The organism is Prosthecobacter fluviatilis (assembly GCF_055388355.1).
The window spans coordinates 4,076,812-4,132,254 of the sequence record NZ_AP043782.1 but is presented as its reverse complement, the minus strand read 5'-3'; the positions used below and the strand labels follow the sequence as shown (position 1 = coordinate 4,132,254).

52 protein-coding genes (2 of these 52 cut by a window edge) are annotated in these 55,443 nt (G+C 62.0%); 28 read left to right on the top strand and 24 right to left on the bottom strand.

Annotated elements, in window-relative coordinates; all coding sequences use genetic code 11:
- The 4 genes from ACZ5WW_RS16215 to ACZ5WW_RS16200 all read left to right on the top strand — a co-directional run.
- Positions 1-219: the final stretch of a hypothetical protein gene (locus ACZ5WW_RS16215; RefSeq protein ID WP_377166389.1), read on the top strand. It extends 714 nt beyond the left edge of the window; 219 of the gene's 933 nt are visible here — the last part of the coding sequence; its start codon lies off the left edge, out of view; the stop codon is at positions 217-219.
- Positions 220-409: 190 nt separating this feature from the next.
- Positions 410-2,089 carry a 30S ribosomal protein S1 gene (rpsA, locus tag ACZ5WW_RS16210; RefSeq protein WP_377166391.1) on the top strand — a complete coding sequence of 560 codons (1,680 nt, stop codon included), beginning with the start codon at positions 410-412 and terminating at the stop codon, positions 2,087-2,089.
- A 109-nt stretch (positions 2,090-2,198) separates the two neighbouring features.
- The gene (locus ACZ5WW_RS16205) at positions 2,199-3,155 is read left to right on the top strand and encodes an SRPBCC family protein (protein WP_377166393.1); all 957 of its coding nucleotides are present in this window, start codon (positions 2,199-2,201) and stop codon (positions 3,153-3,155) included.
- Positions 3,156-3,264: 109 nt separating this feature from the next.
- On the top strand, positions 3,265-4,107 hold the full coding sequence (locus ACZ5WW_RS16200) for a serine hydrolase (RefSeq protein WP_377166395.1): 843 nt from the start codon (positions 3,265-3,267) through the stop codon (positions 4,105-4,107).
- Here the strand turns inward: ACZ5WW_RS16200 and ACZ5WW_RS16195 are convergent, their stop codons facing one another.
- The 3 genes from ACZ5WW_RS16195 to ACZ5WW_RS16185 form a co-directional block, all read right to left on the bottom strand.
- Positions 4,108-4,398, bottom strand: coding sequence for a hypothetical protein (locus ACZ5WW_RS16195; RefSeq protein WP_377166397.1), 291 nt, complete (start codon positions 4,396-4,398; stop codon positions 4,108-4,110).
- Positions 4,399-4,498: 100 nt separating this feature from the next.
- Positions 4,499-5,089: a PAS domain-containing protein gene (locus tag ACZ5WW_RS16190; protein WP_377166399.1), complete on the bottom strand. Its 591-nt coding sequence runs from the start codon at positions 5,087-5,089 to the stop codon at positions 4,499-4,501.
- A gap of 102 nt (positions 5,090-5,191) precedes the next feature.
- Positions 5,192-6,670 (bottom strand): glycoside hydrolase family 10-like protein, encoded by a 1,479-nt coding sequence (locus tag ACZ5WW_RS16185; protein WP_377166401.1) that lies wholly within the window; start codon positions 6,668-6,670, stop codon positions 5,192-5,194.
- 89 nt (positions 6,671-6,759) lie between these two features.
- Here ACZ5WW_RS16185 and ACZ5WW_RS16180 point away from each other — a divergent pair, with 89 nt between their 5' ends.
- From ACZ5WW_RS16180 to ACZ5WW_RS16165, 4 genes are all read left to right on the top strand, one after another.
- Positions 6,760-7,767: an SMP-30/gluconolactonase/LRE family protein gene (locus ACZ5WW_RS16180; protein WP_377166403.1), complete on the top strand. Its 1,008-nt coding sequence runs from the start codon at positions 6,760-6,762 to the stop codon at positions 7,765-7,767.
- Between the two features lie 82 nt (positions 7,768-7,849).
- Positions 7,850-10,438, top strand: a complete 2,589-nt coding sequence (locus ACZ5WW_RS16175; protein WP_377166405.1) for a DUF1588 domain-containing protein — start codon at positions 7,850-7,852, stop codon at positions 10,436-10,438.
- Positions 10,439-10,443: 5 nt separating this feature from the next.
- Positions 10,444-11,772 carry a DUF1552 domain-containing protein gene (locus ACZ5WW_RS16170; RefSeq protein WP_377166407.1) on the top strand — a complete coding sequence of 443 codons (1,329 nt, stop codon included), beginning with the start codon at positions 10,444-10,446 and terminating at the stop codon, positions 11,770-11,772.
- A 13-nt stretch (positions 11,773-11,785) separates the two neighbouring features.
- Positions 11,786-12,682 (top strand): hypothetical protein, encoded by an 897-nt coding sequence (locus tag ACZ5WW_RS16165; protein ID WP_377166409.1) that lies wholly within the window; start codon positions 11,786-11,788, stop codon positions 12,680-12,682.
- Here ACZ5WW_RS16165 and ACZ5WW_RS16160 read toward each other — a convergent pair.
- The 4 genes from ACZ5WW_RS16160 to ACZ5WW_RS16145 all read right to left on the bottom strand — a co-directional run bounded on the left by ACZ5WW_RS16160 (position 12,648) and on the right by ACZ5WW_RS16145 (position 18,597).
- On the bottom strand, positions 12,648-14,237 hold the full coding sequence (locus ACZ5WW_RS16160; RefSeq protein WP_377166411.1) for a reverse transcriptase domain-containing protein: 1,590 nt from the start codon (positions 14,235-14,237) through the stop codon (positions 12,648-12,650). The two genes, ACZ5WW_RS16165 and ACZ5WW_RS16160, sit on opposite strands and share 35 nt — an antisense overlap.
- 303 nt (positions 14,238-14,540) lie before the next feature.
- On the bottom strand, positions 14,541-16,241 hold the full coding sequence (locus ACZ5WW_RS16155; protein ID WP_377166413.1) for a metal-binding protein: 1,701 nt from the start codon (positions 16,239-16,241) through the stop codon (positions 14,541-14,543).
- A complete protein-coding gene (locus ACZ5WW_RS16150; RefSeq protein ID WP_377166415.1) occupies positions 16,238-17,962 on the bottom strand; it encodes a hypothetical protein in 1,725 nt (574 codons plus the stop codon). Before ACZ5WW_RS16150 ends, ACZ5WW_RS16155 begins: the two co-directional genes overlap by 4 nt.
- 92 nt (positions 17,963-18,054) lie before the next feature.
- Positions 18,055-18,597 carry a flavoprotein gene (locus ACZ5WW_RS16145; protein WP_377166417.1) on the bottom strand — a complete coding sequence of 181 codons (543 nt, stop codon included), beginning with the start codon at positions 18,595-18,597 and terminating at the stop codon, positions 18,055-18,057.
- Between the two features lie 105 nt (positions 18,598-18,702).
- Here ACZ5WW_RS16145 and nrdR point away from each other — a divergent pair, with 105 nt between their 5' ends.
- From nrdR to ACZ5WW_RS16120, 5 genes are all read left to right on the top strand, one after another.
- Positions 18,703-19,191: a transcriptional regulator NrdR gene (gene nrdR, locus ACZ5WW_RS16140; RefSeq protein ID WP_377166419.1), complete on the top strand. Its 489-nt coding sequence runs from the start codon at positions 18,703-18,705 to the stop codon at positions 19,189-19,191.
- 9 nt (positions 19,192-19,200) lie between these two features.
- A complete protein-coding gene (locus ACZ5WW_RS16135; RefSeq protein WP_377166421.1) occupies positions 19,201-19,554 on the top strand; it encodes an HIT domain-containing protein in 354 nt (117 codons plus the stop codon).
- Positions 19,555-19,695: 141 nt separating this feature from the next.
- Positions 19,696-20,937, top strand: coding sequence for a porin (locus ACZ5WW_RS16130; RefSeq protein ID WP_377166423.1), 1,242 nt, complete (start codon positions 19,696-19,698; stop codon positions 20,935-20,937).
- Between the two features lie 83 nt (positions 20,938-21,020).
- The gene (locus ACZ5WW_RS16125) at positions 21,021-21,449 is read left to right on the top strand and encodes a hypothetical protein (protein ID WP_377166425.1); all 429 of its coding nucleotides are present in this window, start codon (positions 21,021-21,023) and stop codon (positions 21,447-21,449) included.
- A 77-nt stretch (positions 21,450-21,526) separates the two neighbouring features.
- On the top strand, positions 21,527-23,245 hold the full coding sequence (locus ACZ5WW_RS16120; RefSeq protein ID WP_377166427.1) for an ArnT family glycosyltransferase: 1,719 nt from the start codon (positions 21,527-21,529) through the stop codon (positions 23,243-23,245).
- Here ACZ5WW_RS16120 and ACZ5WW_RS16115 read toward each other — a convergent pair.
- Positions 23,235-24,026, bottom strand: a complete 792-nt coding sequence (locus ACZ5WW_RS16115; protein WP_377166429.1) for a phosphatase PAP2 family protein — start codon at positions 24,024-24,026, stop codon at positions 23,235-23,237. The two genes, ACZ5WW_RS16120 and ACZ5WW_RS16115, sit on opposite strands and share 11 nt — an antisense overlap.
- A gap of 206 nt (positions 24,027-24,232) precedes the next feature.
- Between ACZ5WW_RS16115 and ACZ5WW_RS16110 the strand changes: the two genes are divergently transcribed.
- The 4 genes from ACZ5WW_RS16110 (at position 24,233) to ACZ5WW_RS16095 (ending at position 27,832) form a co-directional block, all read left to right on the top strand.
- Positions 24,233-25,363 (top strand): BtaA family protein, encoded by a 1,131-nt coding sequence (locus ACZ5WW_RS16110; protein WP_377166431.1) that lies wholly within the window; start codon positions 24,233-24,235, stop codon positions 25,361-25,363.
- On the top strand, positions 25,363-26,007 hold the full coding sequence (locus ACZ5WW_RS16105; RefSeq protein ID WP_377166433.1) for a class I SAM-dependent methyltransferase: 645 nt from the start codon (positions 25,363-25,365) through the stop codon (positions 26,005-26,007). The genes ACZ5WW_RS16110 and ACZ5WW_RS16105 overlap by 1 nt, the downstream gene beginning before the upstream one ends.
- A gap of 77 nt (positions 26,008-26,084) precedes the next feature.
- Entirely contained in the window at positions 26,085-26,525 is a 441-nt protein-coding gene (locus tag ACZ5WW_RS16100) for a DUF3592 domain-containing protein (protein WP_377166435.1), read from the top strand.
- On the top strand, positions 26,522-27,832 hold the full coding sequence (locus ACZ5WW_RS16095; RefSeq protein WP_377166437.1) for an O-antigen ligase family protein: 1,311 nt from the start codon (positions 26,522-26,524) through the stop codon (positions 27,830-27,832). The genes ACZ5WW_RS16100 and ACZ5WW_RS16095 overlap by 4 nt, the downstream gene beginning before the upstream one ends.
- On the opposite strand, the gene ACZ5WW_RS16090 is transcribed toward ACZ5WW_RS16095, so the two are convergent.
- Positions 27,807-29,888 carry a sulfatase-like hydrolase/transferase gene (locus tag ACZ5WW_RS16090; RefSeq protein ID WP_377166439.1) on the bottom strand — a complete coding sequence of 694 codons (2,082 nt, stop codon included), beginning with the start codon at positions 29,886-29,888 and terminating at the stop codon, positions 27,807-27,809. The two genes, ACZ5WW_RS16095 and ACZ5WW_RS16090, sit on opposite strands and share 26 nt — an antisense overlap.
- A 93-nt stretch (positions 29,889-29,981) precedes the next feature.
- Here ACZ5WW_RS16090 and ACZ5WW_RS16085 point away from each other — a divergent pair, with 93 nt between their 5' ends.
- From ACZ5WW_RS16085 to ACZ5WW_RS16075, 3 genes are all read left to right on the top strand, one after another.
- Positions 29,982-30,494, top strand: a complete 513-nt coding sequence (locus tag ACZ5WW_RS16085) for a hypothetical protein (protein ID WP_377166441.1) — start codon at positions 29,982-29,984, stop codon at positions 30,492-30,494.
- An 89-nt stretch (positions 30,495-30,583) separates the two neighbouring features.
- Positions 30,584-31,846 carry a tyrosine--tRNA ligase gene (gene tyrS, locus ACZ5WW_RS16080; RefSeq protein ID WP_377166443.1) on the top strand — a complete coding sequence of 421 codons (1,263 nt, stop codon included), beginning with the start codon at positions 30,584-30,586 and terminating at the stop codon, positions 31,844-31,846.
- 60 nt (positions 31,847-31,906) lie between these two features.
- A complete protein-coding gene (locus tag ACZ5WW_RS16075) occupies positions 31,907-34,159 on the top strand; it encodes an FAD-dependent oxidoreductase (RefSeq protein ID WP_377166445.1) in 2,253 nt (750 codons plus the stop codon).
- A gap of 145 nt (positions 34,160-34,304) precedes the next feature.
- Here the strand turns inward: ACZ5WW_RS16075 and ACZ5WW_RS16070 are convergent, their stop codons facing one another.
- From ACZ5WW_RS16070 to ACZ5WW_RS16055, 4 genes are all read right to left on the bottom strand, one after another.
- Positions 34,305-34,916, bottom strand: coding sequence for a YdeI/OmpD-associated family protein (locus ACZ5WW_RS16070; protein WP_377166447.1), 612 nt, complete (start codon positions 34,914-34,916; stop codon positions 34,305-34,307).
- 6 nt (positions 34,917-34,922) lie between these two features.
- Entirely contained in the window at positions 34,923-35,942 is a 1,020-nt protein-coding gene (locus ACZ5WW_RS16065) for a DUF5077 domain-containing protein (protein WP_377166449.1), read from the bottom strand.
- A gap of 259 nt (positions 35,943-36,201) precedes the next feature.
- On the bottom strand, positions 36,202-37,059 hold the full coding sequence (locus ACZ5WW_RS16060) for a transporter (RefSeq protein WP_377166451.1): 858 nt from the start codon (positions 37,057-37,059) through the stop codon (positions 36,202-36,204).
- Between the two features lie 147 nt (positions 37,060-37,206).
- A complete protein-coding gene (locus tag ACZ5WW_RS16055) occupies positions 37,207-37,842 on the bottom strand; it encodes a class I SAM-dependent methyltransferase (RefSeq protein ID WP_377166453.1) in 636 nt (211 codons plus the stop codon).
- A 501-nt stretch (positions 37,843-38,343) separates the two neighbouring features.
- On the opposite strand from ACZ5WW_RS16055, the gene ACZ5WW_RS16050 reads away from it, so the two are divergent.
- From ACZ5WW_RS16050 to ACZ5WW_RS16040, 3 genes are read left to right on the top strand one after another with little or no spacing between them, the layout of a single operon-like run.
- The gene (locus tag ACZ5WW_RS16050; RefSeq protein WP_377166455.1) at positions 38,344-39,099 is read left to right on the top strand and encodes an exodeoxyribonuclease III; all 756 of its coding nucleotides are present in this window, start codon (positions 38,344-38,346) and stop codon (positions 39,097-39,099) included.
- 58 nt (positions 39,100-39,157) lie between these two features.
- The gene (locus tag ACZ5WW_RS16045) at positions 39,158-40,048 is read left to right on the top strand and encodes a DUF2971 domain-containing protein (protein ID WP_377166457.1); all 891 of its coding nucleotides are present in this window, start codon (positions 39,158-39,160) and stop codon (positions 40,046-40,048) included.
- A gap of 30 nt (positions 40,049-40,078) precedes the next feature.
- Positions 40,079-40,324: a type II toxin-antitoxin system Phd/YefM family antitoxin gene (locus ACZ5WW_RS16040; protein ID WP_377166459.1), complete on the top strand. Its 246-nt coding sequence runs from the start codon at positions 40,079-40,081 to the stop codon at positions 40,322-40,324.
- A 108-nt stretch (positions 40,325-40,432) separates the two neighbouring features.
- Here the strand turns inward: ACZ5WW_RS16040 and ACZ5WW_RS16035 are convergent, their stop codons facing one another.
- Positions 40,433-40,786: an MmcQ/YjbR family DNA-binding protein gene (locus tag ACZ5WW_RS16035; RefSeq protein ID WP_377166461.1), complete on the bottom strand. Its 354-nt coding sequence runs from the start codon at positions 40,784-40,786 to the stop codon at positions 40,433-40,435.
- Between the two features lie 107 nt (positions 40,787-40,893).
- Here ACZ5WW_RS16035 and ACZ5WW_RS16030 point away from each other — a divergent pair, with 107 nt between their 5' ends.
- Complete coding sequence (locus ACZ5WW_RS16030) at positions 40,894-41,466, top strand: hypothetical protein (protein ID WP_377166463.1); 573 nt, start codon at positions 40,894-40,896, stop codon at positions 41,464-41,466.
- A complete protein-coding gene (locus ACZ5WW_RS16025; protein ID WP_377166465.1) occupies positions 41,463-42,362 on the top strand; it encodes an HTTM domain-containing protein in 900 nt (299 codons plus the stop codon). The genes ACZ5WW_RS16030 and ACZ5WW_RS16025 overlap by 4 nt, the downstream gene beginning before the upstream one ends.
- A gap of 232 nt (positions 42,363-42,594) precedes the next feature.
- On the opposite strand, the gene ACZ5WW_RS16020 is transcribed toward ACZ5WW_RS16025, so the two are convergent.
- Positions 42,595-43,887, bottom strand: coding sequence for a pyruvate dehydrogenase complex dihydrolipoamide acetyltransferase (locus ACZ5WW_RS16020; RefSeq protein WP_377166467.1), 1,293 nt, complete (start codon positions 43,885-43,887; stop codon positions 42,595-42,597).
- 54 nt (positions 43,888-43,941) lie between these two features.
- A complete protein-coding gene (locus tag ACZ5WW_RS16015; protein WP_377166469.1) occupies positions 43,942-44,937 on the bottom strand; it encodes an alpha-ketoacid dehydrogenase subunit beta in 996 nt (331 codons plus the stop codon).
- 402 nt (positions 44,938-45,339) lie between these two features.
- On the opposite strand from ACZ5WW_RS16015, the gene ACZ5WW_RS16010 reads away from it, so the two are divergent.
- Positions 45,340-46,236, top strand: a complete 897-nt coding sequence (locus ACZ5WW_RS16010) for a sigma-70 family RNA polymerase sigma factor (RefSeq protein ID WP_184339525.1) — start codon at positions 45,340-45,342, stop codon at positions 46,234-46,236.
- 243 nt (positions 46,237-46,479) lie between these two features.
- Here ACZ5WW_RS16010 and ACZ5WW_RS16005 read toward each other — a convergent pair whose 3' ends face one another.
- The 7 genes from ACZ5WW_RS16005 to pdxH form a co-directional block, all read right to left on the bottom strand.
- Positions 46,480-47,043, bottom strand: coding sequence for a golvesin C-terminal-like domain-containing protein (locus tag ACZ5WW_RS16005; protein WP_377166472.1), 564 nt, complete (start codon positions 47,041-47,043; stop codon positions 46,480-46,482).
- A gap of 300 nt (positions 47,044-47,343) precedes the next feature.
- Complete coding sequence (locus ACZ5WW_RS16000; RefSeq protein ID WP_377166474.1) at positions 47,344-50,559, bottom strand: PVC-type heme-binding CxxCH protein; 3,216 nt, start codon at positions 50,557-50,559, stop codon at positions 47,344-47,346.
- Positions 50,560-50,840: 281 nt separating this feature from the next.
- Positions 50,841-51,275, bottom strand: coding sequence for a thiol-disulfide oxidoreductase DCC family protein (locus ACZ5WW_RS15995; RefSeq protein WP_377166476.1), 435 nt, complete (start codon positions 51,273-51,275; stop codon positions 50,841-50,843).
- Positions 51,272-51,739, bottom strand: coding sequence for a hypothetical protein (locus tag ACZ5WW_RS15990; RefSeq protein WP_377166478.1), 468 nt, complete (start codon positions 51,737-51,739; stop codon positions 51,272-51,274). Before ACZ5WW_RS15990 ends, ACZ5WW_RS15995 begins: the two co-directional genes overlap by 4 nt.
- Complete coding sequence (locus tag ACZ5WW_RS15985; RefSeq protein WP_377166480.1) at positions 51,736-52,152, bottom strand: hypothetical protein; 417 nt, start codon at positions 52,150-52,152, stop codon at positions 51,736-51,738. The genes ACZ5WW_RS15990 and ACZ5WW_RS15985 overlap by 4 nt, the downstream gene beginning before the upstream one ends.
- 72 nt (positions 52,153-52,224) lie before the next feature.
- Complete coding sequence (locus ACZ5WW_RS15980; RefSeq protein ID WP_377166482.1) at positions 52,225-52,746, bottom strand: GbsR/MarR family transcriptional regulator; 522 nt, start codon at positions 52,744-52,746, stop codon at positions 52,225-52,227.
- A 213-nt stretch (positions 52,747-52,959) separates the two neighbouring features.
- Entirely contained in the window at positions 52,960-53,613 is a 654-nt protein-coding gene (pdxH, locus tag ACZ5WW_RS15975; protein WP_377166484.1) for a pyridoxamine 5'-phosphate oxidase, read from the bottom strand.
- A 73-nt stretch (positions 53,614-53,686) separates the two neighbouring features.
- On the opposite strand from pdxH, the gene hpt reads away from it, so the two are divergent.
- Both hpt and moaD read left to right on the top strand, forming a co-directional pair.
- Complete coding sequence (gene hpt, locus ACZ5WW_RS15970; protein ID WP_377166486.1) at positions 53,687-54,244, top strand: hypoxanthine phosphoribosyltransferase; 558 nt, start codon at positions 53,687-53,689, stop codon at positions 54,242-54,244.
- Positions 54,241-54,486 (top strand): molybdopterin converting factor subunit 1, encoded by a 246-nt coding sequence (gene moaD, locus ACZ5WW_RS15965; RefSeq protein ID WP_184339517.1) that lies wholly within the window; start codon positions 54,241-54,243, stop codon positions 54,484-54,486. The genes hpt and moaD overlap by 4 nt, the downstream gene beginning before the upstream one ends.
- A gap of 200 nt (positions 54,487-54,686) precedes the next feature.
- Here the strand turns inward: moaD and ACZ5WW_RS15960 are convergent, their stop codons facing one another.
- Positions 54,687-55,443, bottom strand: the 3' portion of a protein-coding gene (locus tag ACZ5WW_RS15960; protein ID WP_184339516.1) for a DUF1501 domain-containing protein. 695 nt of this gene lie beyond the right edge of the window; the window shows 757 of its 1,452 coding nt (coding positions 696-1,452); the start codon falls outside the window, past its right edge — the gene reads right to left on this strand; it ends in the stop codon at positions 54,687-54,689.

Below are 55,443 nucleotides of genomic sequence, written 5' to 3'. Positions count from 1 at the left end.
ACCCCCATGATGGGGGAGTTTCCCCAGAAAAAGTTTGCCGTGATCCGGTGGAGCGTGACGAAAGACCGCCAGACCATCTCGGTGGATGGCAAACAGCGGTTTGAGCATCAGGGGGACTATGCCGGCATCGACCGCCCGGTCAGCATCCTGGCCTACGGTTCCGAGGTCACGGTGCAATCCATCAAGACGCGCACGCCCGTCTCCTCGGCCACCCGTTGAGCCTTGGGGCTGCCTGGCCTTTGATTTCCCCCACTTTCCCCCTTGCCAAACACGTAACTTCTCCGAGACTCCCGCCCCTCTTGTCCGGAGGCCTTTTGGCTTTGCAGGACGAAAGCCCGCCGGGTGCCTCAGGAGTGGAGGTGCACGTGCGGTTCCCACCCAAACACTCGCAACCCGTAAACAACAGATAATGAGCGCAACAGCGACACTCGCAGACCTGATCGCAGGTTCTTTCCGCGAGCTTTCCGAAGGATCCATCGTCAAAGGCAAGATCCTCGAAATCAAACCCCAGGTCATCCTCGTCGATATCGGCTACAAGTCCGAAGGAGCCATCCCGGCGAACGAGTTTGAAGATGAAGACATCCAGGTCGGCGATGAGGTGGAAGTCCTCCTCGAACGCCTCGAAAACGACGAAGGCATGGTCGTCCTCTCCAAGGAGAAGGCAGCCCACCGTCAGAACTGGGAAAAGATCTACAACGTCTTCAAGGACGGCGGTCTCGTCAAAGGCAAGATCAAGAGCGTCGTCAAAGGCGGCCTCATGGTCAACGTCGGCGTCGAAGCCTTCCTCCCCGGCAGCCAGATCGACATCATCCCGCCGAAGGATCTCAACGAGTACGTCGGCAAGGTGTTCGAATTCAAGATCGTCAAGATCAACGACGAACGCAAAAACATCGTCCTTTCCCGCCGCGAAGTCATCGAGGCAGAGCGCGCCGAACAGCGCCAGAAGTTCCTCGACGGCGTCACCCCTGGCGACAAAGTCATCGGTATCGTCAAGAACATCACCGACTTCGGTGCGTTCGTCGATCTCAACGGCATGGACGGCCTGCTTCACATCACGGACATGTCCTGGGGCCGCCTCAACCATCCTTCCGAAATGCTCGGAATTGGGCAGAAAATCGAGGTCCAGATCCTCGAAGTCAACCGCGAGAAGGAGCGTGTCTCCCTCGGCCTCAAGCAGCTCCAGAACAACCCCTGGGAAAACATCGAAGCCCGCTACCCCGTGGGCCAGCGCGTGCGCGGCAAGGTCACCAAGCTGGTGGCTTACGGCGCATTCGTCGAAGTGGAAGAAGGCGTCGAAGGCCTCGTGCACGTCTCCGAGCTCTCCTGGACCAAGCGCATCGCCCGTCCTTCCGACGTTCTTACCGTCGGTCAGGAGATCGAGGCTTCCGTCCTTGGCATCAACAAGGAAGAGCGCAAGATCAGCCTTGGCGTCCGTCAGCTGGACACCAATCCTTGGGACGACATCGACAGCCGCTACCCGATCGGCACGCAGCTTAAGCGTCCGGTCCGCAACCTCACCGCTTACGGTGCGTTTGTGGAGCTGGAAGAAGGCATCGATGGCATGATCCACGTTTCCGACCTCAGCTGGACCCGCAAGATCAACCATCCTTCCGAGCTCCTCAAGAAGGGCCAGGAAGTGGACGCCGTCGTTCTCGGCATCGACAAGGCCAACCAGCGCATCAGCCTCGGCATGAAGCAGCTGGACACCGACCCATGGTCCATCATCGACACTCGCTTCAAGGTGGGCGACGTCGTGAAGGGCCGCGTGGCCAAGATCGCCTCCTTCGGCGCCTTCGTCGAACTGGAAGACGACATCGACGGCCTGGTGCACATCTCCCAGATCAGCGAAGACCGCATCGAGAAGGTGAAGGACAAGCTGAACGTTGGCGACGAAGTGGAAGCACGCGTCATCAAGGTGGACAAGGTGGAGCGCCGCATCGGCCTTTCCATCAAGGCCATGAACTACAGCGAAGCCGACATCCAGAAGGAAAGCCAGGCCTTCGAAGCTCTGCGCCCAAGCACCGACCTCGTCGGTCTGGAGCAGGCCTTCAAGTTCGCCACCGAAGAGTGGCGTCCAGGCGGCCAGTAATCCGCGATCTGAGACTCAACATCCAATCAACCACGAAGAGGGCACCGCGAGGTGCCCTCTTTTTTGTGCCGGTGAACGTATGGCAGGCTCGGCAGTTTAAACCATGCCTGTGAACCGCCGCCCGCTTCTCATCATCGCCCTGATCGTCTCGGCGCATGCGCTGGCCTCATGGCTTGCTTTCTCCTCCCGGCGGCTGGAGTGGCTGCAGATCGTCTCGGTCTCCTTCATCTACACCCTGCCCTGCAGCGTGGGGGCGCTGGTGTGCTTTCTGGGCTGCAAGCTCGACAGGCCAAGCCACTTCTGGGCCTATTTCGCCCCTGCGCTCAGCATGTTCCTTCCCGGCTTGTGCAGCTGGCTGCTGTGGATGGAGGCGCTGCTCTGCGTCGTGGTGGCTACGCCGGTTTTAATGTTCATGGCTTTCGTCGGAGGATTGATCATGAGCCTGATCTTGAAAAGGGCGGATCGCGGCAGGCTTTCAATGACCTTTTTTGTCCTGCTGCCTTATGCAGTCTCCCCGATCAAGCAGATGTGGCAGGCACCGCATGAAACACGCGTCATGCGGAATGCAGTCACCATCAAGGCCTCGCCACAGACGGTCTGGGATCAGATCTACCAAGTGCCGGCCATTCAGAAAAGCGAGCTTCCCGCCCAATGGATTTATGTCATCGGCTTCCCACGGCCTCTCGCAGCTGTGATCGACAGACAGGGTGTGGGCGGACGCCGGCATGCCACCTTTGAGCGCGATGTATCGTTCTTTGAAGTCGTCACCACCTGGGAGCCCCGGCACAAGCTCTCCTTCACCATCAAGGCCGACCCCGACTTCATCCCGCATACGGCGTTTGATCGCCACATCATCGTCGGCGGTCGTTTCTACGACGTGCTCGATGGCACCTATGAAATCGAGCCACACAGTGACGGCACCTGCATTCTGCATCTCAGCAGCACCCACCGGCTCTCCACACGCTTCAACAGCTATGCCGGATGGTGGAGCGAGTGGGTCATGAACCAGATCCAAGGCTCCATCCTGGAAGTCATCCGCAAACGCTGCGAAGCCCGTGCGAGCTGACAGGCTGCCTGCCATGCTGTAACAATCTTCTGACACTTTCCCTCTGACACCCCCAAATGAGGGGGTAAAATGGGGCGGAATGCCACCCGAGAGCCCGTCACCCACGTGGATGCCTCAAGAGACACGCCGCCGCTGGCTGCAGCGTGGCCTGCTGGCATTGCCAGCGGCGCTTGCAGGGTGCGTGGCTCCGGCAGGCTCGGCACTCGGTTTCTCAGCCCGCAAAAACCGTGCACAGTGGGAGTACCACAATCGCTTTCTCGCCTCCGGCGCACGCCTGCGTTTCCGCTCCCACAGCGCGCATGGCCGCCCCTTTACCTCCGGCATGGAGTACGTGTACCGCACTCACAAGCGCGATCCCCGCATCGGCTACGCGGTCAAAAATCTGGCCACCGGGCGATACCTCGCGGAGTTTCAGGCCGACAAACTCTTTGTCGGCGGCTCGATGCCCAAGCCCGCCGTGGCCGCAGTGCTGCTGGAAAAACGACGCGGCCACCTGACTCGCGAGGAATTCCAAAACGTCGTCTATGCCTGCGACCTCAGCAGGAACGAGTCGTGGTACTACCTCATGGCCCGTCTCACATCTGCGGACGAGCGCTACTTTGAGCGGAAGTACCACCTGCCAGATGTGCAGATCCTCAACAACTCGCAGTCACCGCGCTTTTACGCCGAGTTTTACGAGCGCTGCGTGAACTACCGCCTCGACTACGGCTGCGAGCTGCTGCTGGAGGCGATGCGCCGCGACCAGTACGGCCTCGGCCGCTGGGTCATGCCCGCCAGCATCACCTACATCGGCGGCAAGACGGGCAACTACGGCGAGTGGGACCACGAATCCCTTTTCTTCTATCACCGCAACACCCCCTACGCCATCGTCCTCTACACACGCGGCGGCTTCGCCCCGCGCAATGAACTCGGCTGCATGATGGGCGGCCTGTTCTGGGAATACTGCGCGTGACTACTCTCTGCCCGGCAGCACCTCCACCTCGATCTCCCGCACTTCCAGGGCACTCGTTGCAGGCGCAGAAACAGGAGCAGGCTCCAGCCAGGGAGAGCGTTTCGTGCCAGACGTAAGCTTGCGCCGCAGGGTGTAAAACAGCGCCGCACCGGCGGAGATGGCCAGCCCGGCCACAGCCACGGCGGCTCCCACCATGAGCAGGAGCGCGAGAAAGGCCACCGCACCCACGGCCAGCAGGCCCATGAGCAGCATGGCGGGCAGTCCCCGGATTTCAAATGTCCTCGGTCTCATGATGACAAGATGCGGCCTGCACGCGGGATGACAACCCGCATGTGGCCTCCGGCGGTTCCAGAACGCAGGCTAGTTTGTAGTCTGCTTTCTCCACGATCATTCAGCTTTCGGGAAAGTAGATGGGCAGGCACGAAGGACAGAGGGAATGCGTGAAGCTGACTTCCGTGTGTGCCGAGACATAGGCCTCAAGCCCATGCCAATCCCCGCTGCCATCGCGGATGTTTTTGCAGGCAGCACAGATGGGCAGCAGACCACGCAGGGTGCGCACTTCTGCCAGCGCCTCGTCTCTTTCTGTGATGGCACGTTCCAGCTGGGCCTCACGCATGCGCAGAGGCGTCACATCGGCCACGTGCACCCAGAATCCCCGCACCACTCCGCCCTCCACATCCGGCGTGTAGGTGGCGATGCTGTCTTTGGCCCCGCCTTGTGGAAGGGGTATATGCCGTTCGAACTGCTGGGGCTCACCACGGAGCGCACCCTGGATGTAGGGAAGATTCAATGCATACAAAGGCCCCAGAAGATCCTCCATGGACATGCCCAGCATTTCCGCCGGACTTTTTCCAAACCACTCGCGATAGGCCTCATTGGAGAACAGGCAACGCTGCTCTGCATCCCAGTAGGCCACCATGGCTGAAATTTGATTGACCGCTCTCAGGGCAAGTTGGGCTGGGTCTGCAGATTGGATGTCCATTCAGGATAGCTGTGTCGGTCCTCGCTCCGACACTTTCATATTGAGTAATCGTTCAAACTTCGCCTTCTTTCATTGCCCATGTCAGGCGCTCGTTTTGCCCCGTCATTTGAGCACGACTCCCGCCTCTCCCACTTCCCAGCCAAGGCCGCCTGCACGAATGGCCACAGCGGTGGCATTCTCCGGCCAGGGGGCGCTGAGCTGGTCTTTGAAAAAGGTTTCCCAGGTGAGCCATTTGCCGCCGATCTGCGCCTGCATCACCCACCAGCGAGTGGCGCTCATCCAGCGCACATCGCTGTGTTTCCACTCCACCGTCAGCCTGCCACCTGGCACCGTTTTGCCGACGATGGGCGCAGGCAGCTGCGTCTGGCTGAGCCATGGCGATGACGGCGGGATGGCATGCGGGGTGTAGGCCCGCTGCTTCACATACGTGCCGATCTTTCCAATGTCCTTGTGCAGCGCTCCAAAGTTCCAGTGAAAGTGGCCGGGTGTCATCTTCAGCCCGCGCTCCCGCAGCACACTCATCTGGTGCAGGATCTCGCCCGCATTGCGGTCGTCGCCGATTTTAGAGGTGTTCATCCCCGGCCAGATGTGGCGGCCCTGCGTGTTCTGCTCCAGCCACCAGTCGTAGTAGGTGATGAAGCCCAGCTTCGGCCGGTCGATCGTCCAATAAAGCTGCGGCGTGAAGTAGTCCACCCAGCCCTGCTGCAGCCACTTGAGCGAGTCCGCACCCAGATCCTCATACGGGTCCAGCCCGCCGCCGGTGCCTTCTGGGTAGTTGGGCCGCCAAAGGCCAAAGGGGCTGATGCCAAATTTCACGTACCTCTTGATGCCCTTGATCCCTTCGTACGTCGCGCGCACCACCTCGTCCACATTCTGCCGCCGCCAGGCCGTGAGCTCCAGCGTGCCGCCGGTGGCACGGTAGCGCGCATAGGAGGCGTCATCGGGAAACGGGACCTTCTTCTTCGCCGCGTCCATGATGGGGTACGGGTAAAAGTAGTCGTCGATGTGGATGCCATCCACATCGTAGCGGCGCGTCACATCCAGCATCACGTCCACCGCCTGCTTCCGCACCTCCGGCACGCCGGGGTCCATCCACCAGTCGATGTTGTACTTCATCGTCCACTCCGGGTGCCTGCGGCGGATGTGGTCAGCGCTCGGCGCGTGCTTTTCGCCCGCCAGAGCGCGGAAGGGATTGAACCACGCATGCAGCTCCATGCCGCGCTTGTGCGCCTCCGTCACCGCAAACTCCAGCGGATCCCAGCCGGGGGATTTGCCCATCTCTCCCGTGAGAAACGGCGACCACGGCTCCAGCTTCGACTCGTACATGGCATCGCCAGCGGGGCGCACCTGAAAGATGAGCGCATTCAGCCCCACCTTCGCTGCGGAGTCGATGAGGGTGAGGAGCTGGGCCTTCTGCTTGGCCACCGGCAGGCCCGGCTCGGAGGGCCAGTTAATATTCCGCACCGTCGCGATCCACGATCCCCGCAGCTCACGCGCAGGCGGCGGCACGCTCACGCCGCTCTGAGCATGCAGTATGGCGGCGGAGAGCAGGAAGAGGGTGAGCAGGAGGGTTGAACGCATGTGCTGTTAGAAAACGCTGCTACGACGATGTGTCGCTGAAATTTTCCACCACCCGCCGTATTCCTGCGGCATCATTCCAGCCACCACGCATGTCCCACCCTGTCCTCCCCATCCTCGCGCTCGGCTTAGCCCTGACCTCCTGCACCTCCATGCGCTCGCCCATCGTTCCTGGGGCCAAGCCCAAGGACCACGGAGCCATAGGCGCGACGGAAGGCCCCGCCTGGAAAGACGGCTCCCTCTACTTCACCGATGGCCAGCACATCAACCGCCTCGGCCCCGACGGCAAAACCACCGTCTTCCGCCACAACTCCTCCAACGGCCTCCTCTTCGACAAAGAAGGCCGCCTCGTCGCCTGCGAAACCAAAAACCGCCGCGTCACACGCACGGAGAAAGATGGCAGCATCACCGTGCTGGCGGACCGGTTTGAAGGGAAGCGCTTCAATTCACCGAACGACCTCTGCATGGACTCCAAGGGGCGGATCTACTTCACGGATCCGCGATATGGATCTCGCGAGGGAATGGAGATCCTGGAAGAGACCATTTTTACAGCGCTGTTGAACAGACCTCCGCTGCCCGTCGAGGGTATCTATCGTATCAATCGGGAAGCTCATTTGCCGGATGGCCTATGTGCCTATGCTTATGACATCCCGAATGTCACCCGCATCCGTTGCGATCATGCTGAACGCCCCAACGGCATCCTCATCTCCCCTGACGACCGCTACCTCTACATCGCCGACAACAACAACAACACCCACGGCGGTTCTCGCAAACTCCTGCGCTACACGCTGGATAAAAACGGCGACGTCAAGCCCGGCTCCCGCAAAGTCCTCTTCGACTGGAAAGACGGCCGTGGCCCCGATGGCATGAAGATGGACAGCGCAGGCCGCATCTACGTCGCCGCCGGCACGAACAAGGCCACCGAATTCGAAAACACCAGCTTCAAGGCAGGCTGCTACATCCTCTCTCCCTCCGGCCGCCTGCTTGACTTCATCCCCGTGGCTCCGGACGAATGCTGCAACTGCGCCTTTGGTGGCAAGGATGGCAAGACGCTCTTCATCACCTCCGGCAGCCATCTCTGGAGCGTGCCGCTGCGCTGAGGCCGAGGGGGCAGGAACCAGATGATCCCGCGTCAAATTTGCGGTACTTTGGCGGATCCAGGACGTTTCCTACATTCCCCCAATGCCTTTTGTTTCTCGTCTGTTTTCGTGTCGCCATTCTCCGCTGCTGCCACGGGCCGCTGGCCTGTGTCTGGCGCTTGTCTCTGCACCACCCGCCTCGGCTGCTGACAAAGGCCGGGAGGCCTTTCTGGACCAGTACTGCGTGGAGTGCCACGACGCGGATACTAAGAAGGGCAACCTCGACCTCACCGCGCTGAAGTTTGACCTCAAGAACCCCAAGCCCTTCGCGGAATGGGTGAAGGTGCATGATCGTGTGCGCGATGGCGAGATGCCACCCAAGAAAAAGAAGACCCAGACTGCACCGCAGGAGGTGACGGCCTTTCTCAAAGACCTCGCGCAGCCCATGACCGCCGCCGATCAGGAGCGCACCACCAAGGAAGGCCGCACCACCTGGCGGCGCATGAACCGTCTGGAGTATGAAAACACCCTGCGCGATCTCCTTTCCGCCCCGTGGCTGCAGATCAAGGACAAGCTGCCGGAGGACGGCGAGGCCAGCCGCTTCAACAAGATCGGCGACGCGCTGGATGTCTCCCACGTGCAGATGGCGCGCTATCTCGGCGCCGCTGATTACGCGCTGCGCGAGGTCATGGCCTCGCAGCTCTCGCGCCCGGAGTCAAAGACCAAGCGCTACTACACACGCTCTGACTCCTCGCTGGTGCGGCGCATGAAGTTCAGCGAGTTCAACCGCAGCCCTGAGCGCGCCACCTTCCCCGTACTGGGCACGCAGGCGCAGCCAGACGTCCGCGCAGGCACCGCACCGCCCACCGTCGGAGCCAAGGACCCCAAGGTGCGCGAGCAGGAGGCCATCGGCACCGTGGCCAGCAGCTACGAGCCCATCGAGCTGAAGTTCACCGTGTTCAAAGCCCCCATGTCCGGGCACTACAAGCTGCGCTTCAGCGGCTACTCCGTGTGGGTGGGGCCGGGACCTGCCAAGAGCTGGTGGCGGCCCAATCTGGACGTGGTCTCCAAAGGCCGCCGCCCCGAGCCTGTCACGATCTACTCCGAGCTGCCACCGCGTCAGCTCCGTTTGCTCGGCAGCTTTGACTTTGGCACGGACCCCACCGTGCAGGAGATCGACACCTACCTGCTCAAGGGCGAGCTGATCCGCTACGACGCGGTGCGCCTTTTCCGCTCACGCCCTCCTGCGTTTCACAATCCCCTCGCCACTCACGAAGGCCAGCCCGGACTGGCCATGCAGTGGATGGAAGTCCAGGGCCCCATCCTCGAAAGCTGGCCCATGGCCGGGCATCACGTGCTGTTTGATGACCTGCCCATCCGCCGCAAGGACAAGAACGCCAAGGTGGAGGTCACCCCCAAAGATGCCGCCGATACCGAGCGCCTGCTGCGCCGCTTCATGCAGCGCGCCTATCGCGAACCCTTCGCCGATGAGGAGGTGCAGCGGTTTCTTCGCGTCATCGAAGCCGCGCGCAAAGCAGGCAGCGACTTTGCCGACTCCATGATCGCCGGCTACACCGCCGTGCTGTGCTCGCCCAAGTTTGTCTGCCTCGAAGAAAAACCCGGCCGTCTGGACAATGCCGCCGTCGCCACCCGTCTCTCCTGCTTCCTCTGGAACTCAGCTCCCGATGACGAGCTGCGTGCCGCCGACCTGAGCAAGCCCGAGGTGCTGCGCGCGCAAACCGAGCGCCTGCTGGCCGATGCGCGTGCGCGCCGCTTTGTGGACGCCTTCCTCGATTACTGGCTGGACCTGCGCAAAGCCAACGCCACCTCTCCCGACGCCACGCTCTACCCCGACTACTACCTGGACGATCTGCTGGTGGAGTCCGCCACCCAGGAGACCCAGCTCTTCTTTGCCGAGCTGCTGAAAAACAATCTGCCTGCACGCCATCTCGTCGCCTCAGACTTTGCCATGCTCAATGAGCGCCTGGCCGCACACTACGGCCTGCCTGCGGTGGATGGTGTGAAGCTGCAGCGGATCTCCCTGCCCAAAGACAGCCCGCGCGGCGGACTCATGACGCAGGCCAGTGTGCTCAAAGTGACCGCCAACGGCACCACCACCAGCCCCGTGCAGCGCGGTGCGTGGATCATGGAGCGCCTGCTGGGCAAGCCCCCGCCTCCACCACCGGCCAGCGTGCCTGCCATCGAGCCTGATACACGCGGTGCCCACACCATTCGCGAGCAGCTCGCCGCGCATCGCAAGCTGGAGACCTGCGCCGCCTGCCACGCCAAGATCGACCCCGCCGGATTTGCACTGGAAAGTTTCGACGTCATGGGCGGCTGGCGCGACAACTACCGCGCCCTCGGCGAAGGCGGCACTCCTCCTCCCGGCTACGGCAAGAACGGCCAGCCCTTCACCTTCCACCCCGCGCAGCCGGTCGATGCCAGCGGCACGCTGCCGGATGGCCGCAACTTCAAGGACATCCGCGAGCTCAAACAGCTGCTGCTTGCCGATGAAGATCAAATCGCCCGCAATCTGCTGCGCCAGCTCGTCACCTACGCCACCGGCGCACCCGTTCAGTTTGGCGACCGCCCGGCCATCGAGCAGATGCTCGCCGCCACCAAGGCTGAAGGCCATGGCGTGAAATCCCTGATACATCAGATCGTGCAAAGCACGTTGTTTCAAAGCAAGTAATCCCCATGAGCAGCCCCACCCCCTCGGTTTTCATCTCCACGCAGCGTGGTGTTTCACGCCGGCAGTTCCTGCGCGCCTCCGGCATCGGCATGGCACTGCCGTTTCTGGAGGCCATGCAGCCCGCGTTTTCCCGTGCTGCTGCCAAGCAGGAGCCACCGCGCCGCTTCCTCGGTGTGTGCAACAATCTCGGCCTGCTGCCGGAAAAGTTCTTTCCTGCTCTGACCTCCACCGGGCGCGACTACCAGCTCTCGCCTTACCTGGAGGTGCTCAAGGCGCACCGCAATGACTTCACCGTCTTCAGCGGCGTCTCGCATCCGGACGTGGATGGCGGCCATCCGGCGGACAACTGCTTCCTCACCGCCGCGCCGCATCCGGGCAGCGGCGGCTTTCGCAACACCATCTCCTTTGATCAGTTCGCGGCAGAGCGCATAGGCCATCTCACGCGCTTTCCCTCGCTCACACTCGGCGTCAATGTTTCGCAGGGCAGCCGCAGTCTCTCGTGGACGGGCAGCGGCGCGCTGATTCCCTGCGAGGAAAAACCCTCCGAGGTCTTCCGCCGTCTCTTCCTGCAGGGCTCGCCCAAGGAGATCGCCGAGCAGGAGCGCCGCCTCGCGCTGGGGCAGAGCATCATGGACGCCGTGGCCGGACAGGCCAAAAGCCTGGAACGCGATCTCGGCGCGCATGACCGCGAGCGGCTGGATCAATATTTTACCGGCGTGCGCGATCTGGAGCAGCGCCTCGGCAAATCCCGCGAGTGGGAGCACAAGCCCAAGCCCGCCGTGAAAACCAAGCAGCCCGCCGACCCCGCCAGCCCGGTGGACTACATGGAGAAAACGCGCCTCATGTACGACATGGCGCGCCTGGCCTTTGAGACCGACCGCACCCGCATGATCACCCTCATGCTGGACAGCGTGAACTCCCCCACCATCGAGGTGGAGGGTGCCGAGATCAGCGACGGCTACCACAGCCTGTCACATCATGGCAAGTCGCCCAAGAAGCTCGCGCAGCTCGAAAGCATCGACCGCGAGCACATGCGCCTGCTGGGCCAGCTTTTCACCGGCCTCAAGTCCACCAAGGAAGGCGGCGCCACCGTGCTGGACCGCTCCATGATCCTCTACGGCAGCAACCTCGGCAACGCCAGCACCCACGTCACCACCAACCTCCCCGTGCTCTTCGCCGGCGGCGGTTTCAAACACGGCCAGCACCTCGTCTTCGACACCGAGCGCAACTACCCCCTGCCCAACCTCTTCGCCTCCATGCTGGAACGTCTCGGCCTCGAAGAAAACCCCTTCGCCAGCAGCACCGGCACCATGCGCGGCCTGGAGCTGGTGTGATGCCTCACACGCCATGAATGCCACGCACGCTCTCGCCCTCCTGCTGCTTGGCAGCCCCTGCCTGCAGGCGCAGGAGCTTCCGGACATCCGCAGCGTGCCGCCAGATCTCGAAGCGCCCACCTTGAGCGATGGTCCGCCCGCTCCCGGCAAACGCGTGAAGCTCACGCTGGATTCCCAAAAAGGCACGGGCGTTTACAACGTGCTTTATCTTCCCACCGACTGGAAACCCGACGCCAAAATGCCTGTGATCGTCGAGCTCGCAGGCAACGGCAACTTCAAGAGCAAGCAGGGCGACGTGAGCACCGGCGTGCCCGAAGGCAGCAACCTCGGCTACGGCCTCTCCGCCGGCAAAGGCTTCATCTGGCTCTGCGCACCCTATTTGAACGGCAAGGGCGATGAAATCGCCATCACCTGGTGGGGCACGCCTCCCACCTACGATCCGCAGCCCACATTGAAGCACCTGCGCGAGGCCGTGAAATCCGTGTGCCACGACTTCGGCGGCGATTCATCCAAAGTCCTCCTCTGCGGCTTCTCGCGCGGAGCCATCGCCTGCAACTACCTCGGCCTCCACGACGACGAAACCGCCAGCCTCTGGTGCGGCTTCCTGGCCTACAGCCACTACGACGGCGTCCGCAAATGGCCCTATCCAAACTCAGACCGCAACTCCGCCCTGACCCGTCTCCAACGACTTGGCAAACGGCCCCAGTTCATCTGCGGCGAAGGCTCCAACGCCCAGGAAACCGAATCCTACCTCCGCCCTCTCCTGCCAGACGCCGACCTCACCTTCCTCAGCACCGGCTTCCTCAATCACAACGACGCCTGGACGCTGCGGCCAAGCCCGGCGAGGGAGAAAGCGCGTGAGTGGTTGAACCGCGTCATTTCTGGCCGCCCAGCAAATCCCAGGCCTTGAAGAGCTTCATGCCCTGCTGCGGGTTGATCATCTTCACGTAGCCCAGCATGCCGCTGACCCAGCCCGCAAAGTTGTCATGCCCGATGCGGTTCTGCGCGGCAATGCCGGTCTTCTGCGCCTGATGCAGGATGGCGCGCAGACGGCGGCGGGTTTTGCGGTCCACGTTGCAGCGGTCATTCACCACCACACCGGTGACACTCTGCTGTGCGTTGCGTCGCTGGATGCGGGTCTTGGCTTCGTTGACCTCAAAGTGCTCGTCCTTCACGATGTTGTGCAGGCGGCTGAGAATCAGCGCGGTTGCCTTCGCAGACTCACCCCGGGCGGAGAAGGTGAGGTCGTCTGCGTAGCGCGTGTAGGTCCAGCCATGCCTGGCCGCCAGCGCAGCAAAGCGCAGGTCCAGCTTGCGTGCGCACAGGTTGCTCAGCGCCGGGCTGGTGCAGGCTCCCTGCGGCAGTGCGCGCGGACCAGTGGCTACGTGAAATGTCTGCCCGTCGTAGGACACGGTGCGGCGCGGGCACTCCGTGCACAGAAGGGCGAGGACGGTGGAGACTGCGGGCGAATATCCGAGCTGCTGAAAGATGCCCCGCACGCGCGGAAAGGTGATGCTGGGAAAGAAGTCCTTCAGGTCCGCATTCAAGACCACGTCTTTGCCAGTGTGCGAGCGTGCATTCGTCAGCGTGCCGCGCTCACGCACAAAGCCGTGCGCCACACCGCTCACAGGCACACGCTCCAGAATATTCTGCAAAATCCAGCGCTGCGCACGCGCGAGATCCGCATGCGGTGTGGAGATCTCACGCATGCCACCGCTCTTCTTGGGAATCTGAAACCGGATGTAATGCGTGACCACAGCCACCTCGGCATGGAAAGCCAGCCAGCGCAGGCGCTTGATGGGAAGCTCCAGGGCAGCGGCGAGTTCCGCCGGAGTCGCGAGCACCGGCAGCTTTGCCTCCTGAAGTTTTTCCACATGAGATCTGCGGTCTGCCAGACCTCCCGAGACACCGCGCCCCAGAAAGATGATGTCGGTGGCCCTACGCTGTACGATGGCGGCCTCACGTTCCGCCCTGCGTGCGGCGGATTCGGCCTTCTTCTGGCGTTTCAGCTCAGCCTTGGCGGCCTTGTCCGCATTGACGGCGGCCTGGCCCTGATGGCGCACGCCATCATAACTCGGCCGCAGCTCCTCCATCTTCAGCCCGATTTCGTGGATCTCCGCCAGCTCCTCTGGCGTGATGAGCCCCTCGCCCACCATGGCGCGGTCGATCATGAGCGTGCGCTCATCGGTGGCGGGCGGGATCACGCTTTGACGGCCAAAGGCAAAAAGATTGCTCCAGAGAGGCCTCCCCATCGCCTTCGCCTGCTTCTTCGTCTCAGCGGTGGAAATGCCAGCAAAGACGTCTGAGTCGAGCTGCGCCAGAGTCTTCTTTTTGACCGGCTGCGGAGTGGCGCTCACCTGCGGCACAGTGTTGTGCCGGGGGCTGGTGGAAGGCCGGGGATGAGCCGGCGGCTGGCCGGGCTGATCACGCCCAAGGAGTCGTCTGATGAAGCTGAGGAGTCCCATGCTGTGCGCGGACCGACGGCTGATGTTTCGAGATTTTCCGGGAGGGGCGCATGCGTCACTGACTACTTGCTCAGGACCAAGTCCGTTCACTCAGGCCACTGTCGCTACCCGACGCGTGAGAACGTTCGGGTTGCCGTGGCCAAGCGTCGGGTAGCGACAGTGGCCATCCGAACAACGGGCTTGGGGATGCATGGACGGGCAGCTTCATTCGCGGCGGAACACCGCAAGGATGGTCTCAGTGAGCATGCGTCCCCTCTCGGGAAATGTGGAAAGATCGTGTTTCGGTGGTGGCGGCCTCCGTGGTTAGGGGTTCGTGCGAAACCCCGACCAGAGCCTCTCATACAGAGACGGCGCGCCTGGGTCAACGGGGTTCAAAAGTTTGCGGCGGAAGGCGATGAGGTGGCGGCACGGCCCTTTCCTCAGCCCTCCTTTGAAATGGTGGGAGCAGTCGCACTTCGCGCGCCGCATCATGCCATCGCGGTCCAGCAGCAGCTCGACCTCGCGCTTTTGCACGGTGCCGGTGTGCAGCCTGGTGTCATTGGGGGCGTCAGTGCTGCTCAGCACACGCACATCACGGTCTGGGATGTCACGCGCAGCTTCGGCCTCGGCATTCGGCGGCCCCATCTGCTCCTCTCCCAGCACCTGCGGCATGATCTGGCGCCAGCGGTACACCTGATGCGGCAGGTCGTAGATCACTTGCCCGGAATGCGCCAGATGTTTCAGCGCCGCAGTCGTCATGGCCTCTGCGGCACCGCAGGCACTGGCGAGTGTGGCCAGAGAAGCCGACTGCTGCTGCCTCAGCGCGGCGGCGGCTTTGTCGATCAAATCTTTCCCTGGCTCCTGCGGTGGCAGCAGCAGATCCAGCGCACTGCCACGCGTCCAGTCATTGGTGGTCCAGCCGGAGAGCCCCAGCGTGAGCTTCATCGGCCCCATGTGCGCGATCCACATGGACGGCAGCCCGGTCCCAAGCAGGCAAACCTCCACGCGATCAATGAGCGGCAGCAGGCGCGCCAGTGTGAGCAGGCGGCGCACGCCCCACACGCGGATGGGCTCCATCGACTGCGCACACGGTGGCGCGCCACGGTCGGTGATGCGCTGCTCCCACGGCTCCAGCACCAGCTCCGGCGCGCGCCCTTCCACAATCTCAAATCGCAGCGCGCGCGGGCTGCGCGGGGCCTTGTGCCGACGCAGCCAGGCCAGCAGAGAATACAGCCCCTGACGCGAAAGAGTGACGCGCCGCATCGGCAGCGTCATCGCACCCTGGAGCTGCATGAAACCACGCAGCCAGCCAGTGGGCAGATCGATCTTCTCCTCACGATAATCCTCACCTCCCTGGACTTTGACCTCAAAGCCGGAGGGGTCCACGTGGAAACGCGCCGGCTGGTAGGTGCGCAGCGTCTGGAAATGGTGAAACAGATCCCAGGAGTAGTCCACGTTCGTGGTGCCGCACTGCACGCCCGCCGCTGAGCTAAAGCATTCATCGCGCTCCACGCTCAGGCAGCCGTAGCTCGACTCATCCGCGCTGAAGCATTCAAAGAACACCACATCCGGTGCCACGGTGATCACCGGATCACACGGCATGAGCAGGCGCCAAAGCTCCTGATCATGGCGGCGCAGATGGTCTGCGTATTTCAGCCGTGCGTTCCAGTAGCGTTTGCGCGCCTTGTCAAACTGCCGCTCAAAATCACGCGGCAGCGGCGTCCGCTGCTTCGTCTCCATTTCCTGCCGGGCCTCGCGCACCGCTTCGGTGCGGATGGCAGTCAGCCGCTGCTGCTCTCCCTTTCTCCACTCCTCATAGGCGGTCTTGTCACGCGGCTTGAAGCGCAGATCGTTGATCACCACATCATGCAGTGCGGAGATCGCCTCGCGGAAGTGCAGCGGGTTTTTCAGCGCCGCATCAAAGGCCACCACGTCCCGCTTCAAATTCGGTGCCAGAGACACGATCTGCCCGCCGCCTGCTTCAGCGACATGACTTCGACCCCGGTATGCAAAGGTGATGTTCATGCGGCGGTCTTGAGAAGAGTTTCCGCCGCAGGCTGCAGCACCAGTTCTGGCAGTGCCGCAGCGATCGCGCTTTCCAGCTCCGGCCTTCTGGCGAGAAGGGACATCACCGCCGCCAGCGCCGCACGCGCCTCAGGGCCGCGGATGGAGCGCACCGTGGCCACCAGCACCGGCAGCAGTTTTTCATTCGGCGTGGCTGCCAGAGTCGCCGCAATCTGCCGCAGCGCCTTCAGCTTCTGCCTGCCACCGCGGTTCACATCCAGCAGCACGCTGGTCCACACGGGCGCCAGATCATCCGCCCCCACCGGCGGCTTGCTGGCACGCAGGGCCAGCGCATCAATCATGCGGGTGCGCAGGTCTGCATACGGCGTCTCCGCCAGCCGGCTCCACAGCGCGGCGTCCGGCCAGCCGGGAGAATTTTCCTGCTCCATCCAGGCCCAGGCACCCTCGCGAATGCCTGCATTCGCACTGTCAAAAAAGCGGCACACGGCAGGCATCTGATACACCTCCGCCGTCCCTAATTGAGCCAATGCCCAGCGTGCGATGTCACCGCCAATCCCCAGACACTGGGCGCGCCACAGACCCGTGATGACCTCGCGCTCTTTGCCATCTCGTGGAGTTGTCTTTTCCAGAAGACGCAGCCCCAGCCGTGCAATCGGTGTGGCCTTCGCCAGTGCGATCTCCACCCGCTGCGCCAGCGTGATGCGCTCGTCACGAACGTGCTTGAGCATGGCATCACAGAGCAGCTGCGCCACGCGCGGGTTTTCGCACTTCAGCAGTTTCAGCCAGGTCTCCAGCGGCCAGCTGGCCGCATCCGCGCACTCGGCCAGCAGACGCGCGCCGTAGCTTTGCACCTCTTCATCGTCATGCGCGAGCATGCGTGTCAAAATGTCTGCTGCTGGCGCTGCTGAAATCGTTCTGGCCAGTTCCTGATGCCAAGCCAGTGCCCAGACGCGCACCAGCCGCGACTGCGCCATCACGATGAGCTCCAGCGCCGCCACCACTCCGGCGGGCGTGCGCCAGTGCTGCGAAAACGCCGGCTCCGGCTTCAGATCCGCCAGCGTGCGACCTTCCTTCAGCACGGCCCTCAGGCTGCTGAACTCCACTGCCGGGCTCTCACCATGCAGCGCATGCATCAGGCTCCAGCTGTCCAGCAGGTTTTCCCCCGCTGCGAGGTCTGCATCCTGAAACGCCGCCAGTCCAGGCACCACAGCCGCGAGGTAGCGCGACCCGTCGTTGAACCCCAGTTTGCGGAAGTAGCGCCACACCCGCCGCTGCAGGTAGTGGCGGGTGCGGTATTTGAAGAGCCGAAACTTCTCCAGCTTCTTTGGAGTGATGTATTTCGACATCGTTTTTGCCAGCACATTGCGCGGCGTCTGAAGCACCTCGGACTGGATCATCACCCGTGTGGCGCGGTCCCATTCAAAACTCCTGCCGCGGACCCGCCGCACCAGCCGGTCAAATGCCATCAGGCAGCGTGCCATCACGGCGTCGTCTCCCCGGGTTTCGGCCGCCTTGAACAGGCGCTTTACCACCACCTGATGCCCCGCCTGGTCAAACGGCAGCTCAAAATAGCGCTGCATCATCGTGCGTGCCCAGGGGCGCGGATCATTCTTCCACCTGTCCGCCAGACCCGCGAGCGCCTTGGGTTCCCTCATGCCTCGAATCGTCTCCAGAAACGCATCCGCACCTGCGCTGAGTTGTTCCTCAGCCAGCAGATGCATGCCCCGTTGATCGCTCGATTTTTCCACGTGCGCGGAGTTTGTAAAAGAAGCGAAAAAGCGTCAATAAAAACCGGAGCATCAATGCAAAAAATTCACACTCCCTTTGCAAGCATTGCCGCCACCGCCTGCAGAATAGTTTCCACCTCCGCCAGACGCCCCACGCCCTCATACCCGCAGGCCAGCATCCCGGACGCGGGCTCGACAAACTGCGCCCCGTAGCCGCGCAGGGTCTCCACATTCTTCTGCGTGGCGGGGTGCTGCCACATCTTGCCGTTCATGGCCGGGGCGATGAGGATGGGCGCCCGCGTGGCCAGGGCGATGGCAGTGAGCGCATCATGGGCGAAGCCATTGGCCATGGCCGCCAGCACATTGGCCGTGGCAGGAGCGATCAGGAGCAGATCCGCCTCATCCGCCAGTTGGATGTGCCCGGGCTGCCAGCCCTCCTTTTCGGCAAACAGATCGCTGATCACCGGATTCTTCGACAGCGTGCCCAGCGTCAGCGGGGTGACAAACTCCAGGGCCGCTTTGGTCAGCACGCACGTCACCTTGTGGCCGGCCTTGGTGAGCTGGCTGGCGAGGTCCGCCGCCTTGTAGGCTGCAATGGAACCGGTGACGCCGAGAATAATGCGGGACATAAATGGACCATAGGCGCGAAAATCCACCCGAAAAGCCCGAACTACGAAGCTGCTTGCCATTCTGCCTGCACGAAAGCACATTCCCAGGCGTAACCCCCTGCCAGAATGCGCTGCCCCAAATGTGGAAGCTCCCAGGATAAAGTGATCGACTCCCGCGAGGCGCGGGAGGGGCACGCCATCCGCCGCCGCCGGGAGTGCATGAAGTGCGACTTCCGCTTCACCACCTACGAGATCGTGGAGCGCGAGGAGCTGCGCGTGGTCAAGCGCAACGGCGCCCGCGAAAACTTCAACCGCGACAAGCTCCTCGGCGGCGTCCGCAAGTCCTGCGAAAAGCGACCCGTCAAAATGGAGCAGCTCGAGCAGCTCGTGGACGACATCGCCAACGAGCTGGAGGAGGAAGGCTACCGCGAGATCCCCAGCACCGTCATCGGCGCCAAGGTCATGCGCCGCCTCGAAACCATCGACCACGTGGCCTACGTCCGCTACGCCTCGGTGTACCGCCAGTTTGAGGACGTGGGCGAGTTCATCGACGAGATCAAGAGCCTCGGAGAGCGCAGCCCGCGCGACGGGCGGCAGCCGGAGCTTTTCCGTTAATTTCTCCCCATGAGCGAAAAGACCATTTTTCAGAAGATCATCGACCGCGAAATCCCTGCCCCGCTCGTTTACGAAGACGACCTCGTGGCCGCCTTCAACGACATCAGCCCCCAGGCCCCCATCCACGTGCTCATCGTGCCCAAAAAGCTCATCCCCCGTGTGGGCGAGGCCGTGGCGGAGGATCGGGCCACACTGGGCGCACTGCTGCTGGCCGCAGGCAAGATCGCTGAAAAGCTCGGCATCTCAGACCGCAGCAAGGGCTTCCGCCTCGTGATCAATCACGGCAAAGATGCCGGTGAATCCGTGCCCCACATGCACGTGCACCTGCTCGCGGGCCGCAGCCTCGATTGGCCACCAGGCTGATCCCAAATAGGCGGCAAGCCGACTGGCTTCACAGTCCTGCTGCAACCAAGGCAGAGAGTCTCTGTCATGCTGCGCCCTACATTGTGACAATATCGTAACAATGAATAAATTGCATTCGTTGGACCCCTCCCCCCGCCCTCAATGGTCCAACGCTCCCACCCCTCGTTTTCACTTCCCAAGCTCCTGTTAGCGCTGCTGCTCTCCGTCATGGTGAAAGGCGCGCTGCAGGCCGCGTCTGGCTACGGGGCTCTGGCAGCGCCCGCTGCCGCAATCACCCCCAAGAAACCGGCCTCGATCTATGATCAGATCTGGGGCAGCTCGGTGCTCTACAAAGCTCACAGCGGCTTTCTCACGAGCCTGGCTCTTCAGGGCATCCTGCAGCTTCAGGATGACCAGGGCTGGTCAGACCGTGGGGACTTCGGCAGCCGCGACCGCCCGCAGGATTCACGCTGGGGCGACTTCGAAGTGCGCCGCCTGCGCTTGGGCTTCAAATCCAAGTGGCTCGACGGAAAAGGCCGCCTGGACGGCCTGATCGACATCAACGCCGACTTCAATCCGTTCTACGGCCGCATCAACATCCTCTTCTTTGAGTACGCGTTTTCCGAGGCGCTGACAGTGGGCTTTGGCAAACATCAGGCCTATTTCGGACTGGAGCGCACCACATCCTCGCGGGAGTTCCTCACCATCGAACGCTCCCTGCTCACAGACGTCCTGTGGACCGGCTGGTACACCGGCATCTGGGCCACCGGAAAGGTGCGCCATTTTTTGTGGGAACTGGCCGCATATGCAGGCGATGACGAACGGGAGTTCACCACCTTCAACGGTGGCGCGATCATTCAGGCCGGCCTCGGCTACGACCTCAAGGAGGCCACAGGGCTGGACCGCGCCTCCATCAATTTCGACTACCAGAAAGCCACGGCGGACACCTCCGTCAAGGGCAGCACCTTTGAGGGTGCGCCGGCTCCTTATGAGTTTGAAAGCGCCCTCTCCCTGAACAGCAGCTGGGAAAAAGGCCCCTGCGCGTTTTATACGGACATTCTTCATGGCCATGGCCGGGAGTCCCAGGGAGATGTCTCCGGCCTCATCCTCATGCCCGCCTTTTTTGCCACCCAGAAGCTGCAGTTTGTGGGGCGCTACCAGTACGCGGTGGCTGAAAACGACGGCCTGCGCCTCTCCAGCCGCTACGACCGCCTGGCCACCGGCATCACCGACAAAGGACATGGGGGCCAGTACCATGCTTTATACCTGGGGGCGAATTACTACATCTACGGCCACAAGCTGAAGCTGATGACCGGCCTGGAATTCGTCACTCTAAGCGGCGGCGGCCACGGTGGCAGCTACAACGGCTGGAGCTGGTCCAGTGCCCTGCGCCTGTATTTCTAGCCTCCGGCAGGCAAAAAAACCGGCCCAGGTGCAACTTTGGCGTATGTTAGGTGTTAGAATCATTGTCAATCCCTCCGTCCGCCATGGAACCGCTCTCACCTCAAGACCCCGTCGCCAAGCTGCTGGCTCAGGCCCGCGCGATCGAGGCTCGTTCCAATTTTGCCCAGAACGTCGTCCGCGCCGCCCGGCAGACGCCCCAGGATCGCGGCTGGCTCGCATCTCTTCGCACCTGGTGGGAGGATGTTTCCTTTGCCTCCCCGGCTGGCAAGTGGGCCTTTGCCTCCGTCAGCATTGCCGTGATGGTGCTCGCCCTGGTGATCTTCCAGACTCAGCCCACCGCCCAAGTCCAGATGGCCGGCAAGCCAGTGCCTGTGATGTCTGTGCCAGACCTCCCCCTGCTCCCGGCTGCGGCCGAGACTCCTTGGGAGGCCACCTTCGACACCCAGGCTCTCCTGGCCGTGGATGACACCTCCCAGCTCACCGACAGTGAGATTGGCTTCCTGCTCTATTGAGCTCCCTGTCACACCCGTGTGACAAAAACGTCGGAACTTGCCGCCGGACGAACTGAGCCGCCATGCCAAATGGCAGGATGGCTTTGCCCGCCTCGACCTTCTGGAATCATCAGCGCTGTCGGCGCCACAGCTGGTGGCTGCTGCTGGTGCTCGCACTCCTGCTCTACCTGCCGGGCACGGGCACCATTCCACTGATGGACCGCGACGAGCCGCGCTTTGCCCACGCCACAGTGGAGATGATGCAGCGCGGCACCTGGACCATCCCCTGGTTCAATGGTGCCTACCGTTTTGACAAGCCACCCCTCACTTACTGGTGGATGCGCCTGCACTACGCCCTGCTGGGCGTGAATGAGCTGGCAGCACGTCTCCACAGCGTGGCGGCCGTCTATCTCACCGCGCTGGTGGTGGCTGGCATGGCGCGGAGACTCACGCAAGAACCACGTGCAGGACTGCTGGCGGGTGCGGCCTGGCTCACCAGCCTGCAGTCGCTGGTGCACGGTCGCCTGTGCGTGGCGGACATGCCCATGATCCTGCTGGTGGCGCTGGCCTGCCGCGCCTTGCTGGAGCTGCTCACCAAGGTTCCCTCCCGCCGCTGGGGTGGCTGGTTCTGGTGCCTGTGGCTCTCTCTTGGCGCCGGTTTTCTGGCCAAGGGCCCCGTCGCGTGGTTCGTGCCTGCGCTGACCTTGCTCCTGTGGCGCTGGGTTTTGTGGAAGAAGCCCCTGCCCTGGCAGCGTCTGCAGGTGCTGCCAGGCCTGGGCATCGCACTGACCATGGTGGCCGCATGGGGTGTGCCTGCTTTGATCGAAACCAACGGCGCCTTCTGGCAGACCGGCATGGGCGAGCATGTGGTGAAGCGCGGCACCGCTGTCTTCAACGGCCGCAAATTCGTGCCCGGCTACTACCTCCTCACTTCCTGGCTCAGCCTCTTTCCCTGGATGGGCTTTGCGCTGCCGGTGTGGCGCAGTCTGCGTGCAAACTGGTCGGCGCAGACCTCCTTCCTCGCCGCATGGTTTCTCGCGCCGCAGATCATCTTCTTTTTCTACGCCACGCAGCTGCCGCATTACGTCATGCCGGGCTATCCCGCCTTCATCGTGCTGCTCGCTTGGGCTTGGTGGCAGCGCACTCCTGATCATGCGGCAGAACTGCCCGGTGCTGCCAAGTGGCTGCCGCTTGCGCTTTCAGGGCTTGTTCTCGCAGGCTGGGGCTTGGTGGCAGCAGTGCCGATTCCAAATGCTGGCCTCCGCACCCTGCTCAGCAGCGCACTGCTGGCGCTCACCTGCGTGCTCCTGCTGGGCGGCTTTGTCGCAGGCGCTTTATGGAAGCACGGCATGACAGCCCGAAACACCGCGCTCGTCGGCCTCACACTGCTGCTCACCAGCGCCAGCCTTTCATTCCTCGGCCGCCAATTGCTCGCCACTTCTATCCCCGTGCAGGTGGCGGCAGAAATCGGCACCATCAAGCCCGACATGACATTCCACGGCTGCGGCTACACCGAACCCAGCCTCGTCTTCTACACCGATCATCCATGGCTCTTCACCGATGACCTCAGCTCCGCCAAAGCTCTGCTGCAAAAGTCCGGCCCGGAGGCCGTCGTGATGCTGCGGCGCGAGTGGACTCTCGACCGCTGGTTCAAATCACTGCTCGGCACTGCACCCAAAGGCCAGACCGCCAAAGACAATACGGCGCTCGTGGATCAGTTGAAGCCGGAGTCCAGCAGCACGCAGACGCTGACCCTCGAAGGCTTCAACATGGCGCGCTTCAGCTGGGCGGAGGTCCAGCTCTTCGTCAGACGCTAGCCGCCGCACGCCGCATGCGCCGCACTGTCAGCCCGAGCGGCACCCCAAAGACACACGCCAGCATCACCGAGGTGATGACATCGCTCGGATGGTGGCAGTTGTTCTGCATGCGCGACCACGCCACCCCTCCAGACACCGCCAGCAGCGGCACACCCGCCGGTGGAAACGCCACCGCCAGCGGCACGCAGGCACCGAATGACGTGGCCGTGTGCGCACTGGGAAAGGACTGTTTGCGCGCGCTCAAGGTGGGGCCGTAAAATCCAGCGGGCACGTTGCTGCCGGGCCGCGCACGCCCGGTGCTCACGCGCACCACATTCGCCACGCCTCCCGTGAGCACCGTGCCCACGACAGCCGCGAGCGTCAGCCTGCGGAAGAACGGCGAGCGCCGCACAAACGCAAAGCAGGTGAGTGTGACGAACACAAACATGTTAAACCCCGCCAGATCTCCCCAGTAGCTCAGCCACCTCGCCGCGCCATGAATGGCTGCATTGTCCGGAGAGTCCTCCGCCCATCGCAGCCGTGCCAGCAGCACAAGATCCTGCGGCATGAGCAGACAGATCAGCACCGCACCCGCCACCATGAAAGTCCACAGCTTGATCCGATTGGCCGCCAGCATGGCCCAAGCGCTGCGGCAGAGGCACAATACATCCGCCCACCAGCAGGCCAGCATGGGCCGCGTGCGATGATCCAGACCTGCGGGGAGCCATGAGGCTGCGTCCTCACTTGCCAGCTCATCCCAGGAGGCCGCATAGGGCGGCAGCAGGCCGTGTTTGTCATTCATCAGCGGCAATCAAAACAAGATCATCAAAATGCCACGGCGTGCATTGAAACGAATTTGTTTCGCCTCGTGACTGTGTGACGAAACAAACACACTCGCCTGCTGGCCCGCTGTCACATTGGAAGGAAGACTCTCTCACTCCTCCTGCGATCATGCTCAAAGAGTCCCCACCCCGCCGTCCGGTTCAGATGTTGAAATCGGCCCACGACATGGTTTTCCGCCATGTTCACAATTCAAACCTCATCTACAACACAGCCTGGGAGGATCCGCGGCTCGACCGCCAGCTCATGCAGCTGAACTCCGACAGCCGCGTGGTCATGATCACCAGCGCAGGCTGCAACGCGCTCGACTACCTGCTCGACAATCCGGCCGCCATTCATGCGGTGGACATGAACTACCGGCAGAATGCGCTGCTGGAGTTCAAGCAGGCGCTCATCCGCCGTGGCGACTTTGAAGAGCTCTTTGAGATGTTCGGCTTCGGCTCTCATGCCGACTACGCCCGCGTCTATGCCCGTGTGCGCAGCACGCTGTCTGACCCTGCACGGAAGTTCTGGGACAAGCGCATCGGCTTCTTCAATCCCACCAGCCTCAAAAAGTCCTTCTACTTTCACGGCACCTCCGGCATCGCCGCGTATGTGATGGGGAATGCGCTCTTCAAGCTGCGCCCGAATGTGAAGAACTTCGCCACCTGTCTGCTGGATGCGCGCTCGCTCGAGGAGCAGCGCAGCGCGTATGAGCTCTTTGAGCGCGAGATCTGGGGCCCCTTCAGCAACTGGCTGCTGCGCCAGCCCACGCTCATGACGCTGCTCGGTGTACCGCGTCCGCAGATCAAGCTCATCCAGGACTCCTACCCCGGCGGCCTCACCGATTATGTGAAGGACAAGCTGCGCCATGTGTTCACCGAGCTGCCCATCGCTGACAACTATTTCTGGCGTGTGTACATGACCGGCTCCTACACGCTGGGCTGCTGCCCCAATTATCTGAAGCAGGAAAACCTGCCCACGCTGCAGCAGCGTGTGGATCGTCTGAAAAGCTACACCACCACACTCTCCGGCTTCCTGCGCGAATATCCCGGCAAATACACGCATTTCGTGCTGCTGGATCACCAGGACTGGCTGGCCGCGCACGACACCGCCGCGCTGCTGGATGAATGGGAGCTCATCCTGGCCAACAGCGCCCCCGGCGCGAAAGTGCTGATGCGCTCGGCGGGTGTGAATCTCGATTTTGTGCCGGAGTCCGTGCGCGCCCGCCTGCGCTTCTTCCCCGAACGCACCGAGGTCCTGCACCAGCTGGACCGCGTGGGCACCTACGGCAGCCTTCACTTTGCGGAGGTGCTGTGATGAGCACGGCGCACGCATCCACAGCCGCCGCGCATGGCACGGGCACTGCGCTCGAGCGCTACTACCAGTTTCACTCGCGCATCTATGACGCAACGCGCTGGAGCTTTCTCTTTGGCCGCGAGGAGGTGCTGATGCGCGCCGCGTGCGTGAGCAAAGCCCAGCGCATTCTGGAAGTGGGCTGCGGCACCGGGCGCAATCTGCCCGGCCTGCGCCGCCGCTTTCCTCAGGCACGGATCACCGGCGTGGATCTCTCCGAGCAGATGCTGTCCATCGCCGCCACCAAGATGAAGGACGACCGCGTCACGCTGCTGAGGCGCTCCTACAGCGCGCCTGTGCACGAAGGCGGCAGCCGTTTCGACCTCGTGCTGTTTTCATACGCGTTGAGCATGTTTAATCCCGGCTGGGAGCAGGCCATCGATGCCGCATGGAATGATCTCGAAGAAGGTGGCGTCATTGCCGTGGTGGATTTTTCCCACACGCGCTTCTCCTGGTTCCGCAACTGGATGGGCGTGAACCACGTGCGCATGGAGGGCCATCTGTGGCCGTATCTCAGCCAGAAGTTTGCACCGCTGCTGGACGAGCGCTTTTCCGCCTACGGCGGCGTGTGGCAGTATGGCATCTTTCTCGGACGCAAACAGTCCTGAGAGTGTGTGGCGATACTGTTTCGTGCAGTTCCGCGAAGCCCTTTCATCATGAGGTGCCATCAGGCATTTCATTCCTCATGACACACCTCCTGCTTTTCGGCGCGGTGCTCGCGCTGTCCGCATTCATTTACTTCCTCCGTCGCTTCAGCACCGCCTGGGCCATGCGCCGCTGGCAGCGCACCCAGGGCATGGTAACGACGGCGGAGATGCGGCGCAGCAAACAGAAAACCCACGACGGCTGCCTGCTCTATGACCCGGTGCTGCGCTATTCCTACAGCGTGGGCGGCCGCACCTTTGAAGGCAGCCGCTACTCACACAAGACTGCAGACAAAGACGCAGGTCGCCTCACGCAGTTCATCGCCCGGCTCACCCAGGGCTCCGAGGTGCCCGTGTACTATCATCCGCACAATCCCGCCGAAGCCGTGGTGCAGCCGCCTGCGTGGCAGGGCTCGGCCATGGCGGCGCTCTCCTGCGCACTGCTCTTGGTCGTGCTGGCAGCCTTCCTCTGGGCCGCGTGAAAAGCCTGACGCCTGCTTTCGCAAACGGGTTCGCCGCACCAGAGCTGCGCCGCTTGGTGGGTGGAATGTGGGCGGCCCAGATCGCCGTGGCGGGTTTTGTGGCCGGTCATTCCTTTCTGCCCAACCGCTGGCTGCATCTCGGCTGGCTATTCATCGCAGGCGCTTGGGCCCTGGCCTGGACAGACTGGCCCGCGCTGCTCAGACAGTGGCAGGCAGATGCAGGCGTGCATTCCATCGTCTGCTTTCTCTCGTGGATGCTCATCCGCTCCTCTGTGCAGATTCCCTTCATGGCCGAACGTGCGTCGGATGAAGTGATCTCCGGCATTTTCGGCATGCTGCTGCTGGTGATGTTTTGCATGCTGGTCTGGCAGCAGGCGAAAAGTGACGAATTTTTTCATGCCATGGGCTGGTTCATGGGGCTCACGTCCGCTCTTGCGGCGCTGATCAGCATCGTGCTTTCCTATTTCGTGCTGCCCGGCCACCAGGCGGGAGAGAGGCTCATGAACCTGCTCGTGCACGGCGGCCTCAACCAGGTGTGCACGGGGCTGATCTTTGGCTTCGCGGCGCTGTGGCTCGCGGCTCTGATGGAGGCAAAGCCAATACCCTTGCCGCGCTGGCTGGGCTGGGCCGTTGTGGGATTGCTGCATTTCGCGGCGTTTCTTTCCGGCAGCCGTGGTGCCATGCTGGCCATGGTCTGTGGTCATCTGGTGCTGCTGCTGACGCGTGGCTGGCGGCGCGGTGGTGCTGCGGCCTGTGTGTTTCTAACTGCGACCGTGCTTTATTTTACCAGCGCACCGTTGTTTGCACACATCCAGCGCTGGCGCGTTGAACCTGCAGTCACTCAAGCCATCACGCCCCCGTTTCAAAAGATAGTCGAGCGTGCGGACAACAACCGCCTGGACATCTACCGCGCCGGATGGCATGCCATGGACCATGTCTGGCTGGGCACCGGCCAGTGGGGCGTGCGCGGGCTCTGGCAATGCGAGCTGCAGTCAAAAACGAGCATCATGATGATGTCACACCTGCACAGCGCCTTTTTTGCCACCTTCGTGCATGGCGGCATCATCGGTGCAGCCTTGCTGCTGGGGGTGCTAGGTCGTGGTATCCGCTGCGCGCATCGTCTGGCCATGGCAGGGGATGCCACCTGGATCTCCCTGCTGGCCTTTGGCTGCGGCGGCCTGCTGTTTGATGGCGAGTCCCTGGCCTCGCTGGCCACGGCACCACGCTTTGAGGGGCTGCTTTTCTGGCTGCCTCTCACCGTGGCGCTGGCGCGTGGTTCCGCTACTGCACCACGCGCAGATTCTTGAACCCTGCCTCGCCGTCAAAGGCGATGAGGTTGAGCTGCTCTTTCGCCTCCGCGATCACGGCATGCCGGCCTTTCGCCGTCACGCCTGCGATTTGAGCGGTGACTTCATCGCCTTTGAAGGTGATGCGCACCGCCTGCCATTCCCCGGCGTTCAGTTTCAGCTTCTGCCGCGCCAGCGGCTCCGTCTGGCTCTTGTCCTGGCCGGCATCGGGGTTCTTGGTGATCTCGATCTGCGTGCTGCTGACGACGATGCGGAAGGAGTGCTTTCCTGCCGTATGAATGCGCAGCGAGACACGCCCGGCGGTGTGCAGCTTCATTTCAAACTGCAGGGTGCCATCGGTGATGGGCAGTGGTCCGGTCAGTGTCGCGCCTTGTTCCTCGGTTTTAGGCGTCGGGTTCCAAATGGCCTCGTCGCGCACCTGCCAGGTGCCGCGTGTCATGATCCAAGGCTTGGCCGGCAGCGCCTTGAAGTCCTGAGCCAGCACCTCTTTGCCTGCCAGCGGTGGCAGGGCGGGCGGCAGCTTCTTCTCCACGATGGGCGGCATCTCGCGGCTGTAGCCGCCGTCACGGTAGCGGTTTACCAGGGCGCTCAGCTCTTTCACCACCTCCGGATTCTGCGTGCTGACATCCACCGTTTCAGCAGGGTCTTCCTTCACGTTGTAAAGCTGCGCCTTGAACTGGCTGGCGCGCGACTTGCGGACACCAAGCTTGATCTCGCTGACGGGCACGCCCTCGATCCACTTCCACGGTCCTTTGCGGATGGCGAAGACACCGTCCGCGCTGTGAATGAACATGTGGTCGCGCGTGGGTGCCGCATCCTTGGTGCCGAGGAAGGCGGGCAGGGCATTGAAGCTGTCCTCAGCTGCCGTGGCGGCGGCGGGCAGCGGCTCGCCCACGATCGCCGCCGTGGTGGCCAGGATGTCAGCCACGCTGATCATGTCATCGCAGACCGTGCCGGCAGGGATCTTCGCAGGCCAGCGGGTGATGAAGGGCACCTTGAACCCGCCCTCCCAAACGTCGTGCTTTCCGCCGCGCAGGTCGGCATTCACCTTCAACCCGGTCTTGTAGGCCTGCGTCTGCACGGTGTCTCGCGTGGGGGTGAAGACGCCGCCATTGTCGCTGCTGAAAATGACCAGCGTGTCCTGCGCCACGCCTTTTTCATCCAGCGCCTTGAGCACGCCGCCCACGCTCCGGTCCAGCTCCTGGATCCAGTCGCCGTAGAGCCCGGCCTTGCTCTTGCCGGCCATGTCCTTGTCCGGCGTCACCGGATTGTGCACGGCCACCGGAGTGTAGTAGAGGAAGAACGGCGTGCCCTTTTTCTGCTGCGTAATCCATTCGGCGGCCTTGGTGGTCAGCAGTGGCATCACGCGCTGGTTCACGCGCCTCGGCGCATCCAGATCCAGAATCGTCGCCTTGCCGTTTTCCGTATCTTCAGGTCCGTAGGTGGCCTTGAAGTTCGGATCGTCGGAATCAGGCCCTTTCAACTTCATGCCTGTCGGGATTTTCCCGCTGCGCAGACCATAGACAAAACGATTCTCCACAAACACGCCTGTGAGGTCGCCGTGATTGCTCGGCACGCCGAAGTGGTAGTCAAAGCCGATGTCCAGCGGGCCGGGGGAAAGCTCGGCGGTGTAGTCCGTGCGCCACTTTAAGGAGCCGTCGTCCGTGCCGTAGCCGAGGTGCCATTTGCCAATCGCCGCAGTCTGGTAGCCGTGCTTTTTCAGCAGCGAGGCCATGTTCAGCCGCGTCGTCTCAATGTGCAGCGGGGAAAAGGTGCCCAGCACCTCGTGCGTAAGCGAGGTACGCCAGCAGTAGCGGCCCGTCATGACCGAATAGCGCGTGGGAGAGCACACGGAGGAGGTGGTGTTGGCATCCGTAAACCGCCGCCCCTCTCGCGCCAGGCGGTCGATGTTCGGCGTCTGCACCAGGCTGCCGTCCGCCCCGTAGCACCCCGCGCTGCCATAGCCGTAATCGTCGGCGAGAATGATGACGATATTGGGCGTGTCTGCGGCGAGCGCAGAGGAGACGAAGAAAGCGAGGAGGAGCAGAAAACGCATGCCGCGTTGACGAAGACGACGCGGGCGGACTTTCATCAAGTTACGCCTTTCCCATTGCGACGGCCCCGGCACGCATTCACAATGCAGGCTGCCATGCCTAGCCGTGCCCTTTTCTCCATCCTGCTCTGCGCTCTCAGCCTCATCATGACCGGTTGCGAGACCTCCGGCCTCACCCAGCAGCAGTCTGCGGCCGTGGAGGCACGCCGCCGCCAGATCGCCATGGAGCCGCGCGGTGATTACTTCATCGGCCGTCGTTTCTACATCAATCACACCCACCTCTGGGGCTATGTGCGCAGCCCGGGACAGGGCTGGGAGAGCTCCAAGCTCGTGATCATGAACGAGCGCTACCAGAAGATTCCCTACCGCCTGCCTGAGGCGCCGACGGACGGCGGCTACGCCTACGGTGATGACCACAACACCGAGTACACCCTCTATGGCCGCTTCACCGGCCGGAAGGTGTTTGACCCTAACAGCAACCTGGTGCTGCCTGAATTTGAACTGCGCCGCTGGGAAGTCCGCAACGAAAGCCCCGGCTGGCTTTTCAAGCCCAACGAAAGATTCAACGGCAGCCAGCTCCTGCGCGCCGAACCCGGCACCACGCCCTAAAGGCGGAACGTCACCACCAAACGGCAAATGACGAAGCACACCCCCCTCGTCATATCCAACGGCCGTCTCCACTTTCATCCTTTTATCTCATGCCCACGACCGACCTGATCGCCGATCTCGAATGGCGCGGCCTGCTGAAGCAGTGCAGCGACCTCGAAGCCCTCAAGGAAGCCCTCAAGACCCAGCAGACCTTTTATTGCGGCTTTGACCCCACGGCAGACAGCCTCCACATCGGCAACCTGCTGCCTCTGATGGCACTGCGTCGCGTGCAGGAGCATGGGCACAAGGCCATCGCCATCGTCGGCGGCGGCACCGGCCTGATCGGCGACCCCAGCGGCAAGGCCAACGAGCGCACGCTCAACACCCCCGAAACCGTGGCGGCGTTCGTGAAGCGCATCGAAGTGCAGATCCGCAGCATCCTCGTTCCCGAGCAGACCATCATTGAAAACAACGCCGACTGGCTCTGCAAGCTCAGCGCCATCGAATTGCTTCGTGACGTGGGCAAAAACTTCACCATCGCCTGGATGCTGGCGAAGGACTCCGTCAGCTCCCGCCTGGAGACTGGCATTTCCTACACCGAGTTCACCTACATGATCCTGCAGTCCTACGACTTCGTGGTGCTCAATGAGCGCCACGGCTGCACCGTGCAGATCGGCGGCAGCGACCAGTGGGGCAATATGACCGCTGGCATTGATTTGGTTCGCAAAATGCGTGGCCAGCAGACCCATGTGGTCACCTTCCCGCTCATTACCACCAGTTCGGGCAAGAAGTTTGGCAAGTCGGAAGCGGGCGCGATCTGGATGGACCCGAAGAAGACCAGCCCGTATGCCTTCTACCAGTTCTGGGTGAACTCCGAGGACCCGGACGTGCCGCGCTTCCTGCGGCAGTTCACGCTGCTTTCGCATGAAGAGATCGAAGCCATTGAGGCTGAGCACAATGCGAACCCTGGGCAGCGCAGCGGCCACAAGCGCCTGGCGGCAGAAGTGACCCGCATGGTGCATGGCGAGGAAGAGCTGCAGAAGGTCATCCTGGCTTCGCAGGCTCTTTTTGGCGGAGCCGATCTGGCCTCTGCTGACGTGGATACGCTCATCGAGGCCACCGCCTCCGCCCCGAGCACCACGGTGGATCTTGCGGCTATCCCAGGAATTGCCGATCTGCTGGTCACCCTCGGTCTCGCCACTTCGAAGGGTGATGCCGGACGCCTCATGAAGGGCGGCGGCTTCTATATCAACAATGTACAGGTGCCTGCTGGTGAAGTCCCCGTGCTCACCGCCGAGCACTTTCTCGACGGCAAGCTCTGCATCCTGCGCAAAGGTAAGAAGAGCTATGCGACGGTAAGAGCGGGAATGTAAGAGCAGCGCAAAACCAGTCGGCAACGACGCAACATCACGACTTCCATGAGGCGAATCATCATGCTCCTGTTCGCAGGCTTTCTCGCGCCCGCGTTTTCCGAAGACATTGAAACTGAACTGCTTATCGTGGGTGGGAATGAGTCGGGATGTGCGGCGGCGGTGCAGGCGGCTAGGCTGGGGGTGAGGAAGATTGTGCTGGTGAATGACATTGAGTGGCTGGGCGGGCAGTTCAGCGCGGAGGGGGTGGGGTGTCCGGATGAGTGGACGGCGGTGAACGGACGAAGGGTGAATTTTCCGCGCAGCGGGATCTACAGCGAGGTGATTCAGCGCATCCGGGCGCATAATTCGCAGGTTTATGGCATGCCAGCGCCGGGGAACTCGTTTTGTGGCACGGAGACGATTGAGCCGTCAGCGGCGGCGAGGATTTTTGAGGAATTGCTCAAGCCGTATGTGGACTCGGGGGTGCTACGGATTGAGCGCGGGTGGCAGTTGCAGAGGGTGATTGTGGAGGAGAAAAGAGTCGCGGGTTGTGTCTTTTTCCGCAATTCCTCAAGCACGCTTAACATTCGGGCGAAGCTGACGCTGGATTCCTCGGACTGGGGTGATGTGGTGAAGATGAGCGGGGCGAAATATGGCGCTGGCGCGGACCTCAAAGCACGGTTTGGGGAGGCCAGCGCGCCTGAGGCCTATGACGATGCGGGCCGGCAGGAGATGAACCCGCTGTCGTGGTGTGTGGTGCTGAGGGAGGCGGCCAAGGACAACGTGGTGGCCAAACCGGGGACGTATGATGCGAGGTCGTTTGCGCAACTGGACAAGACGCCACCGTGGGTGGACAGCGACATGAGCACGGGGCCTTACAGCCAGTCGGGCTGGAGTGTGTACACGCACCGGAGGCTGGTGGACCGCTGGCACAACGGGCTGGCAGTTGGGACGGAGGCGACGTTTTTGAACTGGCCGGTGCAGGACTATCCGCTGTGCCAGCTGCCGCAGCGGGTGGTGGATGCGCTGGAGAAGACGGAGGCGGGGGCGTCGAAGAAGAACATCGTGGATCTGACGCCGGCGCAACGGCAGATCATTTTCAATGATGCGAAGCAGCATGCGCTGGGGATGCTTTATCATCTGCAGACGGCGGTGCATGAGCGCGTGGGGGACTTCCCGCAGAGCTTCCGGCACATGGAGCTGACCAAGGAGTTTGGCACGGCGGACCAGCTGCCGCCGAAGCCGTATGTGCGCGAGGGGCTGCGGCTGGAAGCGCTATACATGCTGCGGGAGCAGGACATCCGCGCGGAAACGCGGGAACCGAAGTGGGCGAAGGTGATGGTGCCGGATGGTGTGTTTGGGTTTCAGTTCAACATCGACTTCCATCCGACACGGCGGAAGTTTCTGGGGGATGACCGCAATGGGGCGTGGCAGTTTGTGCAGACGCCCTCGCGTGGCTGGCACACGGACACGGACCGTGCGATGTTTCCGCTGCGGGGTCTGGTGCCGGTGGAGATGGACGGGCTGCTGGGGTGCTCCAAGAACATCGGTGTGAGCAGCGTGGTGCAGAGCGCGCTGCGGCTGCACGGGCAGATGATGCATGTGGGGCAGGCGAGCGCGACGCTGGCGTGGCTGTGCCTGCGGGATGGTGTGCAGCCGCGAGCGGCGGCGGGCTCGCAGAAAAGCTGGCGGGAGATTCAGCTAAGGCTGGTGCGTGGCACGGGCGGGCCAGGAATGCTGCTCTGGCCGTGGCAGGATCTGCCGCTGGAGGCGGGCTATTTTGAAGCGGCCAACCTGCTGGCGGTGCGTGGCCTGTGGCCTGCGGATGCGGGCAGCGTGCTGTTTGATGCGGAGCATGTGATGACGCGCCGGGAGCTGGCGCGGGTGCTGGCACGGGTCGTCCGCGCGAGATCGAATGCGCCGGAGTGGCAGGTGGCTGCAACGCCGCGCTTTGGCGATGTGGGGCAGGAAGACGCGGACCGGGCGGCGATCGAGTCTGTGTGCGCGTGGGGGATCACCACGACGGACAGGAGTTTTCATCCTGAAGAGCGGGCTGACTGGGCCACGCTGTACCGCTGGTGCACGGCGCTGAAGCTGAAGGTGGATCGCGGGCTTTTCAGCAAGGACGTGGCGCAGCGTGCGCTGACGCGCGCGGATGCGGTGGTGCAGCTCTGGCATGCGCTGCAGCAGCAGGGCGAGTGGCTGTGCGAAGATGATGCGTGGCTGCAAAAGGAGCATGACCACGATGAAGACGGGAGGAAGGATCTGGATGATCCCCTGCCCTTTGACAGCAACAACAACGGGGTGCCGGACAGGCTGGAGTTTGTGAGGTGAGCGGGGGGAAGGCGGAGCTGGGAAGATAAGAGTGGTGTGTGATGGCGGGGTGCCGCACAGGGACTGTGCGGACCACTATGCTGGCGCATTTGCGAAGCCCTTGGAACCGGTTTGGCTATGTGATTGTTTAAAAGAGGCCGGTGGATCAGGCTTCTTTGCGCTGGGCCCACTTTTTGCCGGAGGCGAGGGCGCGGAGGGTTTCGGCGAGGCGGCGCTGGAGGGTTTCCTCCTGTTTGGCGGAGCTGATCCAGACTTTGTATTCGCGCTGGCAGGAGATGCTCATGGCATTGAAGCCTGCGGCGGCGGCTTTGTTTTGCTTGAGCGCCTTGGCGAGTGCGGGCGGCATGGGCCACTCGGCGCGCTTTTTGGGCGGCGGAGGTTTGGCGGATTCGTCGGAGTCGAGCGCGACAGCGGCGTGCACGAGGCGCTGGAGGGCCTTCACGTTGAGCTTTTCCAGCCTGGTGACGCGGATGGTCAGTATGCTGGTATTGGCCTCGCCGCCTTCGAAAAGATCTGTGATGTCCCGGAGCTCGGTGCCGCGAAAGAAGGTGATGCCGAGGTGTTTCTGGCAGGCGCTGAGGGCGCAGATGTTTTTGCGGCCGCTGAAGCAGAGCATGTTCCACTTGATGGATTCGGCGAGGTCGGGCTCCCAGTGCTGGATCCAGGTGCGCACCTGCCGGGCCATGCGCTGGGAGAAGTCCGGCGCGAGGTCGAGCCAGGTCTCGGGGTCGCGGGTGGAGGTGCGCGCTACGTCCATGCGGTCTCAGCTTACGGGCTTGAGCACGACCTTGCTGACATCGAGGACGGCGCTCTTGGCCTTGGAGACGGGGTCGATGACGAGGCGCATTTTGCCGGGGGCCTTGATGTCCACCTCGCCAACGGATTCCTCGGCCCATTTCTGGAAGCCGCCGGTGTCTTTGACGGTGAATTTCAACTCCTGCGCGCCGACTTTGACGGCGACCTGGCTGCCTTCGTTGCCGGTGCCACAGCCATGGACGACGGTGACTTTGTAGCGGCCGGGCTTGGTGACTTCGAAGTCCCATTCGGCGAAGTCGTCCTCGCTGGTCCAGAAACCGAGGCAGTTTTTTTCGGACTTGGGCTCGTAGCGCATGTTTTCGGCCCAGGTGGTGGCGCTGGCGGCTTCGAGGACGATGCTGCCGTCTGCGGCCTGCACGGGTGAGGGGCCTTCAGGGGCGGGGACGAAGGCGATCTCGTGCACTTCAAAGCCGGGCTCGCCGCTGCCGGTGGCGGCAGTGAAGATGGAGAAGGGGTAGGTCATGGGCTTTTCCACATAGACCGTGCCGTAGATGGCGCACTTGGGCTGGCTGGTGGCGGTGAGCGTCTTTTTGAGCGGCTGCTGGGCGAAGCGGAACTGGGTGCCCAGGGTGGTGCTGCGGAGGGTGTAGGTGACGCGGACTTCGTAGCGGCCCCAGCGCTTGGGGTTGAAGCTGGTGCAGTCATACTGGTCCCAGTGCTGCTGGGTGGTGTGCTTGAGGTCCTGGGGGCTGATGACAATGACGCCGCGTTTGGGCTCATCGGCGCGGAGAACGGGGTCGTCGCTGCCGAAGCCGTTCAGATCCACGGGGGTGGCGGAGAAGACGGGCTCTGCGGGTTTGGCAGGTGCGGGGGGCGGTGCTGGAGCGGCAGGCTTGGCAGCCACGGGTGCCGGGGCCGCTGCGGCGGGTGCCGAGGCGGCGGGAGGCTGCTCTTGCTTGCCGCAGGAATTGAGAGCGAGGAGCAGCGCGAGCGCGCCGGCGGCGTGGGAAAGAGGGTGGCGGGTCATGGTTGTATGGGGATAAGATGCAACGGAGGGGAGCCACGGCAACTTAGACCGGTTCTTGGAATTCTGTTGCTGGGGAGAGGGGGCGAAGCGGAGTCGTGGGCGGGAAGGACAGGCCGGAGGCGCTGTCTCCCGTGGACAGCCGGGACGGCCATCCTCCAACGCCCGAGCCGTGAGCAAGGGGCGAAAATAAAACGCACGGGGACTGGGCGTCCCCGTGCGCGACTCAACTTAACCTCTGACTCAACCTAACAGAAACAGATCAGAAGCGGATGCACATGTCCATGGTGAAGCGGGTGTTGGCGAGGCCGTAGGGCTTCACGACGGCCATTTCATACGCAAAACCAAGGGAGAGATTTTTCTGGATGTTGGAACGGAAGCCGATGCCAAGCATGCCCTGGGTGACGCCGCTGGCATTGCCAGCACCGAAGTTGATGACGTCATAGCCGTTGCTGCGGAGGCCCGGGATGTTGGAGGCGTTGTTGAGCGTGGTCCAGAAGTTCGCGGTGGCGAAGGGGATGAACCAATTGCTGACGCGGTAGTCCACCATCAGGCTGTAGTGTGCCATGGTGTTCTGCTCAGCACGCAGCATGGGGATGAGCACGCCGAGGTTGCCGGTGAAGTGCAGGTCGCCAAAGCCTTTGGCAAAGGAGATGAAGGGATTGAACTGACCCGAGCCACGGCCATTGAAGACCTTGTTGTCTCCGGTGGGGAGCTGAAAGGTGAAGCCGGGGGTGAGGATGAACTGGTTCTGCACGTCATTGATGAGGGCGTATTTGAAGCCGGCGGCGAGGTCGAGCCAGCCATTCCCCTTCACGCCGGTGCCGTTGATGTTCATGTAGCCGTCTTCCGTGGCGATGAAGGCGAGGCGGTCCGTGATGGCGTAGCGGAACTGAACGGCGCCAACACGGGCGCTGCCACGACCTGTCACAAACTGGTTGTCGAAGTTGTGGTAGATGAAGATGGGGCGGATTTCGGAGCGGATGACCGGATCTTCAAAATAGATGGGGTTTGTGACGGGGGAGATGGTGTTCTCCTTCCAGTCAAAGGCATCTGCCACGGGGGCTTTTCCTGAGACGGGCGAGCCGGCGGTGGCGGTGGAAAGTGACACGGCTGCCATGACGCTGAAGCTCAGCGCAAGCAACCACCGATTTTGGGAGTGTGGTGTAGGGTCCATGCGTATAATAATGCACAGTCTGATCTGCAATGATCCGCGTGGATTGGCATCCTTTGGTCAAGTTATGCGTCGATCCTGAGACGCAATCTCTCAGCGCTGCCAGCGCTCGCAAAACAGAAGCCCCCAAACGAACTCGCGCCTCTCGAATCTGGAGAAGCCTGCGGCAGTGAGATGCGGTGACACGTCCACCAATTCATGCGCGGCGAGCTTTGTGGCGCGACGAAAGAAGGCGTACAAAAAAGCGATGATGATGCGGCTGCAAAAACGGCGCAGGCCTGAGGCCGCGATTTGAAAGTCGGCATGCAGCCATTGGGCATGCGGTGCAGCAGCAGCGGCGATGAGCGGGACGAGCGACCGGAGCTGGTCTGCGCGGAAGCAGTCGAGAAAGAAGCAGGTGACGATGAGGTCATGTACGGCCGCAGGGGGCTGCCAGGTGAGGGCGTCTGCATGCACGAAGTCCACGCGCGCGGCTGCGAGCCCTGCGCGCCGGAGGCGTGTGCGGGCGAGGGAGATCATGACGGAGCTGGCCTCGACCACGGTGATCTCGGCGGCTGGAAAGCGGCGGCAGAGCCCGGTGAGGAAGCGGCCGTTTCCCTCGCCGTAGATGAGCACCTTTTGTGGAGGCTGGATGACCGGGAGCAGGGCGGTGCGGCAGCGCTGCAACTGGCCGCCTGCGCAGAGCGCCTCCAGCCAGCGGTAGTGCGGGGCGAGGAGGTCGAAGCTCATGGGGGAGTGAAGGTGTGAAGCGTGTGAGGATCAAGTTTTGTGTCACAGCTACGCGGTGACACATGAGAGTACGATGTGTGTGGCGGTTTCCGTGGGTTGGCAGGGCGAAAGCGAGGAGGTGTTTTGGCGGGCTGGGTCATGTCTGCGAAGGCTATTGATCGGCCACCACACCCCGACCTTTGGCTCACTACTAGCGCCCTTAGGGCTGCCTGCGGCAGTCTATCTCCGCTTCGCTACGGTTCCCCGAAGGCAACCCACACTCCTTTGTCATGTACGCCAGAGGCGGGGAGAGGGCGAATCGTGTTTGCCGCGTTGGGATGATCGGCTGCGTGATTATTTAAACGCTCTGAGTGTCCAGGGCTAGGCGGAGCGTTCCTTGTTCCGCAGGAACAAGGCTACTTTTGGCGGCTTGCCGAAGGTCGTGAAGCTTCGTCACGTTGTCTGATTCCTTCCTTTCCTGCGCGCGGTTTCCGGCTTCTATCTGCCACCTCTTTTTTCCCCATGAAACTCACCTCCTGGAACGTCAACGGCATTCGTGCCTCCCTGGGCAAAGGCCTCCGCGAATACATGCTCAACGGCGATGCCGATGTGATCTGCCTGCAGGAGACGAAGGCGCAGCAGGAGCAGGTGGACCTGGGGTGGTTTGCCGGGTACTCTGCGGTGTGGAACAGCGCGGTGAAAAAAGGATACTCGGGCACGCTGGTGCTGAGCCGTGTGCCGTTTCAAACGAGCACGCTGGGGCTGGGGGTGGATGAGCATGACCGCGAGGGGCGGCTGATCACGGTGGAGTTTCCGGATTTTTATCTGGTGAATGTGTACACGCCGAACTCGCAGGCGGAGCTGGCGCGGCTGGACTACCGCCTGTCGTGGGACGATGCGTACCGTGCGCACCTGAAGAAACTGGAGAAGAAGAAGCCGGTGATCGCCTGCGGGGATCTGAACTGCGCGCACCAGGAGATTGATCTGGCGAATCCGAAGAGCAACCGGATGAATCCGGGCTTCAGCGATGAGGAGCGCGCGAGCTTTACGAAGCATCTGGACGCCGGTTTCCTGGATGTGTTCCGGCAGTTTGACCCGAGCCCGGGCCGCTACACGTGGTGGACGCAGCGCACGCCGGATGCGCGGGCGAAAAACATCGGGTGGCGTCTGGACTACTGGCTGGCGTCTGAGAAGCTGAAGCCAGCGTTGAAGTCATGCACGATCCGTGATGATGTGCATGGGAGCGATCACTGCCCGGTGGAGCTGGTGGTGGGGTGAGGGCAGACAAATTTCAGCTTCGACAATCACGGGTTTAAAATTATCCCGACTTCCTCTCATGCAAAAATCAAAACTCCCTGCAAAACTGTATAAGTATTGCTCCTTTAATGCGAAGACGCTGCATATACTGAGTCGCGAAGAGGTTTATTTTGCTAACCCCGTTAGTTTCAACGATCCACTGGACTGCAAGCCGACCATCAAAGTGGATGTGGACAGATCTTCACTGGAAAGACTTTTTGTGAAAATGTTAGCCGATGAAAGCGGCAAAACAGAAGCTCTTCGTCGTCTGCAAGAATGCCGTTATTTATCTTCGGAATTTGGTGATTACCGGACGAATATTGAAGCGGGGGAATTTTATGATCGGACTCTCGCCTCAGCAATCCTCGATGGGTTCACGCGCCTGATGAGTAAATTTGGAGTTTTGGCGTTAGCGAAACGCTGGAATTGCCCCCTGATGTGGAGTCACTACGCAAATCAGCATGAAGGCATCTGCATTGAATATTCCACAAGAAATCCTACTCCTGTGGAGATCAACGCCGTCAGCTACAACAAACCAAGAGCTATCAAGGTCAGCGATCTTATTGATTGGAAATTCAACGCTTCAGTAATAGCTGAAAATGCTATTAGGGACACTTTCTTTTTTTCTAAAGCTAACCCTTGGAAATACGAGCAGGAGTGGCGTGCAATCAACAAGAAAGCAGGCTTGGATTTTTCTCCATTTACGATTAGCGGAGTTTATTTTGGGCTACGATGTTCATCTGCCGTCCAAACTGCTTTGGTGAAACTTTTCGATAACGATCATCGCCAGATTAAATTTTACGGTGTGTATGAGTCCGACGATGATTTCAGCTTGAAACGTTATGAAGTAAATACTGATGAAATAAGAGCATGTGGAGTATCTTCGTCATACCTTAGAGACTTTGAGGGTCTTTCTTCTCTGTCTTCTTGACGCCCAAATATCGGACAATAAAAATCGTTGATGGAAACCACTCTCGACTACGGTGAGACGCACTTCTCCCAGTTGCTGCAGCAGGTAGCACGGGGCGAAGAGGTGTTGCTGCGCCAGGGCACCGTGGCAGTGGCTCGTATTGTGCCAGTGATTTCATCGCATCCACTGGCACGCCCCCGATTTGGTGAACGCACTTCGGCCCCTGTTCGTTGGGACTCCAAATCTTTTGAGGCATTGAATGAAGCTGGCATGCAGGAACTTGGGCTGGTGGGTTAGCGTCCATCAGCGGTATTGTGATGAGTGATGGGCCTTTGCGTGAGCGCTGACCGACAGACATGAGTGTCTGTCGTACCTCCAGAGGGCTCCAGTTGCGGCGCAACTGGACTACTTTTTGAGGGACTCGCGGGCTTTCTTGGGGAGGGCGTCCACCACGAGCTGGTAGGAGTGTTTGACCAGATCGCGGATGAGGGAGGGGGGGACGGTGCCGTCGAGCATGACGGTGTTCCAGTGCTTCTTGTTCATGTGCCAGCCGGGTTTGATTCCTATGTACTCGTCGCGCAGCTCGATGGCGCGCTGGGGGTCGCACTTGAGGTTGATGCTGGCGGGGAAGTCGTCGGGGGAGGTGACGGCGAACATCTTGCCGCAGACCTTGTAAACGAGGGCCTCGGGGCCGAAGGGCTGGGTCTCCTCGGCGCCGGGGAGGCTGAGGCACTGGGCGATGACGTCTGGGAGCTCCATGCGGGGATGATAGGCGAAGCGGGACGGGCCCTGCAAACGGTTCGGCGAATGCTGCGGTATTCGTTTGATGAATGGGGCATCACGGTTCTTTCTTGGGGGAACAGCTCATGCCTGCCATTCCCCCAACCCGCCGTGGAAAAGTGATCGTGGTTTTTGCCTCGGTGCACCTGGTGTTTCTGCTGTTTGGCGTGCTGCCCACCCGCTGGCGGGACCAGATTCTGGTGTCTCCGGTGTTCAACAGGTATGAGCGTGTGACGCGCTGCCACCAGCTCTGGAACATGTTTGAGACCATCCCGAACATGAACCGGCTGGAGGCGCGGCTGATCGTGCAGGAGAAGGGGCAAAGGCCGCGTGAGCTGGGCATGGTGCTGCCAGGACTGCGAAAATTCCGCCAGCATGACCAGGTGCGGCTGAACAACTGGATGGTGAATGTGATCTTCAACCCCACGCGGGGTGTGTTTCGGGAGTCCTACATGCGCAGTGCGGCGGAGGCGCTGCTGCGCTCCGGACGTTACGGACCCAGAACGCAGGTGAGCCTGGAGGTGGTGCCGTACTACACCCGAAGCCTGCTGGGGGTGCGCTCTCTGAAGGAGATCGCGGTCGAGCGGCCATCCGTGCTGGGTCCCTTTGAAATCGGGACTCTGGCCGCCCAAACAACCCCGGCCCAGACAACTCCATGACGGCTGGCAAAGAGAGTTTTCAATCCCGCCTCTGCGGCCTGTTTCTGACGCCGGTGGACGCGCGCATCTATGCGTGTGTACGAATCGCGTTTGCATTCGTTTCCCTGCTGAACCTGATGCAGATCTGGCCTGACAGGGCGATCTTTTTCACCGATGCCGGTATGGTGGACCAGGAGGTGGTGCGAAAGTTCACGGTGGGGGCCTATGTGTCCGTGTTTGACGTGTGCCGTGATGTGTCGTCTGTGAGCACGTACCTGATGTTCAGCGGGGCGGCCATGCTGCTGCTGCTTTTTGGCGTGTGGTCCCGGCTGGCGGCGGTGATCGTGTACGTGTGGTATGTGAGCTATGCGATGCGTGCGCCGCTGATCCTAGTGGGCTGGGATGAGGTGCTGCGCTGCACGGCGTTTCTGGTGATGATCTCGCCGCTGCCTGACTGCTGGTGCTGGAAGTCCCGCAAAGCGCGCAGACAGGCAGCACCGGAAAAAGAAGCGCCGTGCTATGGCCTGACGCTGATGCGGGTGCAGCTGGCGGTGATCTACCTGCAGGCGGTGCTGGCGCGGCTGGACAACGAGTACTGGATGGGCGGGGACTTCATGAGCTTCTTTCTGCTCTCCCACAATGCGCGCTGGCCGGGCCTGTGGGTGCTGAACTTTGGCTTTCTGCTGAAGGTGGTCACGTATCTGGTGCTGCTGGTTGAGCTGGCGATCCCGTTTCTGCTGATGGTGCGCCGCTGGCGGTGGTACGGCTTTGCCACGGGCATCCTGCTGCACGCGGGGATCAGCCTCATGTCCTACAACCTGATGCTGTTCTTTCTCGCGATGCTGACGCTGTACCTCAGCTTTCTGCAAAAGGAGGACATGGACTGGCTGGAGCGAAAGCTGGGACGCAGAAGGTAGGAACAGGAAGGCCTCAGGTGGGCTGGTACGTCGTGATGTTTGCCATCCGCTGTGGGACGGGCGGGCTGTCGCCACACCCATCCTACGACAGGACATGAAACGCTGGGGCAGCAGGCCCATGTGGTGGCGCTGCGTCAGCAAGCATTCTCAAGCTGTGGACTGCTGGTGCGCAAAAACGCGCCTGGGCTTGAGGCCGCAGGCGCGTTTGGGATGGGTTCCTTTGATGCGATGACTACACCAGCATGAGGGCGGGATTTTCGAGGAGCTTGCGCATCTCGGCGAGGAAGGTGGCGGCGACGGCGCCGTCGACGACACGGTGGTCGCCGCTGAGGCCGACCCACATGCGCTGGCCGACGACGATCTGGCCCTTGTCATTGACGACGGGGGCAGAGCGGATGCTGCCGATGGCGATGATGGCGGCCTGGGGCGGATTGATGATGGCGGAGAACTGGTCGATGCCGTAAGCGCCGAGATTGGAGACGGTGATGGTGCCGCCTGCGAAGTCGTCGGGGCTGAGCTTCTTGTTCTTGGCCTTGCCGGCGAGGTCTTTGACGCTCTGGCTGATCTCGAGCAGGGTTTTCTTTTCGGCCTGCTTGATGACGGGGGTGACGAGGCCGTCATCGATGGCGATGGCGACGCTGAGGCCGACGGACTTGAACTTGACGATGGCATCGCCATCCCAGGCGGCATTGATGGCGGGCTGGGCCTCGGCGGCGCGGATGACGGCCTTGAGGATGAAGTCGTTGACGGTGTATTTGTTGCCGCTGGTCTTTTCGGCGGAGGCGTTCAGGTGAGCGCGGAAGGCCATGAGGGGGCCGGCGTCGATCTCCATCTGCAGGTAGAAGTGGGGGATCTGCGTCTTGGAGGCGAGGAGGCGCTCGGCGATGATGTTGCGCATGCTGCTGGTGGGCACGCGCTCGTCTTCCGGACCGACGACGGGACGGATGGCGGGGGTGGCGGCGACGCGGCCTGCGGAGGCTCCGCCGACGGGGGCGTTTTCCACATCGGCGCGGACGACGCGACCGCCAGGGCCGGTGCCGATGAGGGAATTGAGGTCCACGCCACGCTCAGCGGCGATCTTTTTGGCGAGCGGGGAGGCTTTGACGCGGAGGGCGGCACCCGCGGAGGCGGCGCGGCTGCGATGCTGGGGGGCCAGGGGAAGACGGGCACCGGGAGCAGCGGTCTTGGCAGCGGAGGCGGCGGGCTTTTTCTCGGCCGCAGGGGCGGGCGCAGCAGAGGCCTGGGCCTTGGCGATGAGCTCGTCCAGATTCGCCGGGGGGGCTTCGTCTTCCTCAAGGATGACGGCGAGCGGAGCGCCGAGGGGGACCTTGCCGCCGGGAGTGGCGATGAACTTGTGCAGGACGCCTTCAAACGGGCTGGCGTACTCCATGGTGGCCTTGTCGGTCTCGATGTCGGCGATGGCTTTGCCAACGGAGACTTTGTCCCCTTCCTTGACGGTCCACTTGGCGAGGGTGCCCTCGGTCATGGTGTCACTGAGCTTGGGCATTTCGATGAATTTGGGCATGGCGAAAAACGGGATGAGCGGGTTTTGAAAAAGGGGGCGGGTGGGAGCGGAGGATCAGCAGATGCCGAGGGCCTTGGCGACGACGACGTCGGCGGTGGGGAGCTGGATGGCCTCGAGGGGCGGGCTGTAGATGGCGGGGGAGTCGAGGCTGCAGACGCGCTGCACGGGGGCGTCGAGCTCATCGAAGATGCGCTCCTGGATCATGTAGGCGATCTGGGCGCCGATGCCGCAGTAGGGCTTGTTTTCCTCGACGTAGATGGCGCGGTGGGTCTTGGCGACGGATTCGAGGATGGTGTCCTCGTCGAGGGGGCGGATGGAGCGGAGATCGACGACTTCGGCATGGATGCCGTGCTCTTCTTCAAGAATGCGGGCGGCTTCGAGGCAGGTGATGACGGCCTTGCCGTGGGCGATGAGGGAGATGTCGGTGCCTTCGCGTTTCACATCGGCGAGGCCGAGGGGGATGAAGAGCTCGCCGCCGGGGAGTTCGTCGTTGGAGGGGACGTCCCACTCTTCGCCGTAGAGCTTGGTGCTCTCCATGAACATGACGGGGTCATTGTCGCGGATGGCGGCTTTCATGAGGCCTTTGGCATCGTAGGCGTTGCTGGGGCAGACGCACTTCATGCCGGGGAAGTTGGCCATGATGTTTTCCGGGGTGTGGGAGTGGGTGGCACCCACGCTGGTGCCGCCATTGGCGGGGCCGCGGATGACGATGGGGCAATTGATCTTGCCGCCGCTCATGTAGCGGACCATGGCGCCGTTGTTGACGATCTGGTCCCAGGCGACGGTGTAGAAGCTCCAGAACATGAGCTCCATGACGGGGCGGACGCCGAGCATGCTGGCGCCGATGCCCATGCCGATGAAACCGGCCTCGCTGATGGGGGTGTCGACGAGGCGCTTGTCGCCCCATTTGTCCCAGAGGCCCTGGGTGACTTTGTAGGCGCCGTTGTACTGGGCGACTTCCTCACCCATGACGACGACCATGGGGTCGCGGGCGATTTCTTCATCGAGGGCTTCACGGACGGCGTCGCGGTAGGTGATTCGGCGGGGCATGGCAGGTTTTGAGGGGGCAGTAAGTCGGGGCGGGGCGGGGCGGTGTCAAGCGGGCGGCTGCATCAGGAAGGGACAAAGCGGCAACGGCGAGAAAAGCGAAAAATTCGGCCCGGGAACTCTCAAAGCTGAAAAAGTGCCTGTTTGCAGGTGATTTTTATTAATAAATCTTAACTTTTCTCACAAATGATGTTGACGAGGCGCTGAAAGTTTAGTTCAACGATGGCTGTCATATAATAACGATTGTGCCACTTTTCTCCGGTCCATCCTTTCTTACTGGCCGCAAACTTGCTCAAAAAAGACGAGCGAAGTGTGAAATCGCCTTTATACTGACCACCCCCTGCGTCTCAGCCGGGGGCAAGGACGTTGGTCCTTGTATCGTATTACCCAACTAGAACGCTCAATATGGAACTCGACGGAGGCATCAAGATTTACCTGCGTGAGATCGGCAAGACAGACTTGCTGACTCCCGACCAGGAGGTTGAGCTTGCCGAACGCATCAAACGAGGCGACCCGGAGGCCCGTTCGCACATGATCCGTGCGAACCTGAGGCTGGTGGTGAAGATCGCCCAGGATTACGCCAACTACGGTCTGCCGCTTCTCGACCTCATTTCTGAAGGAAACATCGGCCTGATGAAGGCGGTGGAACGATTTGACCCGAACAAGGGTGGCAAACTTTCAACCTACGCCGCGTGGTGGATCAAGCAGTCCATCAAGCGTGCGCTCGCGAATCAGTCGAAGACGATCCGTCTGCCGGTCCACATGGTGGACAAGATCAGCAAGATGCGCCGTGTGGCGATGGCGATGTCCGAGGAACTGGGCCGCGAGCCGACGGATGACGAACTTTCCGAGGAAATCGGCATCGACCGCGCGAAGCTGAGCCAGCTGAAGGTGGCCAGCATGCGCCCGGCCTCTCTGGATGCGCCGATCAGCGACGACGACAGCACGGAGTTTGGCGAAATCGTGGGCGACGAAAACGCCCAGACGCCCTTTGACCTGCTCTCCCACAAGAACATGCACAGCCAGCTGGACGGCCTGCTGACGGTGCTGGACGAGCGTGAGCGCAAGATCATCGACGCCCGTTTCGGCCTTGCCGGCCAGAAGCCGCGCACGCTGGAAGAGGTGGGCCAGGAATTTGGCGTGACGCGCGAGCGTATCCGCCAGCTGCAGAACATCGCACTGCGCAAGCTGCGCCGTGCGCTGCAGAAGAAGGAAGACCCGATCCCGAAGGCGCTGCGCAATGCCGGTGGCAAGAAGAAGCGGAAGAAGGCCGCTGCTGCTGCGGAAGCCGAGGAGGATTAAGATTTAACGATGAAGCCGGGTGTCGAGAGATGCCCGGCTTTTTTGTGGGGTGGGATGGCGGCAGGGCTGCCCGGTTTTGCCGCAGAGGGGCAAAGGAGCGGAGGGTGCGAGGAGGCTTGAGGCTGAGAAGGTGACCCAGAGCTTGCTCGTGCATCGCGGCGCCTTGGGCTGAATCCACCGCCCCTTTGGGGCTGATGAGAAGCGAGGTGTGGCGGGGCGGGACCTTGTTGCACAGCAACAAGGCTACTTTTTTACGGGCAGAAACTGAACGGCGTCGGCGATGACGACTTTGCCGGGTTCGGTGGCTTCGGTGGAGATGCGGACCCAGCCGGTGCGGCCGGAGTCAAAGCGAAAGGTGCCGAGGGTGCGGAAGAGGCGGGCGTGCTCGGGCTCCTGCTGCTGATTGATGACGACTTTGGTGTCGCCATCGGCGTGGTGAATGGTGACGGGGGTTTGAGTGGAGCGGCGGATGTTGTAGCAATGGGCGAGGCGGACTTCATACCAGCCTGATGCGGGCAGCGTGGGGGTGAAGGTGACGGACTTGGTCCCCTTCCCGGCTTTCATGTCGTGAAGGTAGCCGAGGCCGACGTAGGGCGGGGTGTGAGTGGAGTACTGCCAGTCGCCGACGAGCTCGGCGCTGGTTTCGTCCACGACGATGCCCGGCAGTGTAGCCGGATCTACCACGATGTATTTGACCATCTCGGGGCGGTCCACCTCGCCGGGAGGATGGATGTTGGGGAGAGCCTTGGGGTGGGGCTTGAGGGCTTCCGAGGCCAATGCGGCGCTGAGGAGCAACACTGCGAGCATAAAATGTCTCATGTTGTGAAATGGTTTGTCATGGCTGGGGAACATAGGGAGGACATGGATCGTGGAATGCGCGCGCTGGGATATGCTGACGACTGCGAAGCGGCGAGGCATACGCTGCTGGCGCCCACGTTGCATGAAGGGGCCGCTGGGTTTGCTGCCCGGCTTGCTAGGTCTGGACCCAGGGCGGCCTCGCTGAGGCTCGGCTGGCCCTGGGCTGCGATAGGCCGCACCTTTGGTGCTGAGAAGGCAGCAGCCATGCCAACAAAACATTGCCTTGCGGTGCGCCGATCATGGCGGGGATCATTTGCCAGCTTTTTCACTCGTGAGATAGCCGAGGAGGTTGATGAAGTTTTTCTCATCGAGCGTCTGCCCGAAGACGGGGGGCATGAGGGACATGGGCGTGGTGTCATCTTTGGCGAGATCATTCTTGGACACGCGGTGCTCCTGGCCGGCGGCGTCGGCGAGGATGAGGACCTGGCCGGCTTCGCCTTTGAGGAAGCCGCTGAGGGTGCGTCCGTCTTTGAGGGTGAGAGTGTGGAGGTGAAAGTGGGCGTCCACGTTGCGGTTGGGGTCGAGGATGTCTTCGCACAAGCGCTCTGGGCCGCGTGCGCCGATGCCGTCGAGCTGCGGGCCGATGAGGCCGCCGGCGCCGCGGATTTGATGGCAGACGGCGCAGTTCGCGATGAAGACGGTTTTTCCTGCGGCGATGTCCGGCTTGGCTTTGGCGTAGGCAGCGGAGCGGGTGGTGATGAGGGCATCGAGCTGCTGGCGTTGCTGTGGTGATACCGGCAGCGGTGGTGGTGCGGGGCGTGGTGGCAGGTAGGCAGAGAGTTGTTCGCGCAGCGCAGCGGGTGCGGTGTGCTGGAGCAGCATGGCGAGGGTTTTGAGGGCACTGCGGGTGCTGTCCTCGCTCTGGAAATCGTTCACGCTGATGACGGCGGGCTCGATACGGGTGATGCCGAGCCAAGCGTAGGCTTTGCCGTCATCGCCATCGACGATCTCAAGGTGCACGGTTTTGCCGGTGTGTGCGGAGAGGTCCAGTTCGGTGCGCTGGCAGACATCGCTGCGTGGTGGGAAGACGCTGGCGAGTGTGGTGCCGCTCTGCGCATCCACCACGCGAACGAGGTTTTTGTCGTGAGGTTTGCTGTTGGGTGGCCCGCGATGGCCATTGATCCACACGATGAGTTTGGCGGGTGCGGCGAAGTCTTTGGATTTGAGAATGCCTGTGCGCTTTTCTTCATCGCCGCCGCCTTTGGCCATGCTTTGGAGCACCTGCGCCTCGGTGCCGTCGGTGCATTTGCGGGGCTGGAGGGACCATGGGGCATCGCCTGAGGAGGTCCAGGCGAGTGTGGGTTGTTTGTCTGTGGATTCGAGGAGCTGTGAGGCGAGCTGCTGCGCCCATTGCAGCAGCTCGGGATTGGCGGGAGCGCCGCGCTCGCTGAGGCCGTTGTGGATTTCAAAGAGTGCATCCGTCTGCTGTTTGAAATTGTTTTTGGTCAGGCGTCTGGCTGTTCCAATCGCCTTTTGCAGACTGTTTGGATTCACATATCTGGCGATCTGAGCGAGACACCTGTTCAGGTCTGAAGGTGGCTCATTCAAACCTTCGAGCTGCTTCAGAAACCATTCACTGGCCGCAGATGTTTTGAGTGCGAGGGCGATCTCTCGGAAGTCGCGCTCATAGACCTGCCTTTCCGCTTTTCCTTCGGGATCTGTGGGGGGCTCGATTGCCCACCCCTCAACTTCCTTCGTAAACACCGCCGGATCAGACAGCATCTTGTGTGAAGCTATTTTTAAAGCCTGCCTGAGTGTCAAGTCGTCAGCAGGTACATGCTGAAGCATGGCTACCATGACGCCCGCCATATCAGAACGGACGTCAGAACGGCAATTGGTAAGTGCCCATGTGGCGGCGAGCTGTGTCCTAGGAACAAACTGTTTATTGTCTGGAGCCAGGCAGGACATTGTGTAGAAAACGGCCAACTTCCATTGAGGACTCGGGCCTTCAGCTTCACGAAGCAGCAAGTGCACATCCACAAAGTCGTCTGTGTTATTCCCCATGAACGACAAATTGCGACCGCTGCGCAGCCATACCTGATGCGTGACCCAGACTGAGTAAGCCTTTTGGAATGCGGACTGGCAGTTTGCCTCCAACGACGCTTGAACGGCTTGTTCTTCAGGCATCTCCATCAAGCGTTCTGCAAGAACTGGGACCGTGTTGTGTCTGACCGTCAGATTGGGGGAATCAAGATGCTTGAACAATTCGGGCAGGCCGGCACTGGCAAGATCTGCTGGCTTGGAAACCTTGTCCGTCTTCACCACCCGCCAGATCCTCCCTCTCTCCTTGTCCCGTCCCGGATGATCCAGCGGCACCTCATAATGGCCGATGATTTTGTTGTAGAAGTCGGCGATGTAGAGGGCGTTGTCGGGGCCGAGCTGGAGATCGACGGGGCGGAACCAGGGGTCGTCGCTGGTGATGAAGTCGGGCTGCTCGTTGGCCTTGGGGGTGGAGCCGGTGAAGGTGACGGTGTCGTGGTTGACGCGGGAGGTGACGCAGTTGCCGACGAGCATGTGGTCGTCCCACTCGGGGCCCCAGACGCCGCCGTCGATATAGACGATGCCACAGATGCCGGTGGAGCCGTGGCTGTGCTGGCACATGACGGGGGCGAAGCCGAGGCCGTCGTGCGGTTTGCCAAAGCTGGGGTAGCAGGCGCCACGGATGAGCTGGTAGATGGGCGAGCTGTGGCAGTCGGCGCTGTAGAGATTGCCAAAACGATCCCAGCAGAGGCCGAAGGGATTGACCTGGCCGTGCGTCCAGATTTCCACCCGTGAGCCATCGGGGCGGAAGCGGAAGACGTTGCCGCTGTGGAGATCGAGCGTGCTGCCGTCCCTGGCCTTGATGTGGCTGGTGTTGTTGAAGCCGTGGGTGGCGTACACCCAGCCGTCCAGCCCCATGCGAAAGCTGCTGCACATGCCGTGCGTGTCTTTTTCATAACCGAGGGGGCCGAAGAGGATTTCGCGGTGGTCGGCTTTGCCGTCGCCATCGGTGTCGGCGAAATACCAGATGTTGGGGATGCTCCAGGCGATGCATCCGGCCTTGTGCCCGGGCTTGTGCCAGGGGAGGACGCCGGTAGGGATATTGAGGCCGTCGGCGAAGTCGGTGACTTTGTCTGCGCGGCCATCGCCATCGGTGTCTTCGAGGATCTTGATGGCATCGCGGCTGTCTTTGACACGGGTGCCCTGCGGGTCTGACCAGCGGGCCTTGTCTGCGGCGTAGGGGTACTCGACGGTGGAGGAAACCCACAGGCGGCCGCGTGCGTCGAAGGCCATGTTGATGGGCTTGTTGATCATGGGCTCGCTGGCAAAGAGCTGCACGGTGAAGCCCGGGGGCACGTGGAGGCCTGCGCGCTCCTGCTCGGGGGTGAGGGCGTCGGTTTCGCGAACGAGGCGCATTTTGTCCTCGGCGGCGTGGAGGCTGGTGGTGAGGATGCCGAGGATGAGCAGGCTGCGGAGGAATGGCATGAAGGCATTACAGCGCAGGTGCGAGGGTTCGTTCAAGAAGGGATTCGGGGGGAGGGTGTGGATGAGGGGAGGCTGGCAACGCGAATGCGCGCGAATATCCGCGAATTAATGAGAATGGCTGTGGGTGGAACGAGGGGATTTGGATCTGCGGATTGATGGGTGCGGCGGAGCCCGCACAGAGGATTGCCTTCGGCTCGCTTCGCGGGGTGCGGACCACTATGCTGGCGCCAGACGCGGAGTGCCGTGTGCTAATGCCGCGCAGAGGCGCAAATAGAGTTCATTCAAAAGGGCTGGAGAGCGCATGTGCCGGTGTCGCAGGTGACGTCGGTGACCTGGCGTTTGATGTCGTCGTCGCTGTGCAGGCGGAGGAGGCGTGAGAGGGTGATGCGATTGGTCGAGATCCAATGCACGACCTTGCGGGCGATGGGCTGCAATGCGGGGCTGGCGAGGCGTAGCGACCATTCGCGGAAGTCGTACAACGCCCACAGGCAGGTGACCCAGGCGCCTGCGCCCTGCCAGAGGGAGCCGTCATCTCCCATGACGACGATTTCCTGATCGGCACGCAGGCTGGGAAGAGCGGGGCAGAGACGCAGTGCCTGCGGCGAATCGTAGGGCACAAAGTTCAGCAGCACATAGGCGGGCTGCCCGAGCATCCAACGCCGGAAGCGCGAGCAGAGGCCGCAGCGGGCGTCGTAGAATATGGTGAGGGCAGTCATGGTGTTTGGCGTGGGCTGGGGGTGTCCATCAAAGCGCGACTCCATGCCGCCACTGTTCCCGCAGCGCAGGCTCCCAGAGTGTAAGGAAGAGTGCGGCCCAAAGTCTTCCAGGCTGCCTCCACGAGGCCATAAGCCTGGATGCTATGTCCCGACAGACGCGCAAGAGTGAATGCCACGCCCAAAGCAAGGGACACCAAAAATCCGAAGGCAGCGGCTGTGCCAGGTTTCCTTAAAGGCGAGGTTTCTGGAATCAAAAGGTCCAGAGTCATCAAGACAAGGAAACATGCGCCTGCAATCACGGCACTCGTGTAAAGGTTGAGCCACAGAAGCAGCACAGGCCCCAGAAATGACAAGTCTTGAGTCGAATGATGGAGATGGCATGTCCACCAGGCGATGTTGCACGCGTTCAAGCCCCACAACATCGCGAGGAACGACAGCTTCAGTTTTCGAAAGAATGTTTTCACAGTGTGTCCAGAATGTCGTTGGCTTTGCTGACGCGGTTCATGGCAGGCACGGGCGGTGGCATATTCGCCAGGGTGGCGCGGCGGCGCATGCGGGTGAAGACGTAGAGATTGAAGAAGTGCATGCCGCCGAGCATGAGGAGCACGACGCCCATCTTGCCGCTGAGCGCTTCAAAGACGCCGCGTGCGGCCTCGATCTCCTCGGTGGTCTTGAGGTAGAGCGAGACGAAGCCGATGTTGATGAGGTAGAAGCCGACGACGAGCAGGTGATTGACGCTGTCTGCGAGGTCGGTGTTTCCGTGGAAGCAGTCCACGAGGAAGATGCGGCCGCTTTTGTGGAGGGTGCGCGCGACCCAGACCGTCATGCTGACGGCGAGGATGAGGTAGAGGCTGTAGGTGATGACGGTGTGGTTCATGGCGGTGTGTTGGTTTGTGTTCTGTTTGTTCGGTAGTTTCAGTATTTTCTGAAACATAAAGGTATGAAAAAATCAGCCAAGGAGGCGCATGGCCCACTGCAGGGCGGAGGCGTGCTTCATGGAGATGACGGTGTCGGCCACTTTGACGCCGAAGCTGAGGAACTCGTCGAGGTCCTTCATCTGCTGGTTGAACTCCTTGCCGGGGCCGGCGGTTTCGTCCTTGGTGCGGGCGGCGCAGTCGCGCAGGAGCTGAATGGCGGGCTCGATCTCGCGGCGCTTGCGCTCTTTTGAGATGGTGATGAAGATTTTCCAGACGTCTTTTTCAGCCTCGAAGTACTCTTTGCGGTCGCCCTTCTTGGTGATGATGCGGACGAGGTTCCAACTGACGAGGTCTTTCAGATTGGTGTGGGCATTGCCGCGGCTGATTTCCAGGCGCTCCATGACCTCGTCTGTGCACATGGGCTCCGGCGCGGTCATGAGCAGGGCATGGATCTGGGCCATGGTGCGGTTGATGCCCCACTGGGTGCCGAGAGAGCCCCACTGGATGACGAATTCCTCGCGGGCTTTTTCCCATTCTGGCAGTTCCTTGCTCACGGTTTCAATGAAAACTGAAAATTCCGAAAGGCAAGAGGGTTTTGGTTTATTTACGGGCGGGGGGATGCACCTGTGGGAAGCCGCGCACTGGGGCTGCGTCTGAGGGTGGAAGCATGGGAGAGAGGGCTGGACGGTGCGTGAGCGTGAGGGATCGGGACGATCCCTCTCCGCCAGAGCCTTTGGTCTACTCAGCGCTGCACTGGCCCGTGGGACTCACGGGCTGAGGCGCACTTTGACCCAGAGGCCGTTTTCCATGCGGTAGCGGATGCGGTCGTGGAGGCGGCTGACGCGGCCCTGCCAGAATTCGATCTCATCGGCGAGGAGGGTGTAGCCGCCCCAGTGGGGAGGGCATGGGACCGAGCCCTCGGGGTACTGGGCTTTGATCTCGGCATCGCGCTGCTCCAGCCATTCGCGACCGGGGATGACCTGGCTCTGGCTGGAGGCCCAGGCGCCGATCTGGTGGCCGTAGGGGCGGACGGCGAAGTACTGCTCGGCATCGGCGCGGTCGAGCTTGGAGATGCGGCCCTTGAGGCAGACCTGGTGGTGGCGGCTGGCCCAGAGGAAGCAGGCGGCGCCGCGGGAGTCGGCGGCGATCTCGTGCCCCTTGCGGCTTTCGTAGTTGGTGTAGAAGTGGAAGCCGCGCTCGTCGATGCCTTTGAGGAGGACGGTACGGACGGTGGGGGTGCCGTCGAGGCCGTTGGTGGCGAGGCTCATGGCGTTGGGCTCGGGGAGCTTGTGCTCGAGGGCGTCCTTGATCCAAAGGGTGAAGAGCTCCACGGGATCGGCGGGGGCGGTGTGCTCGTCGAGCTCGCCCTGATTGTAGCTGACGCGGAGGTCAGGCAGGTTCGGTTTGTCAGTCGGGTTCATTCGGGTTAAAAGAAACGCACACCAAGCGGCCTGCGCTACGTCAGCTTTGGCCTTTTACGCACTCTTTTGCTCCATGCCCTCCAACGTCACCGGCGTCATCCAAGATCTCGAACGCGTGCTGCTCAGCCCGGAGCAGATCGGGGCGCGGGTGGCTGAGATGGCGGCGCGGCTGAATGTGGACCTGGCGGGGCGTGTGGTGACGGTGGTGGCGCTGATGGACGGCGGCTTGTTTTTTGTGGCAGACCTGCTGCGCAAGCTGGAGATGCCGGTGCGCCTGCACACGCTGAGCGCGAGCAGCTACCAGGGCGGCACGGCGACGACGGGCGAGGTGAAGGTGAACTGGCCCGCGAGCCTGAACTTGCACGGGCAGGATGTGCTGCTGCTGGATGACATTCTGGACACAGGGCTGACGCTGGGGGCGATCACCGAGCGCATCCTGGAGCAGGAGCCTGCGAGCCTGCGCACCTGCGTGCTGCTGAGCAAGCGCCGCCCACGCCTGCGCGAGGTGGTGGTGGCAGACGCGGGCTTTGAGATCGATGATGAATTTGTGGTGGGCTACGGCATGGACTTCCGGGGGCGCTTCCGGAACCTGCCGTGCATCGGAATCCTGAACCTGGACCCTGCCGCATGAAGCTGCGCGTGCTGTTTTTCTCCGTCCTGCGGGACATCACCGGCACGGATGAGATCTCTGTGGAAGTGCCTGCCGGCGCCACGATGGGCGAACTGCTGGCGCAGGTGGAAGCGCGGTGGCCGAAGATCGCTGAGTGGCAGGGAAGCCTGCTGCTGGCGCTGGACCAGACGTATGTGAAGCGGGATGAGCCGCTGCATGACGGGGGTGAGGTGGCGATCATGCCGCCGGTGCAGGGGGGGTAAGGAGGAGGGGAAGTGAGTTGTGCAGATCACCGCGTTTTGTGCATCATCTGTGTCTCCTCGGCGTCCCGGAACCAGTGTGTTTGCGACGTGCCAAACCCTGTCTCACGCGAGGATGCGGGCAACCTGCTGCGGAATGAATTCCGCGCTCCTAAAGCGCTGCGATTGCGGGCGCTATCTTAGCTTTTTCACGCGTTGGGATTTCACGCCAGCAGGTCTTTGACGACATGGCCGTGGATGTCGGTGAGGCGGTAGTCGCGGCCTTGGAAGCGGTAGGTGAGGCGCTCGTGGTCGAAGCCGAGGAGGTGCATGACGGTGGCCTGGAAGTCGTGCACGTGGACTTTGTTTTCAGCGACGCTGAAGCCGAGCTCGTCGGTGCTGCCGTAGTCGAATCCGGCCTTCACGCCGCCGCCGGCCATGAAGAGGGTGTAGCAGTCGGGGTAGTGGTCGCGACCGAGCACGGCGCTGGCGGCGGTGCGGCCTTCACGGAAGGGGGTGCGGCCGAATTCGCCGCCCCAGATGACGAGGGTGTCCTCCAGCAGGCCGCGCTGCTTGAGGTCTTTGATGAGGGCGGAGACGGGCTTGTCAGTCGCAGCCATCTTGGCGGTGAGGCCAGTGGTGATGCCGCTGCCCTCGCTGGTGCCGTGGAAGTCCCAGCCCCAGTCGAAGAGATTCACAAAGCGCACGCCTTTCTCGACGAGGCGGCGGGCGAGGAGGCAGTTGTTGGCAAAGCTGGATTCGCCGGGCTTGGCGCCGTAGGCCTCGATGACGTGCTGAGGCTCCTGGGAGATGTCCATGACCTCGGGCACGCTGGTCTGCATGCGGAAGGCGAGCTCGTACTGGGCGATGCGGGTGACGGTTTCCGGATGGCCGAATTCGGCGACCTGCTGCTGATTGAGGTCCTGCAGGGCGTCGAGGGTCTTGCGGCGCATGGCGCGGTTCATGCCGGCGGGGTCGCTG

What these genes read in the sequence shown, in the direction of transcription:
- rpsA (WP_377166391.1), top strand. Translation starts at nt 410, where the DNA reads ATGAGCGCAACAGCGACACTCGCAGACCTGATCGCAGGTTCTTTCCGC.
- ACZ5WW_RS16200 (WP_377166395.1), top strand. Translation starts at nt 3,265, where the DNA reads ATGCCTCAAGAGACACGCCGCCGCTGGCTGCAGCGTGGCCTGCTGGCA.
- ACZ5WW_RS16195 (WP_377166397.1), bottom strand. Translation starts at nt 4,398, where the DNA reads ATGAGACCGAGGACATTTGAAATCCGGGGACTGCCCGCCATGCTGCTC.
- ACZ5WW_RS16190 (WP_377166399.1), bottom strand. Translation starts at nt 5,089, where the DNA reads ATGGACATCCAATCTGCAGACCCAGCCCAACTTGCCCTGAGAGCGGTC.
- ACZ5WW_RS16185 (WP_377166401.1), bottom strand. Translation starts at nt 6,670, where the DNA reads ATGCGTTCAACCCTCCTGCTCACCCTCTTCCTGCTCTCCGCCGCCATA.
- ACZ5WW_RS16180 (WP_377166403.1), top strand. Translation starts at nt 6,760, where the DNA reads ATGTCCCACCCTGTCCTCCCCATCCTCGCGCTCGGCTTAGCCCTGACC.
- ACZ5WW_RS16175 (WP_377166405.1), top strand. Translation starts at nt 7,850, where the DNA reads ATGCCTTTTGTTTCTCGTCTGTTTTCGTGTCGCCATTCTCCGCTGCTG.
- ACZ5WW_RS16170 (WP_377166407.1), top strand. Translation starts at nt 10,444, where the DNA reads ATGAGCAGCCCCACCCCCTCGGTTTTCATCTCCACGCAGCGTGGTGTT.
- ACZ5WW_RS16165 (WP_377166409.1), top strand. Translation starts at nt 11,786, where the DNA reads ATGAATGCCACGCACGCTCTCGCCCTCCTGCTGCTTGGCAGCCCCTGC.
- ACZ5WW_RS16160 (WP_377166411.1), bottom strand. Translation starts at nt 14,237, where the DNA reads ATGGGACTCCTCAGCTTCATCAGACGACTCCTTGGGCGTGATCAGCCC.
- ACZ5WW_RS16155 (WP_377166413.1), bottom strand. Translation starts at nt 16,241, where the DNA reads ATGAACATCACCTTTGCATACCGGGGTCGAAGTCATGTCGCTGAAGCA.
- ACZ5WW_RS16150 (WP_377166415.1), bottom strand. Translation starts at nt 17,962, where the DNA reads ATGCATCTGCTGGCTGAGGAACAACTCAGCGCAGGTGCGGATGCGTTT.
- ACZ5WW_RS16145 (WP_377166417.1), bottom strand. Translation starts at nt 18,597, where the DNA reads ATGTCCCGCATTATTCTCGGCGTCACCGGTTCCATTGCAGCCTACAAG.
- nrdR (WP_377166419.1), top strand. Translation starts at nt 18,703, where the DNA reads ATGCGCTGCCCCAAATGTGGAAGCTCCCAGGATAAAGTGATCGACTCC.
- ACZ5WW_RS16135 (WP_377166421.1), top strand. Translation starts at nt 19,201, where the DNA reads ATGAGCGAAAAGACCATTTTTCAGAAGATCATCGACCGCGAAATCCCT.
- ACZ5WW_RS16130 (WP_377166423.1), top strand. Translation starts at nt 19,696, where the DNA reads ATGGTCCAACGCTCCCACCCCTCGTTTTCACTTCCCAAGCTCCTGTTA.
- ACZ5WW_RS16125 (WP_377166425.1), top strand. Translation starts at nt 21,021, where the DNA reads ATGGAACCGCTCTCACCTCAAGACCCCGTCGCCAAGCTGCTGGCTCAG.
- ACZ5WW_RS16120 (WP_377166427.1), top strand. Translation starts at nt 21,527, where the DNA reads ATGGCTTTGCCCGCCTCGACCTTCTGGAATCATCAGCGCTGTCGGCGC.
- ACZ5WW_RS16115 (WP_377166429.1), bottom strand. Translation starts at nt 24,026, where the DNA reads ATGAATGACAAACACGGCCTGCTGCCGCCCTATGCGGCCTCCTGGGAT.
- ACZ5WW_RS16110 (WP_377166431.1), top strand. Translation starts at nt 24,233, where the DNA reads ATGGTTTTCCGCCATGTTCACAATTCAAACCTCATCTACAACACAGCC.
- ACZ5WW_RS16105 (WP_377166433.1), top strand. Translation starts at nt 25,363, where the DNA reads ATGAGCACGGCGCACGCATCCACAGCCGCCGCGCATGGCACGGGCACT.
- ACZ5WW_RS16100 (WP_377166435.1), top strand. Translation starts at nt 26,085, where the DNA reads ATGACACACCTCCTGCTTTTCGGCGCGGTGCTCGCGCTGTCCGCATTC.
- ACZ5WW_RS16090 (WP_377166439.1), bottom strand. Translation starts at nt 29,888, where the DNA reads ATGCGTTTTCTGCTCCTCCTCGCTTTCTTCGTCTCCTCTGCGCTCGCC.
- ACZ5WW_RS16085 (WP_377166441.1), top strand. Translation starts at nt 29,982, where the DNA reads ATGCCTAGCCGTGCCCTTTTCTCCATCCTGCTCTGCGCTCTCAGCCTC.
- tyrS (WP_377166443.1), top strand. Translation starts at nt 30,584, where the DNA reads ATGCCCACGACCGACCTGATCGCCGATCTCGAATGGCGCGGCCTGCTG.
- ACZ5WW_RS16075 (WP_377166445.1), top strand. Translation starts at nt 31,907, where the DNA reads ATGCTCCTGTTCGCAGGCTTTCTCGCGCCCGCGTTTTCCGAAGACATT.
- ACZ5WW_RS16070 (WP_377166447.1), bottom strand. Translation starts at nt 34,916, where the DNA reads ATGGACGTAGCGCGCACCTCCACCCGCGACCCCGAGACCTGGCTCGAC.
- ACZ5WW_RS16065 (WP_377166449.1), bottom strand. Translation starts at nt 35,942, where the DNA reads ATGACCCGCCACCCTCTTTCCCACGCCGCCGGCGCGCTCGCGCTGCTC.
- ACZ5WW_RS16060 (WP_377166451.1), bottom strand. Translation starts at nt 37,059, where the DNA reads ATGGCAGCCGTGTCACTTTCCACCGCCACCGCCGGCTCGCCCGTCTCA.
- ACZ5WW_RS16055 (WP_377166453.1), bottom strand. Translation starts at nt 37,842, where the DNA reads ATGAGCTTCGACCTCCTCGCCCCGCACTACCGCTGGCTGGAGGCGCTC.
- ACZ5WW_RS16050 (WP_377166455.1), top strand. Translation starts at nt 38,344, where the DNA reads ATGAAACTCACCTCCTGGAACGTCAACGGCATTCGTGCCTCCCTGGGC.
- ACZ5WW_RS16045 (WP_377166457.1), top strand. Translation starts at nt 39,158, where the DNA reads ATGCAAAAATCAAAACTCCCTGCAAAACTGTATAAGTATTGCTCCTTT.
- ACZ5WW_RS16040 (WP_377166459.1), top strand. Translation starts at nt 40,079, where the DNA reads ATGGAAACCACTCTCGACTACGGTGAGACGCACTTCTCCCAGTTGCTG.
- ACZ5WW_RS16035 (WP_377166461.1), bottom strand. Translation starts at nt 40,786, where the DNA reads ATGGAGCTCCCAGACGTCATCGCCCAGTGCCTCAGCCTCCCCGGCGCC.
- ACZ5WW_RS16030 (WP_377166463.1), top strand. Translation starts at nt 40,894, where the DNA reads ATGCCTGCCATTCCCCCAACCCGCCGTGGAAAAGTGATCGTGGTTTTT.
- ACZ5WW_RS16025 (WP_377166465.1), top strand. Translation starts at nt 41,463, where the DNA reads ATGACGGCTGGCAAAGAGAGTTTTCAATCCCGCCTCTGCGGCCTGTTT.
- ACZ5WW_RS16020 (WP_377166467.1), bottom strand. Translation starts at nt 43,887, where the DNA reads ATGCCCAAATTCATCGAAATGCCCAAGCTCAGTGACACCATGACCGAG.
- ACZ5WW_RS16015 (WP_377166469.1), bottom strand. Translation starts at nt 44,937, where the DNA reads ATGCCCCGCCGAATCACCTACCGCGACGCCGTCCGTGAAGCCCTCGAT.
- ACZ5WW_RS16010 (WP_184339525.1), top strand. Translation starts at nt 45,340, where the DNA reads ATGGAACTCGACGGAGGCATCAAGATTTACCTGCGTGAGATCGGCAAG.
- ACZ5WW_RS16005 (WP_377166472.1), bottom strand. Translation starts at nt 47,043, where the DNA reads ATGCTCGCAGTGTTGCTCCTCAGCGCCGCATTGGCCTCGGAAGCCCTC.
- ACZ5WW_RS16000 (WP_377166474.1), bottom strand. Translation starts at nt 50,559, where the DNA reads ATGCCATTCCTCCGCAGCCTGCTCATCCTCGGCATCCTCACCACCAGC.
- ACZ5WW_RS15995 (WP_377166476.1), bottom strand. Translation starts at nt 51,275, where the DNA reads ATGACTGCCCTCACCATATTCTACGACGCCCGCTGCGGCCTCTGCTCG.
- ACZ5WW_RS15985 (WP_377166480.1), bottom strand. Translation starts at nt 52,152, where the DNA reads ATGAACCACACCGTCATCACCTACAGCCTCTACCTCATCCTCGCCGTC.
- pdxH (WP_377166484.1), bottom strand. Translation starts at nt 53,613, where the DNA reads ATGAACCCGACTGACAAACCGAACCTGCCTGACCTCCGCGTCAGCTAC.
- hpt (WP_377166486.1), top strand. Translation starts at nt 53,687, where the DNA reads ATGCCCTCCAACGTCACCGGCGTCATCCAAGATCTCGAACGCGTGCTG.
- moaD (WP_184339517.1), top strand. Translation starts at nt 54,241, where the DNA reads ATGAAGCTGCGCGTGCTGTTTTTCTCCGTCCTGCGGGACATCACCGGC.